42 protein-coding genes, 1 tRNA gene and 1 pseudogene (1 of these 44 running past the window's edge) are annotated in these 57,671 nt (G+C 65.5%); 26 read left to right on the top strand and 18 right to left on the bottom strand.

Annotated features, from left to right (window positions below):
* Together FUT87_RS28310 and miaB are read left to right on the top strand one after the other, a co-directional pair.
* A partial coding sequence (locus FUT87_RS28310; protein ID WP_186830324.1) for a hypothetical protein occupies positions 1 to 437 on the top strand: 437 nt, incomplete at its 5' end.
* Positions 438 to 492: 55 nt separating this feature from the next.
* The gene (miaB, locus tag FUT87_RS02750; RefSeq protein WP_147240005.1) at positions 493 to 1,833 is read left to right on the top strand and encodes a tRNA (N6-isopentenyl adenosine(37)-C2)-methylthiotransferase MiaB; all 1,341 of its coding nucleotides are present in this window, start codon (positions 493 to 495) and stop codon (positions 1,831 to 1,833) included.
* Between the two features lie 15 nt (positions 1,834 to 1,848).
* Here miaB and FUT87_RS02755 read toward each other — a convergent pair whose 3' ends face one another.
* On the bottom strand, positions 1,849 to 2,121 hold the full coding sequence (locus FUT87_RS02755) for a hypothetical protein (protein ID WP_091727104.1): 273 nt from the start codon (positions 2,119 to 2,121) through the stop codon (positions 1,849 to 1,851).
* 130 nt (positions 2,122 to 2,251) lie between these two features.
* Between FUT87_RS02755 and hemA the strand changes: the two genes are divergently transcribed.
* The 6 genes from hemA (at position 2,252) to FUT87_RS02785 (ending at position 7,568) form a co-directional block, all read left to right on the top strand.
* The gene (hemA, locus tag FUT87_RS02760; RefSeq protein ID WP_147240006.1) at positions 2,252 to 3,580 is read left to right on the top strand and encodes a glutamyl-tRNA reductase; all 1,329 of its coding nucleotides are present in this window, start codon (positions 2,252 to 2,254) and stop codon (positions 3,578 to 3,580) included.
* Positions 3,581 to 3,711: 131 nt separating this feature from the next.
* Positions 3,712 to 4,803, top strand: a complete 1,092-nt coding sequence (gene prfA / locus FUT87_RS02765) for a peptide chain release factor 1 (RefSeq protein ID WP_147240007.1) — start codon at positions 3,712 to 3,714, stop codon at positions 4,801 to 4,803.
* Positions 4,800 to 5,681 (top strand): peptide chain release factor N(5)-glutamine methyltransferase, encoded by an 882-nt coding sequence (gene prmC, locus FUT87_RS02770; RefSeq protein WP_147240008.1) that lies wholly within the window; start codon positions 4,800 to 4,802, stop codon positions 5,679 to 5,681. The genes prfA and prmC overlap by 4 nt, the downstream gene beginning before the upstream one ends.
* Positions 5,682 to 5,893: 212 nt before the next feature.
* Complete coding sequence (locus tag FUT87_RS02775; RefSeq protein WP_147240009.1) at positions 5,894 to 6,511, top strand: hypothetical protein; 618 nt, start codon at positions 5,894 to 5,896, stop codon at positions 6,509 to 6,511.
* Between the two features lie 149 nt (positions 6,512 to 6,660).
* Positions 6,661 to 6,975 carry a Grx4 family monothiol glutaredoxin gene (gene grxD, locus FUT87_RS02780; protein WP_091727119.1) on the top strand — a complete coding sequence of 105 codons (315 nt, stop codon included), beginning with the start codon at positions 6,661 to 6,663 and terminating at the stop codon, positions 6,973 to 6,975.
* Positions 6,975 to 7,568, top strand: a complete 594-nt coding sequence (locus tag FUT87_RS02785) for a UbiX family flavin prenyltransferase (protein ID WP_147240010.1) — start codon at positions 6,975 to 6,977, stop codon at positions 7,566 to 7,568. The genes grxD and FUT87_RS02785 overlap by 1 nt, the downstream gene beginning before the upstream one ends.
* Before the next feature lie 91 nt (positions 7,569 to 7,659).
* On the opposite strand, the gene FUT87_RS02790 is transcribed toward FUT87_RS02785, so the two are convergent.
* The 3 genes from FUT87_RS02790 to FUT87_RS02800 form a co-directional block, all read right to left on the bottom strand.
* Positions 7,660 to 8,301, bottom strand: coding sequence for a lytic transglycosylase domain-containing protein (locus tag FUT87_RS02790; RefSeq protein ID WP_254783449.1), 642 nt, complete (start codon positions 8,299 to 8,301; stop codon positions 7,660 to 7,662).
* Between the two features lie 78 nt (positions 8,302 to 8,379).
* Entirely contained in the window at positions 8,380 to 9,480 is a 1,101-nt protein-coding gene (locus tag FUT87_RS02795; protein WP_147240011.1) for a DUF418 domain-containing protein, read from the bottom strand.
* Positions 9,477 to 11,219, bottom strand: coding sequence for a proline--tRNA ligase (locus tag FUT87_RS02800; protein WP_147240012.1), 1,743 nt, complete (start codon positions 11,217 to 11,219; stop codon positions 9,477 to 9,479). The genes FUT87_RS02795 and FUT87_RS02800 overlap by 4 nt, the downstream gene beginning before the upstream one ends.
* Before the next feature lie 134 nt (positions 11,220 to 11,353).
* Between FUT87_RS02800 and FUT87_RS02805 the strand changes: the two genes are divergently transcribed.
* Complete coding sequence (locus FUT87_RS02805; RefSeq protein ID WP_255489666.1) at positions 11,354 to 12,064, top strand: RNA pyrophosphohydrolase; 711 nt, start codon at positions 11,354 to 11,356, stop codon at positions 12,062 to 12,064.
* 97 nt (positions 12,065 to 12,161) lie between these two features.
* Here the strand turns inward: FUT87_RS02805 and proB are convergent, their stop codons facing one another.
* The 4 genes from proB to rplU all read right to left on the bottom strand — a co-directional run bounded on the left by proB (position 12,162) and on the right by rplU (position 15,479).
* On the bottom strand, positions 12,162 to 13,307 hold the full coding sequence (proB, locus tag FUT87_RS02810) for a glutamate 5-kinase (protein WP_147240013.1): 1,146 nt from the start codon (positions 13,305 to 13,307) through the stop codon (positions 12,162 to 12,164).
* Positions 13,308 to 13,370: 63 nt separating this feature from the next.
* Positions 13,371 to 14,642 (bottom strand): Obg family GTPase CgtA, encoded by a 1,272-nt coding sequence (cgtA, locus tag FUT87_RS02815; RefSeq protein ID WP_255511629.1) that lies wholly within the window; start codon positions 14,640 to 14,642, stop codon positions 13,371 to 13,373.
* A 230-nt stretch (positions 14,643 to 14,872) separates the two neighbouring features.
* Positions 14,873 to 15,130: a 50S ribosomal protein L27 gene (gene rpmA / locus FUT87_RS02820; protein ID WP_091727137.1), complete on the bottom strand. Its 258-nt coding sequence runs from the start codon at positions 15,128 to 15,130 to the stop codon at positions 14,873 to 14,875.
* 37 nt (positions 15,131 to 15,167) lie between these two features.
* A complete protein-coding gene (gene rplU / locus FUT87_RS02825; RefSeq protein ID WP_067065598.1) occupies positions 15,168 to 15,479 on the bottom strand; it encodes a 50S ribosomal protein L21 in 312 nt (103 codons plus the stop codon).
* Positions 15,480 to 15,845: 366 nt separating this feature from the next.
* Between rplU and FUT87_RS02830 the strand changes: the two are divergent.
* From FUT87_RS02830 to FUT87_RS02845, 4 genes and pseudogenes are all read left to right on the top strand, one after another.
* A pseudogene (locus FUT87_RS02830) lies at positions 15,846 to 16,774 on the top strand (polyprenyl synthetase family protein).
* 26 nt (positions 16,775 to 16,800) lie between these two features.
* Positions 16,801 to 16,877: transfer RNA gene (locus tag FUT87_RS02835), tRNA-Pro, on the top strand.
* Between the two features lie 174 nt (positions 16,878 to 17,051).
* On the top strand, positions 17,052 to 18,791 hold the full coding sequence (locus FUT87_RS02840; RefSeq protein ID WP_147240014.1) for a site-specific integrase: 1,740 nt from the start codon (positions 17,052 to 17,054) through the stop codon (positions 18,789 to 18,791).
* 45 nt (positions 18,792 to 18,836) lie between these two features.
* Positions 18,837 to 19,202 (top strand): AlpA family transcriptional regulator, encoded by a 366-nt coding sequence (locus tag FUT87_RS02845; protein ID WP_147240015.1) that lies wholly within the window; start codon positions 18,837 to 18,839, stop codon positions 19,200 to 19,202.
* A 43-nt stretch (positions 19,203 to 19,245) separates the two neighbouring features.
* Here the strand turns inward: FUT87_RS02845 and FUT87_RS02850 are convergent, their stop codons facing one another.
* The 5 genes from FUT87_RS02850 to FUT87_RS02870 form a co-directional block, all read right to left on the bottom strand.
* Complete coding sequence (locus FUT87_RS02850) at positions 19,246 to 20,511, bottom strand: hypothetical protein (RefSeq protein ID WP_147240016.1); 1,266 nt, start codon at positions 20,509 to 20,511, stop codon at positions 19,246 to 19,248.
* A 217-nt stretch (positions 20,512 to 20,728) separates the two neighbouring features.
* Positions 20,729 to 21,361: a hypothetical protein gene (locus FUT87_RS02855; protein WP_147240017.1), complete on the bottom strand. Its 633-nt coding sequence runs from the start codon at positions 21,359 to 21,361 to the stop codon at positions 20,729 to 20,731.
* Between the two features lie 149 nt (positions 21,362 to 21,510).
* Positions 21,511 to 22,152, bottom strand: a complete 642-nt coding sequence (locus FUT87_RS02860; RefSeq protein WP_147240018.1) for a hypothetical protein — start codon at positions 22,150 to 22,152, stop codon at positions 21,511 to 21,513.
* A gap of 70 nt (positions 22,153 to 22,222) precedes the next feature.
* Entirely contained in the window at positions 22,223 to 25,153 is a 2,931-nt protein-coding gene (locus FUT87_RS02865; protein ID WP_186830325.1) for a DEAD/DEAH box helicase family protein, read from the bottom strand.
* 105 nt (positions 25,154 to 25,258) lie between these two features.
* Complete coding sequence (locus tag FUT87_RS02870) at positions 25,259 to 27,307, bottom strand: site-specific integrase (RefSeq protein WP_147240020.1); 2,049 nt, start codon at positions 27,305 to 27,307, stop codon at positions 25,259 to 25,261.
* Positions 27,308 to 27,650: 343 nt separating this feature from the next.
* Between FUT87_RS02870 and FUT87_RS02875 the strand changes: the two genes are divergently transcribed.
* From FUT87_RS02875 to FUT87_RS02910, 11 genes are read left to right on the top strand one after another with little or no spacing between them, the layout of a single operon-like run.
* Positions 27,651 to 27,848, top strand: a complete 198-nt coding sequence (locus FUT87_RS02875) for a DUF1778 domain-containing protein (RefSeq protein ID WP_147240021.1) — start codon at positions 27,651 to 27,653, stop codon at positions 27,846 to 27,848.
* A 2-nt stretch (positions 27,849 to 27,850) separates the two neighbouring features.
* Positions 27,851 to 33,184, top strand: a complete 5,334-nt coding sequence (locus FUT87_RS02880) for a DEAD/DEAH box helicase (protein WP_147240022.1) — start codon at positions 27,851 to 27,853, stop codon at positions 33,182 to 33,184.
* A gap of 6 nt (positions 33,185 to 33,190) precedes the next feature.
* Positions 33,191 to 34,543 carry a DEAD/DEAH box helicase gene (locus FUT87_RS30245; protein ID WP_255511630.1) on the top strand — a complete coding sequence of 451 codons (1,353 nt, stop codon included), beginning with the start codon at positions 33,191 to 33,193 and terminating at the stop codon, positions 34,541 to 34,543.
* Positions 34,543 to 36,039: a helicase-related protein gene (locus FUT87_RS30250; RefSeq protein ID WP_255511631.1), complete on the top strand. Its 1,497-nt coding sequence runs from the start codon at positions 34,543 to 34,545 to the stop codon at positions 36,037 to 36,039. Before FUT87_RS30245 ends, FUT87_RS30250 begins: the two co-directional genes overlap by 1 nt.
* 4 nt (positions 36,040 to 36,043) lie before the next feature.
* On the top strand, positions 36,044 to 40,954 hold the full coding sequence (locus FUT87_RS02890; protein WP_186830326.1) for an Eco57I restriction-modification methylase domain-containing protein: 4,911 nt from the start codon (positions 36,044 to 36,046) through the stop codon (positions 40,952 to 40,954).
* Positions 40,955 to 40,963: 9 nt separating this feature from the next.
* Positions 40,964 to 42,952 (top strand): hypothetical protein, encoded by a 1,989-nt coding sequence (locus FUT87_RS02895; RefSeq protein ID WP_147240023.1) that lies wholly within the window; start codon positions 40,964 to 40,966, stop codon positions 42,950 to 42,952.
* Positions 42,953 to 42,995: 43 nt separating this feature from the next.
* Positions 42,996 to 46,826, top strand: coding sequence for an RNA-directed DNA polymerase (locus tag FUT87_RS02900; protein WP_147240024.1), 3,831 nt, complete (start codon positions 42,996 to 42,998; stop codon positions 46,824 to 46,826).
* Between the two features lie 15 nt (positions 46,827 to 46,841).
* On the top strand, positions 46,842 to 47,117 hold the full coding sequence (locus tag FUT87_RS29790) for a DUF262 domain-containing protein (protein ID WP_222617028.1): 276 nt from the start codon (positions 46,842 to 46,844) through the stop codon (positions 47,115 to 47,117).
* Positions 47,039 to 48,109 carry a DUF262 domain-containing protein gene (locus tag FUT87_RS29795; RefSeq protein WP_222617029.1) on the top strand — a complete coding sequence of 357 codons (1,071 nt, stop codon included), beginning with the start codon at positions 47,039 to 47,041 and terminating at the stop codon, positions 48,107 to 48,109. Before FUT87_RS29790 ends, FUT87_RS29795 begins: the two co-directional genes overlap by 79 nt.
* Positions 48,091 to 48,603: a hypothetical protein gene (locus FUT87_RS29800; protein ID WP_222617030.1), complete on the top strand. Its 513-nt coding sequence runs from the start codon at positions 48,091 to 48,093 to the stop codon at positions 48,601 to 48,603. Before FUT87_RS29795 ends, FUT87_RS29800 begins: the two co-directional genes overlap by 19 nt.
* Positions 48,600 to 49,319 carry an HNH endonuclease gene (locus FUT87_RS02910; RefSeq protein ID WP_147240025.1) on the top strand — a complete coding sequence of 240 codons (720 nt, stop codon included), beginning with the start codon at positions 48,600 to 48,602 and terminating at the stop codon, positions 49,317 to 49,319. The genes FUT87_RS29800 and FUT87_RS02910 overlap by 4 nt, the downstream gene beginning before the upstream one ends.
* Here the strand turns inward: FUT87_RS02910 and FUT87_RS02915 are convergent.
* From FUT87_RS02915 to FUT87_RS02930, 5 genes are all read right to left on the bottom strand, one after another.
* The gene (locus tag FUT87_RS02915; RefSeq protein WP_147240026.1) at positions 49,316 to 50,410 is read right to left on the bottom strand and encodes a hypothetical protein; all 1,095 of its coding nucleotides are present in this window, start codon (positions 50,408 to 50,410) and stop codon (positions 49,316 to 49,318) included. The two genes, FUT87_RS02910 and FUT87_RS02915, sit on opposite strands and share 4 nt — an antisense overlap.
* A 660-nt stretch (positions 50,411 to 51,070) precedes the next feature.
* Positions 51,071 to 51,589 (bottom strand): nucleotidyltransferase domain-containing protein, encoded by a 519-nt coding sequence (locus tag FUT87_RS02920; protein WP_186830327.1) that lies wholly within the window; start codon positions 51,587 to 51,589, stop codon positions 51,071 to 51,073.
* Positions 51,590 to 51,609: 20 nt separating this feature from the next.
* Positions 51,610 to 52,029, bottom strand: a complete 420-nt coding sequence (locus FUT87_RS02925) for a hypothetical protein (protein WP_147240028.1) — start codon at positions 52,027 to 52,029, stop codon at positions 51,610 to 51,612.
* Between the two features lie 1,462 nt (positions 52,030 to 53,491).
* A complete protein-coding gene (locus FUT87_RS28315; RefSeq protein ID WP_186830328.1) occupies positions 53,492 to 53,638 on the bottom strand; it encodes a hypothetical protein in 147 nt (48 codons plus the stop codon).
* Between the two features lie 213 nt (positions 53,639 to 53,851).
* Positions 53,852 to 54,055, bottom strand: a complete 204-nt coding sequence (locus tag FUT87_RS02930; RefSeq protein ID WP_147240029.1) for a hypothetical protein — start codon at positions 54,053 to 54,055, stop codon at positions 53,852 to 53,854.
* A 344-nt stretch (positions 54,056 to 54,399) separates the two neighbouring features.
* On the opposite strand from FUT87_RS02930, the gene FUT87_RS02935 reads away from it, so the two are divergent.
* Positions 54,400 to 55,938 carry an autotransporter outer membrane beta-barrel domain-containing protein gene (locus tag FUT87_RS02935; protein ID WP_186830330.1) on the top strand — a complete coding sequence of 513 codons (1,539 nt, stop codon included), beginning with the start codon at positions 54,400 to 54,402 and terminating at the stop codon, positions 55,936 to 55,938.
* Between the two features lie 173 nt (positions 55,939 to 56,111).
* Positions 56,112 to 57,671, top strand: the 5' portion of a protein-coding gene (gene pilB / locus FUT87_RS02940) for a type IV-A pilus assembly ATPase PilB (protein ID WP_091727150.1). It continues 174 nt past the right edge of the window; 1,560 of the gene's 1,734 nt are visible here — the first part of the coding sequence; its start codon is at positions 56,112 to 56,114; the stop codon falls past the right edge of the window.

The following is a 57,671-nucleotide window of genomic DNA, read 5'->3' on the forward strand; positions in this document are numbered from 1 at the left end:
CGTCGGCCGCCAGCACCGCTGCCGCCGCCGCAACTGCCGCCGTCTTCGCGGTCCTCTCGACCGTCGCCGGCATCGGCGCGTTCACCGCGCCATCGACCGCCCACGCGCAGATCGTCCCCGGCCACCGCTATTTCCCGCAGCGCGCGCTGCGCGGCGAACTGGTCATCGGCGTCACGCCGGACGTGAAGCTCAACGGCAAGGCCGCCCGGCTCGCGCCCGGCGCCCGCATCCGCAACGCGGTCGACCAGGTCGCCACGCCGGGCTCGCTGTACGACCAGAAGCTGACCGTCCTCTACACCACCGACATCAATGGCCTGCTCATGGACGTCTGGGTGCTGAACGAGGTGGAGCTGGCCAACAAGTCCTGGCCGACCTCCCCGCAGCAAGCCTCCCAGCTGGTCTTCGACCAGGCCAGCCAGGTCTGGCGCAAGCCCTGATCCCCTGAACGCCGGCCCGCCCCGCGGGTCGCGCCGATGTCTCCCGGAGCTCCCCATGAGCAAGAAAGTCTTCATCAAGACCTTCGGCTGCCAGATGAACGAGTACGACTCGGACAAGATGGCCGACGTGCTGCGCGCCGCCGAGGGCTACGAGCCCACCACCGACGTCGAGCAGGCTGACCTGGTGCTGTTCAACACCTGCTCGGTCCGCGAGAAGGCGCAGGAGAAGGTGTTCTCCGACCTGGGCCGCATCAAGCACCTGAAGGCCAAGGGCGTGATGATCGGCGTCGGCGGCTGCGTCGCCAGCCAGGAGGGCGCGGCAATCATCGAGCGCGCGCCCTATGTCGACGTCGTCTTCGGCCCGCAGACCCTGCACCGCCTGCCGCAGATGCTGGCTCAGCGCCAGGAGCAGCTCCGCCCGCAGGTGGACATCTCCTTCCCCGAGATCGAGAAGTTCGACCACCTGCCCCCGGCCCGCGTGGAGGGCGCCTCCGCCTTCGTGTCCATCATGGAAGGCTGCTCCAAGTACTGCTCCTACTGCGTGGTGCCCTACACCCGCGGCGAGGAGGTCAGCCGGCCCTTCGAGGACGTGCTGGAGGAAGTCGCCGGCCTGGCGGACCAGGGCGTCAAGGAAGTGACGCTGCTGGGGCAGAACGTGAATGCCTACCGAGGCAAGATGGGCGACTCCGACGAGATCGCCGACTTCGCGCTGCTGCTGGAGTACGTGGCCGAGATTCCCGGCATCGAGCGCATCCGCTACACGACCAGCCATCCCAACGAGTTCAGCCAGCGTCTGATCGACGCCTACGGCAAGATCCCGCAGCTGGTGAACCACGTCCACCTGCCGGTGCAGCACGGCTCGGACCGCATCCTGATGGCGATGAAGCGCGGCTACACCACGCTGCAGTTCAAGAGCATCGTGCGCAAGCTGCGCGCGGTGCGGCCGGACATCCGCGTCGCCTCGGACTTCATCGTCGGCTTCCCCGGCGAGACCGACGAGGACCACGCCAAGACCATGCAGCTGGTGCGCGACATCGGTTTCGACGCCTCGTTCAGCTTCATCTTCAGCCCGCGCCCCGGCACGCCGGCCGCCAACCTGGCGGATGACACGCCCCACGAGGTGAAGGTGCGCCGCCTGCAGGAACTGCAGGCCGAGATCGAGGCCACCGCGATCCGCTACAACGACAGCCTGGTGGGCAAGACGGTGCCGGTGCTGGTGTCCGGCCATGCGCGCAAGGACGCCACCGAGCTGATGGGCCGCACCGAGTGCAACCGCATCGTCAACTTCAAGGGCCATGAGCGGCTGATGCACCAGATCATCCCGATGCGCATCACCGAGGCCTTCGCGCACTCGCTGCGCGGCGAGGTGCCGATCACCGCCGACCTGGCCGGCTGAGCGGCCCGCTCAGCCTCAGCGCTTGTAGCTGACGCCCCACTGGGCGGCGGTGACGCCCAGCAGCATCAGGCCGTAGCCGGCCATGGTGCCGTCGCGCCCGGTCAGCATCAGGGCGGCGGCGATGCCCATCGTCCCGCCCAGTCCGCCCCAGACGGCCAGCGTGCGCCAGCGCATGCCGGCGACGGTCTCCCGCCAGATCAGCTTGAGCGCCAGCGCCATCAGCGCGGCCACGCCCCAGGCGGGCAGGAACAGGTTGCCGAAATGCCAGACGGCGTCGAGTGGGTCCACGGGTCGGTTCGCTCCGGGCGAGGGGAAAAAGTGTGACGAAAGCGCCGTTCTTGACGCATCCCGGGGCGATGAGCGCGCCGCCAAGGCCGGTGCGGTGCACGGGTCGGGGCGGAATTTTATAATCGCGGCCATGTCCGTCTTCGCCCTCGGCCTGAACCACACGTCCGCGCCCCTCGACCTGCGCGGACGTTTCGCGTTCACGCTCGAGCAACTGGCGCCGACGCTGCTGCGCTTCCAGGACCAGGTCGGCGCGCCGCAGCGCCGCCGGGCCACCGCGGCGGAAGCCGCCATCCTCTCCACCTGCAACCGCACCGAGCTCTACGTCGCCGGCGACGCCGACATGGTCCGCCCCGCGGTGGACTGGCTGGCGCAGGTGGGCGGCGTTGGCAGCGCGACGCTGATGGACCACGCCTATGTCGTCGAGGACGGCGCCGCGGCCCGGCACGCCTTCCGGGTCGCCAGCGGGCTGGACTCGATGGTGCTGGGCGAGCCGCAGATCCTGGGCCAGCTCAAGCAGGCCGTGCGCGAGGCCGACCAGGCCGGCACCCTCGGCACGACGCTGCACCAGCTCTTCCAGCGCAGCTTCTCGGTCGCCAAGGAAGTGCGCAGCTCCACCGAGATCGGCAGCCACTCGATCAGCATGGCCGCCGCGTCGGTCCGGCTGGCCGCCCAGCTGTTCGAGCACCTCGCCGACATCCGCGTGCTGCTGGTCGGCGCGGGCGAGATGATCGAGCTGGTCGGCACCCATTTCGCGGCCAAGGGCCCGAAGTCGATCTCGGTCGCGAACCGGACGCTGGAGCGCGGCGAGAAGCTCGCCAGCCACCTGGGCGCCGAGGCCTTCCGCCTCGCCGACCTGCCCGACCGCCTGCACGAATTCGACGCGGTGATCTCCTGCACCGCCTCCAGCCTGCCGCTGATCGGGCTGGGCGCCGTCGAGCGCGCGCTGAAAAAGCGCCGCCACAAGCCGATGTTCATGGTCGACCTGGCCGTGCCGCGCGACATCGAGCAGGAAGTCGCTCAACTGGACGACGTCTATCTCTACACCGTCGACGACCTGTCCAAGCTGGTCCAGACCGCCGGCGAGAAGCGCCAGGCCGCCGTCCAGCAGGCCGAGGCCATCATCGAGACCGGCGTGCAGAGCTTCGTCCACTGGCTGGGCCAGCGCCACACGGTGCCGCTGATCCAGGCCCTGCATCAGCAGGCCGACAGCTGGCGCCAGGCCGAACTCCAGCGCGCCCGCAAGCTGCTGGCCAGAGGCGAGGACATCGACAGCGTGCTGGATGCGCTCGCGCGCGGCCTGACGCAGAAGATGCTGCACGGCGCGATGGCCGAGCTCAACGGCAGCGACGGTGAGCAGCGCCTGCAGATGGCGCAGACCGTGTCGCGGCTGTTCCTGCGCGGCAGCGCGAAGACGCCCGGCCTGCACGCCGACGCGCTCGGCGACGAAGCGGACTCGTAGCGGCGATCGCCGCCGGCACCGGCGATGCGCCCGGTGCCCGTTCCGCCCGCGGCCACCGCCGCGCAGTGTTCCCCCCGCCGCCCGCTCCGTCCGCTCCCCCTTCGAGGGGCCGCACTCCCTCCGGATTCCCCATGAAAGACGCCCTGCGCCAGCAGTTCGACCGCCTCGGCTACCGGCTGGCGGAACTCGACACCACCCTCGCCGACGGCAGCGTCGCCGCGGACATGAAGCGCTACCGGGCGCTGACGCGCGAGCAGGCGGAGGTGTCCTCGCTCGTCGAGCGCTACCGCCGCTACGTCCAGCGCGAGCAGGACCTGGCCGCGGCGCGCGAGTTGCTCGACAGCGGCGACGCGGACATGGCCGAGATGGCGCGCGAGGAGATCGACGCGGCGCAGGCGGACCTCGAGCAGCTCGACCAGGAGCTGCAGCTGGCACTGATCCCCAAGGACCCCGACGACGATCGGCCGGCCTTCCTGGAGATCCGCGCCGGGACCGGCGGCGACGAATCGGCGCTCTTCGCCGGCGACCTGACCCGCATGTACACGCGCTTCGCCGAAGCCCAGGGCTGGCGCTGCGAGGTGCTGTCGGCCAATGAATCGGATCTGGGCGGCTACAAGGAAATCGTGCTGCGGCTCGATGGCGACGGCGTCTACGGGCAGCTGAAGTTCGAATCCGGCGGCCATCGCGTGCAGCGCGTGCCGGCGACCGAGTCGCAGGGCCGCATCCACACCAGCGCCTGCACGGTCGCCGTCATGGCCGAGCCCGACGAGGCGGAGGAAATCCAGCTCAATCCCGCCGACCTGCGCATCGACACCTTCCGCGCCAGCGGCGCGGGCGGGCAGCACGTCAACAAGACCGACAGCGCGATCCGCATCACCCATCTGCCCACCGGCCTGGTCGCCGAATGCCAGGACGACCGCAGCCAGCACCGCAACAAGGCCAAGGCGATGGCGGTGCTCGCCGCGCGGCTGCGCGAGAAGGACCGCAGCGAGCGCGCCGCCAAGGAGGCGGCCCAGCGCAAGAGCCTGATCGGCAGCGGCGACCGCAGCGATCGCATCCGCACCTACAACTTCCCGCAGGGACGCCTGACCGACCACCGGATCAACCTGACGCTGTACAAGCTGGGCGCGATCATGGATGGCGACCTTCGCGACGTCCTCCAGGGCCTGCAGCAGGCGCAGGCGGCCGAGCAGCTTGCCGCGCTGGAAGGCGGGGCGACATGAGCATCCGTGACGGCCACGCCGACGGCGGCCCGGGCGCTCGATCGGGTGGCGGCCCCGCCCTGACCGTCGTCAACGCCGAGCGGACCGCGATCGCCGCCGGCCTGCCGCGCGCCGAGGCGCAGTACCTGCTGCAGGCGCTGCTCGGGGTCTCGCGCGCCTGGCTGATCGGCCATGACACGGACCTGCTCGACGCCGTGACGGCGGAGCGCTTCCACCACTGGCTGGCGCGCCGCCTGGATGGCGTGCCGCTGGCGTATCTCACCGGCGAGAAGGAGTTCTTCGGCCTGACGCTGCGCGTCACGCCGGACACCCTGATCCCCCGGCCCGACACCGAGCTGCTGGTGCAGTGGGCGCTGGAGCGCCTGGAGGGGCCGCGTCCCCTGCGCGTCGTGGACCTGGGCACCGGTACCGGCGCGATCGCGCTGTCGATCAAGTCGCAGCGGCCGGACGCGGATGTCCGCATGGTCGACTTCAGCCCGGGCGCGCTGGCGGTGGCGCTGGACAACGCGCAGCGACTGGGCTTGCAGGTCGACGGTCACCTGGGAAGCTGGTTCGAGCCCCTGGCGGGTCAGCCCCCCTTCGACCTGATCGTCAGCAACCCGCCCTACGTGGCGGGGGACGACCACCACCTGGACGCCCTGAAGCACGAACCCCGCACCGCGCTCACCCCCGAAGGGGATGGCCTGGCCGACCTTCGCCACCTGATCGAGGGGGCCCCCGCGTGGCTGCGGCCCGACGGTTGGCTGCTGCTGGAGCATGGCTTCGACCAGGCCGACGCCGTCGCCGCGATGCTGCGCGCGCGCGGCTTCATCGAGGTCGAGACCCGCCGCGACCTCGGCGGCCAGCCCCGCGCCACCGGCGGTCGCTGGCCCGGCTGAGCGCGCGCCGCGTTCGGATCTCAACCATTTGCACCCAACTTCACACGCTGTTTCCACACTGCGGGAACCCGCGCCGGGAATCCGCAACAGTGCCTGGAAACCCCCGCAACTCGATCTGGCGCGGTAACTCGGTGGGGCGTAGCATGGTCTGACTTGGTGCCCGTTTTGAACCATTTCGAAACGGGTGTTGTCGTCAGTCTGGGAGACCTGTCATGCGCGCCGCCCCCTTGCTCTTGCGCCTTGCCGTGGTCCTGGCCGGCAGTGTCTGCATGGCCGGTGCCGCCTGGGCCCAACAAGGCCTGCAGTTGAAGCCCGACCGCCAGGCCTTCACCCATTGGCAGGCCCGCCTGCAGGTGAGCCAGAGCCAGGACGACGACGCCCTCTCCTTCGACGCCCGCCGCGGCAGCCGCCTGCTGAGCGCCAACCTGCTGGCGGACTATTACCTGACCGGTTCCGGCCTGGGCGCCGGCACGCGTGGCGGCCTGCGGGCCACCGGGGGGCTGATGCTGGGCCCGATGTCGCTGCTGCAGAGCAGCTCCGGCCTGGCGCTCGGCCGCGGCGCGGCCTTGACGCCGTCGCTGTCGGCGGGCAGCCGCAGCCTCAGCCTGCTCACCGGCCCGGATCGCGAGCCCAATCTCTCGCTGTCCTATGTCGGCGTCGGCTACACCAGCTACTCGCTGCGGGGCGGTTGGGGCTTCAGCGCCGACCTGGGCGTGGTCGGTGGCGGTGCCTCGGCGCTGCGCCTGGGCAACAGCGCGCCGCAAGCCGACCTGTCGCAGGACCTGCGCTACCGGCCGGTCGTCCAGTTCGGCGTCAGCTACAGCTTCTGAGCGTCACCGCCGGCGGATCGACAGCCCTTGGGCTCCGCCGAGCGCGGGCATGTCCGCTGCCCGATAATCGCTGGATCGCGCGGCCCGCCGTGCCGTCCCGGCGCGCGCCCGCACACGTCTTCCCGCATCAGCTTTCAGAGGATTCCGCCATGAGCGACGTTCAGCAACGCATCGACGACCTGGTCAAAGGCAACCGGGTCATGCTCTTCATGAAGGGCACCGCCCAGTTCCCGATGTGCGGCTTCTCCGGCCGCGCGATCCAGATCCTGAAGGCCAGCGGCGCCAGCGAGCTGAAGACCTTCAACGTCCTCGAGGACGAGGGCGTGCGCCAGGGCATCAAGGAATACGCGAACTGGCCCACCATCCCGCAGCTCTACATCGACGGCGAGTTCGTCGGCGGCTCCGACATCATGATGGAGATGTACGAGAGCGGCGAGCTGCAGCAGCTGCTGGCCAAGGCCTGATGACGGCCGCCGCGGCTCCGCGTCCGCGCCTGATCGTCGGCATCACCGGCGCGACGGGCGCGGCCTACGGGCTGCAGCTGCTGCGCCGCGCCCGCGCGATCGGGGCGGAAACCCACCTGATCCTGAGCCCCGCCGGCGTGCTGAACGCCCACCATGAACTGGGGCTCGCGCGCGATGCGCTCGAGCGCGAGGCGGACGTCGCCTACGCGCCCGGCGACATCGGCGCCTGCGTCGCCAGCGGCAGCTTCCCGACCGCCGCGATGGTGATCGCGCCCTGCTCGATGCGCACGCTCGCCGCGGTCGCGCACGGGCTCTCGGACAACCTCATGAGCCGCGCCGCCGACGTCACGCTCAAGGAGCGCCGCCGGCTGATCCTGATGGTACGCGAGACGCCGCTGAACCTTGCCCACCTGCGCAACATGACGGCCGTGACCGAGATGGGCGGCATCATCTTCCCGCCGCTGCCCGCGCTTTACCTGAAGCCGACCTCGATCGAGGAGATGGTCGCGGAAACGGTCGAACGCGTGCTTGAACTGGCGCAGTTGCCGGGCGCCGCGCCGCAGGCCTGGCAGGGATTGCGTTCCCACGCCTGACTCCGAGGCCGCCGGGCAACGACGGCACCCGGCGGTGGTCCGGTGTGAGCGCCCGTGTGATCACCCGTGAGCGCGCACCTGCGCCGGGGCCTCAGCTCTGCCCCGGCATCAGCCAGGCCTTGCGCGCGCCCATCACCAGGTTGGGATACTCGGCCCGACCGCGGCTGCCGTTGTAGCGCCCCAGCGCGAGGAACAGGTTGCCCTTCTCGATGTCGAGGTAGTGGCGCAGGATCACGCAGCCGAAGCGCAGGTTGGTCTGCATGTGGAACAGCCTGGACACCTGCCCGTCACCGATCGAGCGCGTCCAGAACGGCATCACCTGCATGTAGCCGCGCGCGCCCGCCACGCTGATCGCGTACTTGCGGAAGCCGCTCTCCACCTGCACCAGGCCCAGCACCAGCGCCGGCTCCAGGCCCGCGCGCGCGCTCTCGTACCAGAGCGTCTCCAGGAACTCGATCCGCGTCTGCGTTTCGCTCTTCTTGCGCTTCATGCGCTCGCTCATCTCCCCCAGCCAGCGCAGGTAGGCCAGGCGCGGCTCGATGGCGTCGAAACGGGGCTTGGGCGGAGCGTCCGAGGCGATCGCCGCCGACAGCGCCGAGCGCACGGCGTCGGCCAGCGGCTCTTCCTGCTGGGCGCCGGCGAACGCCGGTCGCGGCAGGCAGGCGGCCGCGCCCGCAAGCAGCAGCGCGCGGCGGGAACTCGGGGAGATCGTCGGGGAGCGGAAAGCGGTCACGTCAACGGAAAGAGGATCGGCGGCGATCGACATCGGAAAGGGAGAGGCGCGGCATCGTAACGGCGCTGGCCGGCGCCGTCAGCGCGACAGCCAGCGTTCCAGCGGCAAAGGTCGCGGTCCGCGCGCCCGCGCGAGCAGCAGCCCGCCCACCCAGTACGCCAGCGCCAGGCCCGTGGTGACCAAGGTGCCTGGTTGCCATGACAGCCCCGCGCCGCTGAACAGCGCAAAGCTCAGCACCGAGCTGAACAGATAGAGCGTCAGCGTGTGCCGGCCCAGCGGCGCCAGCGCTTCCAGCAGGCGAGGATCGCGCCGCATCCGCAAGACCAGGGCCGGTACCGCGGCGCTGAGCAGCAGCATCGTCGGATAGAGGTAGAAGATCGCGTAACGCCCTGTGACGAAGCTGTCGCCATCGCGCAGGCCCGGCCAGAGCAGCGAGGTGAACGCGATGTTCACCGCCACCGCCGGCCACAGCCAGCGACGCGACCAGCGCCGCAGCGCGGGATCCCAGCGTGGATGGGAGAACAGGCGCAGCCGCGCCGCCATCAAGCCGCCCGTCATCAGGAGCAGCGGCACCGGGATGCCCAGCGTCATGAAGGCGATCGTCGTCGCGGTGAAGTGGCCGGCATTGCGCAGCGTCCACTCCGCCCAAGGCGCCGGCGCCATCAATGGCACCGAGGGTTCGCCGGCCAGCGGCAGATTCGCCAGCACCACCGTGAAACCGATCACCGCCAAGTTCAGGGCGATGAGCACCCGGATCCGCAGCTTCAGCTTGGCCATCGAGTGGCCGGCCCAGATCGCGAGCAGCGACCCGGCTACGGCATACAGGGTCAGGATGTCGCCCATGTAGAGCAGGCTGCCGTGCAGCAGGCCCAGCGTCAGCATCTTGGCCAGCCGGCGGCGGCGCTTGACCAGGGCGTCCAGCCCGCGCGTCTGCGACAGCCCCTGGCTGTAGCCGAAGAGGAACGCCAGCAGCGCAATGCCCTTGCCCGCCACCAGCGCATGCAGCAGCCAGGACAGCGCCTGGGCCACCAGGCCTTCGTCGCTGGCGGGCGGGCTCAGCGGGCCGGCGTCGGGCAGCGCCGGATAACCGACCCAGTTGACCGCGACCACCGGCAGCAGCGCCAGCGCGCGGAGCGCGTCCACCGCCGCGACGCGCTGCGGCGGACGAGCCGGACTCACGCCAGGCGTTGCTTCAGGTGGGCGACCACCTCGGCCAGCGCCAGCTTGGTGGCGGCGGCATCGCGACGGCCCTGCACCTCGACCTGGCCTTCCTTCAGGCCGCGATCGGAAATCACGACCCGGTGCGGCACGCCGACGAGTTCCCAGTCGGCGAACATCGCGCCGGGGCGCTCGCCGCGATCGTCCAGCAGCACATCGATGCCCAGGTCCAGCAACTCGTCGTAGAGCTTCGTCGCGGCGGCCTTCACATCCTCGTTGCGGTCCATGCCGATCGGGCAGATCACCACGGTGAAGGGGGCGATCGACGCCGGCCAGACGATGCCGCGCTCGTCGTGGTTCTGTTCAATCGCCGCGCCCAGGATGCGGGTCACGCCGATGCCGTAGCAGCCCATCTCCATCAGCTGCGGCTTGCCGTTCTCGTCCAGGTAGGTCGCGTTCATCGCGGCCGAGTACTTCGTGCCCAGATAGAAGACGTGGCCGACCTCGATGCCGCGCTGGATCGCCAGCACGCCCTTGCCGTCCGGCGACGGGTCGCCTTCGACGACGTTGCGGATGTCGGCGACCAGGTCGGGCTCGGGCAGGTCGCGGCCCCAGTTGGCGCCGGTGAAGTGGAAGTCGGCCTCGTTGGCGCCGCAGACGAAATCGGACATGTTCGCGACCGTGCGGTCGGCGATGACCTTGACCGGCTGCTTCAGGCCGATCGGGCCCAGGTAGCCGGGCTTGCAGCCGAAGTGGGCGTCGATCTCGGCGGCGGTGGCGAAGCGGAAGCCGCCCTTCAGGCCTTCGAGCTTGCCGGCCTTCACTTCGTTCAGGTCGTGGTCCCCGCGCACCAGCAGCAGCCAGACCTGCGACTTGATGATCGTGCCGTGCTCATCGAGTTCGTCGGTCGCCAGCACCAGCGACTTCACCGTCTGCGACAGCGGCAGCTTCAGCAGCTCGGCCACATCGGCGCAGGTGGCCTTGCCAGGCGTCGGCGTCTTCGTCAGCGCCTGCGTCGCGGCACCCCGCGCCGCGATCAGCGACAGCGCCTCGGCCAGCTCGATGTTGGCGGCGTAGTCGCTGGTCGGGCAGTAGATGATCGCGTCCTCGCCGGTCTCGGCGATGACCTGGAATTCATGCGAGCGGTCGCCGCCGATCGCGCCGGTGTCGGCCGCGACGGCGCGGTACTGCAGGCCCAGCCGATCGAAGATCCGGCAGTAGGCCGCGTACATGTTGTCGTAGCTGCGGCCGGCCGCGTCCTTGTCGCGGTCGAACGAGTACGCGTCCTTCATCGTGAACTCGCGCCCGCGCATGATGCCGAAGCGGGGCCGGCGCTCGTCGCGGAACTTCGTCTGGATGTGATAGAAGTTCTTCGGCAGCTGCTTGTAGCTGCGCAGCTCCTGGCGGGCGATGTCGGTGATGACCTCCTCCGACGTCGGCTGGATGATGAAGTCACGGCCGTGGCGATCCTTCACCCGCAGCAGCTCGGGGCCCATCTTGTCGAAGCGGCCGGTCTCCTGCCAGAGCTCCGCCGGCTGCACGACCGGCATCAGCAGCTCGACCGCGCCGGCGCGATTCATCTCGGTGCGGATGATGTGCTCGACCTTGCGGATCACCCGCAGGCCCATCGGCATGTAGTTGTAGATGCCGGCGCCCAGGCGCTTGATCATGCCGGCCCGCATCATGAGCTTGTGGCTGACGATTTCCGCGTCGGCGGGGGCTTCCTTGAGCGTGGAGACGAAGAACTGGGAGGCTTTCATGGGCGCAGAAAATAAAAGTCCGCGGTCAGCCGTGCCGCCGCGGAAAAACCGTTCACCACCGAGGGTTAGCGATGATCGCGCCGGGGCTCGGGCCCGGTGCAATAATCAATCCAACGAATGATTTGAGGTTGATTATGCTCGACCGTGAAGGCTTCCGGCCCAACGTCGGCATCATCCTGCTCAACCACAAGAACGAGGTGTTCTGGGGCAAGCGCATACGCACCCATTCTTGGCAGTTCCCCCAAGGGGGCATCAAGCATGGCGAAACGCCCGAGCAGGCGATGTTCAGAGAGCTGCATGAGGAAGTGGGCCTCACCGCAGACCACGTGCGCATCATCGCGCGCACCCGCGACTGGCTGCGCTACGAGGTTCCCGATCACTTCATCCGGCGCGACGCGCGCGGCCACTATCGCGGGCAGAAACAGATCTGGTTCCTGCTCCAGATGACCGGTCGCGACAGCGACATGAATCTGCGCGCGACCGACCATCCCGAGTTCGATGCCTGGCGCTGGAACGAGTATTGGGTGCCGCTGGAAGCGGTGATCGAGTTCAAGCGCGGCGTCTATCAGATGGCGTTGACCGAACTCGCGCGCTTCCTGCCGCGGCTCAACCATCACAATCGCTATCTGCGGGCGGGCATGCGGCCGCCACCGCGCGGTGATCGGCATGGCGGGCCCAACGAGCAGGATCATCACCGGCACGACCGCGTCGACCCTCGGCCTCACGAGCAGGAAGTCGCCGCGCACGCCGCGGATGGTCATTCCCAGGAAGCCCGCGAGCGTCGCGATGCCGCCTCGCCGGTTGCCGCCCCCCAAACCGGTTCGGTGGAGCCGGCGAAGGACTGATCGGACCGGCGCGCCCTGGAGGCGGCGGACCGGGCAAGACAAAGGCGCCCTCGGGCGCCTTTCTTCTGGGTCGTGGTTGGGTGATCGCGCCGATCAATCAGCGCAGCACGAGGTTGTCGCGGTGGATCAGCTCGGGCTCGGCGGCGTAACCCAGCACCCGCTCGATGTCGAAGGACGGCTTGCGCGCGATCAGCCGCGCCTCGGCGCTGCCGTAGTTGGTCAGGCCGCGCGCCAATTCCTTGCCCGTCAGGTCGATGACCGCGATGACGTCGCCGCGATGGAACTCGCCGGACACCTCCTGCACGCCGATCGGCAGCAGGCTCTTGCCTTCGTCGCGCAGCTTGATTGCCGCGCCGGCATCGACGACCACCTTCCCTCGCAACTGCAGATGGTCGACCATCCACTGCTTGCGAGCCGCCAGCTTGGCGGTCGACGCCATCAGGGCCGTGCCGATCGACTCGCCGTGCGCCAGCCGCAGCAGCACGTCGGGCTCCCGCCCCCAGGCGATCACCGTGTTGGCGCCGCTGCTCGCCGCGCGCTTGGCCGCCAGGATCTTGGTGATCATCCCGCCCCGCCCGATGCTCGATCCCGCGCCGCCGGCCATCTCTTCCAGCTCGGGTCTGCCAGCGGTCGCGCGATCGATGAAGCGCGCGTTCGGATCCTTGCGCGGATCGGCGGAATACAGGCCCTTCTGGTCCGTCAGGATCACCAGGGCGTCCGCCTCGACCAGGTTGGCCACCAGCGCGCCCAGCGTGTCGTTGTCACCGAACTTGATCTCGTCGTTGACGACCGTATCGTTCTCGTTGATGACCGGCAGCACACGATGCTGCAGCAGCGCCAGCAAGGTCGAGCGCGCGTTCAGGTAGCGCTCGCGATCGGCCAGGTCGGCATGCGTCAGCAGCACCTGCGCGCTGGTGAGGCCCTGTTCGCGCAGCTTGGTCTCGTACATCTGCGCCAGGCCCATCTGGCCGACAGCGGCGGCGGCCTGCAACTCGTGCAGCTCCTTCGGCCGGCTGGCCCAGCCCAGGCGCTTCATGCCTTCGGCGATCGCGCCGCTGGAGACCATCACCACCTCGCGCCCCTCGCGGGCCAGTTCCGCCAATTGGCGGCACCAGTTGCCGATGGCCTCGGCGTCCACGCCCCGCCCCTCGTTGGTCACCAGGCTGGAGCCCACCTTCACGACGATCCGTCGCGCGTCCCGCAGGACACCAGTCAATTCGCCGTTCAGGTTGCCGTTGCTCATGCGATGGGAGGATGAGGGAGTCGTGGACCGAAGCCGGAAGTCAGGGCGATGCCGGAGACGCGTTCAGGGCAGCGGGTCGAAGCGCGGATCCCGTTCGGGCGGCTTCTCCGCCTTCTCCGCCTTCTCCGCCTTCTCCGCCTTCTCCGCCTTGCCGGCCTTCTTGCCGCGCGGCGTCTTCGCGGGCGTCGCCCCGGCGGACTCCGCCTTCGCCGCCTTGATCACCTTGGCCTTGGCGGCGCGCGTCTTGCGCGTTTCCTGGAAGGCCTTGGGCGGATCGATCGTCGGCTCGTCGAAGCGCGCATCCGGATCCTCGACCGGCGGCGCCTGGATCGCGGCGACGTGATCGTAGATGGCGCGGATCAACGGCTCGCAGCCCTCGCGCGTCAGCGCGGAGATCTCGAACACCGGTCCCTTCCACTTGTAGCGCTTGACGAAATCCTTCACGCGGGCGGCGCGCTCCTCGGCCGGCACCATGTCCAGCTTGTTGAGCACCAGCCACCGCGGCTTCTCGTACAACGCCTCGTCGTACTTCTTCAGTTCCTTGACGATGGCCTTGGCCTCCGCGACCGGATCCACGTCGGGATTGAACGGCGCCAGGTCGACCACGTGCAGCAGCACGCGCGTGCGCTGCAGGTGGCGCAGGAACTGGTGACCCAGGCCGGCGCCTTCGGCGGCGCCCTCGATCAGGCCCGGGATGTCGGCGATGACGAAGCTCTTCTCCGGCCCGACGCGCACCACGCCCAGGTTGGGATACAGCGTGGTGAAGGGGTAATCGGCAATCTTGGGGCGGGCATTCGAGACGGCCGCGATCAGCGTCGACTTGCCGGCGTTGGGCTGGCCGAGCAGGCCGACGTCGGCCAGCACGCGCAGTTCCATCTTGATCTTCTTGACCTCGCCCGGCCAGCCGGGCGTCTTCTGACGCGGCGCGCGGTTGGTCGAGGTCTTGAAATGCAGGTTGCCGAAGCCGCCATCGCCGCCCTTGGCCAGCAGCACCGGCACATCGGGCTCGAGCAGCTCCGCGATGATCTCGTCGGTCTCGAGGTCCCGCACGATGGTGCCGACCGGCACCTTCAGCATGATGTCCTCGGCGGCGGCGCCGAACTGGTCCGAACCCCGGCCCGCTTCGCCGTTGCGCGCCTCGTGGCGCCGCGCATAGCGGTAGTCGATCAACGTATTGAGGTTGCGATCGGCCACCGCATAGACGCTGCCGCCGCGGCCGCCGTCGCCCCCGTCCGGACCGCCGAAGGGAATGAACTTCTCGCGGCGGAAACTGGCGCAGCCCGCACCGCCGTTGCCGGCGGCGATATCGATGGTGGCTTCGTCAACGAACTTCATGGATGGCCTTCAGTCCCGGAGCGGGGCTATCGTAATTCAGGCCCCCGCGCTCCCGCGCGAGGACATGCTTTGAATCGGAGCGAGTCAGGTTTCGCCGGAACTCGCGGTCGGCGCGGGAACCCTAAGTCACGGGCCCCGAAAAAACAAAGCCCCGGACGAAGCCGGGGCTCTGGGTCCGCCGGAAGCGGAAGACCAGGTCTTCCGCCCGCGGCGTCAGGACATCAACGCGCTCAGGCCGCCGTGACGACGACGGTGGAGCGGCTGTTTTCGCCCTTGACGGTGAAGGACACCGTGCCGTCGATCAGCGCGAACAGCGTGTGGTCCTTGCCCATGCCCACGTTGGTGCCGGCGTGGAACTTCGTGCCGCGCTGGCGGACGATGATCGAGCCTGCCGAGACGGTCTGGCCGCCGTACACCTTGACGCCAAGCATCTTCGGCTTCGAGTCGCGGCCGTTTCGTGTCGAGCCGCCGCCCTTTTTCTGTGCCATGGATTACTCCTTGATCAGATTGCGAGTGAGTCGAGGGTCAGCCGTTGACCGCGCTGATTTCCAGCTCGGTGAACGTCTGGCGATGGCCTTGGCTCTTCTTGTAGTGCTTGCGACGACGCAGCTTGAAGATGCGCACCTTGTCGTGCTTGCCATGAGCCACCACGGTGGCCTTGACGCTGGCGCCAGCAACCAAGGGAGTCCCGATCTTCAGGTCAGCGCCGTTTCCGACAGCCAGCACCTGGTCAATCACGATCTCTTGGCCAACTTCCGCAGCAATCTGTTCTACCTTGATCTTTTCGCCAGCAGCAACCTTGTATTGCTTGCCACCGGTTTTTATGACCGCGTACATATCAGCCCTTTCACATGCGAGCAATCAACGAAGCGCCACGAGGCATCCTATCGACCGCCCAAGAAAAAACACCGCATGGAGATGCGGAGCCCGAGAATGTAGCACAGGCACCCCTGTTGATGCAAACCCTGAGACGCGCCCAAGCCCGCAGCCATCGGGCTTCGCGGCCGGCGGAGCGTCCGGATGCGCACTCCGCCACGGGTCGTCACGGCGCTGCCCAGCCGCGCGGGTGCGCAAGAGCGCGTGGCTCGGCCAGCGCCTCGCGCGGGCCTTCCTATAATCCGCGCTTCCCCTCACCGTGAGTCCAGAGTGCAACCCATTGCCTCTACCCCTGTTGCCGAGGTCCTCGAGGCGCTGAATGCGCAGATGAACGAAGTCGATGCCGTGATCGCGCAGCGGCTTCGATCGGACGTCGCGCTGATCAACCAGATTTCCGCGTACATCATTCACGCTGGCGGCAAGCGGATGCGGCCCAAGCTGGTGCTGATGTTCGCCAACGCGCTGGGCGCCGACTCCCCCGCCAGCCGCGAGCTCGCGGCGGTCGTCGAATTCATCCACACAGCGACCCTGCTTCACGACGATGTCGTCGACGAGTCCGCGCTGCGCCGCGGCAAGCAGACGGCCAACGCGCTGTTCGGCAACGCGGCCAGCGTGCTGGTGGGCGACTTCCTGTATTCGCGCGCCTTCCAGATGATGGTGTCGGTGAATCGCATGCGCGTGCTCGAGGTGCTGGCCGATGCGACCAACGTCATCGCCGAAGGCGAAGTCCTGCAGCTCATGAACATGCATGACCCGGACGTTGCGGTCGACAGCTATCTGCGCGTCATCCGCTACAAGACGGCCAAGCTGTTCGAGGCCAGCGCGCGCCTGGGCGCGGTGCTCGCCGATGCGCCCCCCACCCTGGAGGAAGCCTGCGCCGGATACGGCCGCTCGCTGGGCACCGCCTTCCAGCTGATCGACGATGCGCTGGACTATGAGGGCACCAGCGATTCACTGGGCAAGAACGTCGGGGACGACCTGCGCGAAGGCAAGCCCACGCTGCCACTGCTGATCGCCATGGAACGCGGGACCGACGACGACCGCGCCCTGATCCGCCACGCGATCGAGCATGGCGAGGTGGAACGGCTGCAGGACATCGTCGCGATCGTGCGCCGCACCGGCGCACTGGAGGCGACCCGCGAGGCCGCCGCGCGGAAGTCGCACAGGCGCGACAACATTTGTCGGCGCTCCCCCTTTCCAAGTGGAAAGAAAGCCTGCTAGAATTTGCGGCTCAGTCGGTAGAGAGAAGTTCTTGAACAAACTCTCGATCGAATGACCAAAACGGGGTGTAGCTTAGCCTGGTAGAGCGCTACGTTCGGGACGTAGAGGCCGGAGGTTCGAATCCTCTCACCCCGACCAGAATTTTCCTTGTACATCAAGGACTTGCAGAAGCCGCGGACACCGCGGCTTTCGCGTTTCTGGGGAGCGCTGTTCCAAATCTGTTCCACAAGAACAGGATTGGTCGGCACAGACGCTCCAAAAAATAAACCTGAGTCGCTTCAGGAATCTCCCTCACCAACTGGAGATTCCCGCATGGCGGACCTCACCAATCGCTCCCGCTTCCGGGTCAGCGTCAAGAACCGTGACGACCTCACGGCGTACTTCCCGTTCAACAAGTTGCCGGCGGTCGAAGCCTGCATGGAAGCGCTGAAAGCCCAGGGCTTCAAGCCTCGTGTCGAACAGCTCGACGAGAGCTGGCTCATTCGGATTCGCGAAAAAGGTCACAAGGAAGTAAGCGCCACGTTCAAGACGCGTGCAGCCGCCGAGTCCTTCCTGGACCGCGTCGGCGCAGAGCGCCGAAGTGGCCTGTTCGTCGACTACACGGCATCGCTCAAGGTCACCCTCGCGGACCTCATCGTGCGCTACCTCTTGGAGGAGGCGCCGAAGCACAAGAGCCATCGAGTGATTGCCTACTCACTTGAAGGTTGGCTTGCAGACAGCGGACCCGCAGGCATCGACTTGCTGGCCAAGTACCGCGAACAGCTGCACGCCCGCGGCCTGCCAGTGCGAGCGGCCAAGTTCCGGATGAGGAAGGTCAGCGACGAGCTGGCTTGGATTCACAAGCCGTTCGCCGAAATCAAGACGGTCGACATTGAGGCCTTCATCAACGACCGCCTTGAGCAAGACATCGCGCCCGGCACTGTCGACCGCGAGATTGACCGTCTGAAGGCCGTCTACAAGGTCGCCACGGTGGTGTGGGACTACCCGCTGGCCAAGAACCCGATGGACGCGGTCCGTCGTCCGAAGTACTTCAACGAGCGAGACCGCAGAATTTCGGAGTCCGAGGAGCGGCGGCTTCTGGAGGCGCTGGCGGCACTCGACTACGAGCGCGCCGTTGAAAAGCGCCTCGGCGAGCTGGCGGAAGATTCCCTGCAAGGACGGCAGTTCTCGAGCTCCAGCGCGCGCAAGAAGGTCTTGGCAGCAACGCGAGCCGAACTCCGGCCCTTGGCCGAGGAGACCGCCGAGGTTGTGCCCTACCTCCAGGTTTTTTATCTTTTCCAAGTCATGACCGCGGCGCGGCGTGCCGAGACGATGGGGCTGCCCTGGGCGCACATCGACTTTGAGGCGGGAACTGCCTATCTGCCAGAGACGAAGAACGGTCGCCCGCGCAAGCTTGCTCTCCGCGAGGACCTGCTCGAGCAACTGAAATTGTTCCCGCGCGATACGGACCGCGTGTTTGCCGTTGGCTTGGACTACGTCATCGGCGCCTGGTCCAAAGCCTGCCGCATGGCAGGCATCGAAGACCTGCATATCCATGACGGGCGACACGAGGCTTTGTCTCGCTTGGCAGAAAGCGGCAAGTTCACGTTGCCGGAGCTGCAGGTCTTCAGTGGCCATCGTGACCTGCGCATGCTGATGCGCTATGCCCACCTCTGTTCGTCTCGCTTGGCGCGCAAGCTCAACGAATGCTTCAAGGACGACAAGAAAGTCCGCATCCACCGGGGGCGGAGGTTCCTGAGCAAGGCGGCTGAACTGCCCATCGGGAGCCTGACCGCCGACACGGAGGAGGCGCCTAGCGACGAGGTTGTGCCCGCAGTCTCTCCCACTTCGGAAGCACGCCCGATTCCGGCGCCGAGGGGAGCCGCCCAGCAAGCCCAGGCCGCACATATCGACACGGGAGCGCGCGCCACCAACAAGCTGGATGAGCCCAAGGCGGCGAGCGCAGCGGTCATCGCGTTTCCGGCATCTCGCATCGTTGGCACCTTTGGCCAAGAAGACACGACCGACAAGCAGCGCCACACAGCCGCCACGCAAGCGCCCAGCGCAGGCTAAACACCGGGGCCTAGACGAGGCACAGCAACTTTGCCGCGCCTCGTCATGTCTAACCTGTCGGATTTCAAACTGGTCACCAAGGCGGATGCCGCCGCAATGCTTGACTGCTGCATCAAGACTGTCGACAACCACGTCCGGGAAGGCCGACTTCCCGCGCCTGTGGCCTTCGGCAGCCGAGAGTACTGGCATCCCGAGGACTTCAAAGCATTCCTGGACGGCACGTTTCGCCGCAAGGCCCCACCCGAGGTGGAGCGCGTCCACGGAAACCAGGCGCCCGCGGCATCCACCGCCGAGGTGGTCACCCGCCCCAATACCGGAACCGTCACCAAAACTGTTCGCGACAGCAATCCAGCCGTCCGCCAGATGGCCCGCCAGCAAGCGAAGCTGAAGGCATTGAACTCTCCGGCCTGAGACCCCGCCCCTGCGGTAGGCCCACCAGCCGGCGCAGCGTCACCTACCTTTCCAAAGGCGCCTTCCAAGCCCTCAGCGGCCCCAATGCATCCAACTGCCCCACTAGGCTCCTGGCCTCGGCCAGCCGACCACGCAAGTGCTCTCGGTCCGCGTCGGGCAGCTGCTCCGCTTCTCGCTCCACCGCCTGAAAGTAAGCATCAATGCTGCGCGCCTGCTCCCACGAAGCGATTGCAGCCAGCAGGTCCCGCCGCGATTCCTGGCGAGCCTTTTCCCGGCGGGCGCGCTCGGCTTCTTCCTCCGCGCGCCGCCGAGATTCTTCCCACTTGCGGAGTTCTTCTTCGGCCTGCCTTTCAGCCTCCTCGTACTTTCGCGCGAGTTCGGGCGCCGCGAGCTCGAGCGCCTTGACGACCTTTGACGTCAATGAGGCGAACTGCCCTGCTTTGGCTTCCTGCCAACGCTCGCACCACTTGACCCGCCAGGCCGTCGAATACGCCTGCACGGCGAGACGCCCTGAGGCAAATTCCTTCGTTGTCCGCCAATGCCGCGGTTCTTTATAGCGGCGCAGCTGTTCAACCGTGAGGTCGCGGACAGGGACGTACTTGCTGCTGCCCACGTACACCATCTCTACCGACTCGGTCATCTCGAAAATCGTCAGCCCGATGGGCACGTTGCCTACGTATACGACGGTCGAACGGTCAGGCGCCCAGAGCGTGCGGTGATGACGGTCCTTCTTCGGACTTTCTCGCTCGTCGACCTCTTCGCGGCGCATCTGGGTACCAGGCGGAGCAAGCATTACCCGGTGGCCGCGTGCTGTCAGCGCCCTGAACAGCGCGTCTGCTGCGTCGAGCGCCACGTCCAAATGTTTCTGTGATGACAGGACGTCGACGAGGAGTCGCTTGTAGGGTCGCAGTAGGCCAATGTCACTGTCACGAGTCTTGAGGAACAGTGGTTTGACCCCAACAAGCAACTCGTGGCGCTGGTCAATAGGCGCGACGCCCGCAACCGCAGCACGGGTACGTACCCTTCGCTCGCGCGCTACTGTTCGCTGCCGTGTCCCGACGGTGGCGCCGGGACTCCACTCCGTCACGTCTCCAGGTTGCGCTGGGGGCAATGCTGGCCGCGGGTCGGCCTTGCCAAATTCAAGCTTGGACCAGTACCCGCGCTCTGGCCTTGGCACCCGAAGCTCCGTGCAGACCCGTGCCAAGTAGCTGGACGAGACACCGTACCTCTCCCCTACTTTAAGCATCGGTTCGCGCCACACCAGGTCGTAGAGCTGCTCTCGCGAAAGGGGTTCGAATTCCGTCGTCATGCGTATCGCCCATCCGGCGCTGAAGGGAGAAAAACGGGCAACCTCCGCTGAGGTCGCGACGCAAGATGATGACCGAAGCGCGTGGCGAACTGCATCGCCGACCAGAGGCGGCCTTGCGGCGTTCGACGGCACTGTGACGCTGCCGTGCCGGCGGCTCCTCAAACAAATGAAGGCGCGACCACAGCCGCGCCTTTTGAATATTGACCCGCGCGCTGCCTCAGTGCGCGGCGCCCTGTGTGCCTTCGGTTGGACGAACCTGAAGGTCAAGTTGACCCACAAGCTCTGCCTCAGCAACCAGGACGGCAACGGCATCCGTAACTGGCAATCCGGGAACGAGCGTACGCACGCCACGCAAGTCGGCCAGTTCGTGACACAGCGCCAAGATGCCACCGGCGTCCCGGGTTCGAGCCATCGCCTCTCGCAGCAGCCGCTCAACCAGCGATTCGTCTGTGAAGTTGCCCGGTACACCAAGCAACACCGTCGCACGCGAGTCCTCGTCACCGAGCAGCAGGCGCAGCATCTGCCTACGTACACATTCCCGCAGGTAGCGCTGAATGCTCGGTGCGCCAAGCGGCATGAGCACCCTCAGCTGAGCGCCGCCGGCTTGAACAGTGAAGAGCGCGAGACTGCTGCCATCGCCCTGATGGGCTAAGACGTCAAATCGGTGCTTGATAGCTCCATCGCAGCCACCAAGCGACAGCAGCAAAGAGCTGGGTACTGAAGCCCCGATGATGCAGCCCTCAAATTCACACGCGACAGGCGGCTGCCCTGACATGCGGTCGACGCCCTGAGTGTCGAGTACGAGCCCTTGTCGAATTCTGCGGAAGTCGTTTGGTTCTAGGAAGTCCATGGGGTCCTTTCTGATTTGTTGCCCTGGGACTTCGTGTAGCGAGCTCGTTGGACCACCCTGCACTTCTGGATGCAGCCGGCTGCGGTCCGCGACGGGTAGAAGCAGAGGCGCGGTGAAACGCCGCGCCTCTGTTGAATAACTCATCGACCTCAGTGCAGCGAATGGCGGTTGGGTTTACGGTGCTCAACGCCAGCGCCGCCAACCCTTTCAGCGTTCTCTGACGGCTGTACATGCACCGTGACGACGTCCGTCACCGTTTGCCCTTCAACGATGCTCGGCACGTACGCGTGTTGGCAGTGCATTGCAGCCATTTGCCTCGCCGGAGCCGAGCCATAACTCGAAGGCCGGGCACGGCCCACCTCCTTCAACAACTCGACTCCTGCCCTCTCGTCTAGTGGGACACGGAGCAACACGCATTCGTGCGTGCTTTCAATGAGCAGCGCGAGTGTCAGCGTGCCCGCATCGACGGCATCGGCGAGATACGCCTTGACCGCCGCAGCGCTCAGCTGCATCACGCATCGAAGTTGGACACCTGCCCCCTGGAACACCAGGGCCAGGATGGTGTCGCGTCGGTCAATGGTTGGAGTGGTGGCGCCTCGCAGCCTCAGGTGAACTACGGCCTCCATCTTCTCTGCCAGCCAGTGCGGCACGGCTGCCTGGATGGCATATCGGCCTACTGCGCCGTTCAAGGGAACATCGGACAGCAGGTCCGCCAGCTCTGCTGGCTGCAGAATCCGGCCTGCCCGTAGATTGCGAAGCAGCTGGGCCGCCTCCAGTAGCGTTGATTTCATGAAGTCCTCGTGGAAATGTCCTGGGACTTCGTATAGCTAGCGCTTGGCCCGGCCTGGAAAAACGGCGCTTCTATGCGCTAGTCATCCAGCGAAGTTCAACGCCCTGCGATGTCAGGCTGTCATTCGCACTTGCCATCACCGTCCTGACGTTCTCGACAAGACCTCCTGCCGACAACCCCGGCTGCACCGCATACACCGTTAGGCGTATGGCGATGGGGTCACATGCCCGCAAAAGTTGCAGCGCAGCGTCCCGGCTGCCGACCAGAAATGGGGAATGACCGCGACCCGGCCGAACGAGCGTGCGTCGTTCGATGTGACGGACCAAGTAGTCCTTGCGCTGGAACCTGCCCGACTTCGCACATTGGCCTGCAAGTTCATAGACATCGTCAACTCGCCCGCCGGAGACCGGTCCCCCGGCGCCTTTGCAGTGGTAGAGCGATACCGCCAGCCGATTGGCTGGCATGGCCTGTGCAACGATGAAGTCCGCCGCCTCGCCCGACCTGTGGTCATAGATGACAAAGGCGTTGTCCGGGAGGCCCAGCAGGTAGTCCTGCAGAAATCGCTGGACCGTCATGCGGCCAGGATTGGCCAGGTCAAACTCGACCTGCATCTCACAGCCATCCCAGTTGTGCACCATCAAGCTATCCGGACGAATGCCAGCGCTCGCCCGACGCCGCTGGAGCGTGCTTCGCGTGAAGGAATCTAGTTCCTTCGTGAAGAAGACAAGCCCGTTGTCCTCAAGCCATTCCTCGATGGACTCCCAACGCCCTTCCGCAGCAGCTACGCGCATAGATGGCTCGTCGGCCATCAACGCATACTGAGGGCTCTGATTCAGGCGGAAACGCACTTGCTGATAGTGACCGCCATCCCCAAGGCGGAATGTTAGCGAAGACCCATCCGCGCTCACCGCGATATCGCTCACCTCCAGGTCCAGCACACAGGTCCTGAAAGTGTCGGCACCATCTTCTATGAGCACGACTGGGTTGTCCCTGTAAGCGTTCTTCGACCAGTCCGTCATGAAGGTAGATGCCGGAATTCGTTGCAGCGTCTCACCATAAGAAAGCAAGTCGAGGCCTGACCGCCCAATGTTGACTTGGGCCGCCGTCATACGTCCATGCAGGGCCTCCATCCAGTCCAGGATGTCGGGAATCGAGAGTTTCCCGTTTGACCAGACCCGGCCACCGGCGCTCGCACCGATGACTTCGGTTGCACCGTTGACCTGGCCGCGCCCCATGAAATGACCCTGGGAGAAGTTGGCGGCGTCCGTATCGCGTACACCTCTGTCCGCGTTGCTGCCCGCGACGATGCGGTAGGACTCGGCAGTGGCCGTAGGTGACGTGCTCCGAATCCCGACGCTATAAAACTCCTGGTCCGTCATGCCGTTCAGCACCTTCCGAATCTGCTCGAAGGCCAGCGGTGCCGCTCGGCCTTCGAAGAAGACGTCCAGCAGCTCGGCGTAGTAGCGCTCGGAGCGCTCTGTTGCCGTGATGAACAGAACTTGCGTGGCCGGGAAATACTTCAGTAGGAAGCACTCGTGCGCTGCATCGACCAATTGGTCATCGCGATACCAGATGGGCGACCGAACGGACTTGGCGAGAAGCAGGTACGTGGTCCCATCGTCGCTGCGCCAGGCATTCGTGACCTGGAGAGACTTGAGCGTCTCAGGCGCCGCATCAAAGTTGGGCGCTTGGCCCGTCCTGTACGCCGCAACATGCTGTGCCAAACGGAAGGCCCCAGGATTCACCGCCTCGTAGTCCGCCGAAGGGTGTCCGGCCTGCGCAAACGACTGAAGGGTCTCACGCTCACGAATCGCCAGCCCCTGGCGTGCTTCAGCGACATCCGCTAGCAGGACGTCCCAGTCAACTCCCTCCCTGTAGAGCTCCGTGCTCTCAGCATCAATTTCGCGTGGTACCGCCAAGAAGGTCGCGGCGCCAGTGTGTTGGTCGTTTGTGCGCGCGAATCGGCCGATGAACTGCAGCGTTGGCACCAAGGATTTGTGAGCGCTGTGCAGGACTGCAATCTTGAATTTCGGGAAGTCGTAGCCTTCGCCGAACATGTCCACGCAGACGACTCCATCCAACTCGCCAGCGACGAGCCGGGCCTCTACCTCTTCAATCTGCTGTCGAGACCTACGGCTTGAGACCGCCTCAACCCGTAGGCCGGCGGCCACGTACAAGGATGCAAGCCTCTCTGCATCCGCAATCCGCTCGGTGCGCGCGAAAAGCCTGTGTTGCAGGCCGGCTTCCGCATCCCGCCTGAACACTTCAACTGCCGCCGCGACCAGCGCCGCGTCGCGCCTCTCCGGAAGCTCAGCGTCATCGACCAGTACCGGGCTGAAGACGACCTTGCCAAAGGCGTTCTCCTCGACCGCACGGCGGAGCGAGTAATAAAAGACGAGCCGCCCCGGCAGTTGCCTGCGGTCACGGCGAAACGGTGTGGCACTTAAGAGGACATGACGGGCGCGCGGAGTTGCTCGTATAAAGGCCGCCCATGTCCTTGCAGGCGAATGGTGCCCTTCATCGACAAGGACTAAGTCGAACAGCCCGTCAGGCGGCGGAGGCACACCATCCATCTCGGGACTGGCCGAGTGAGGAGTACAGACGACAACGTCGAACTGCTCCAGCGCCTGCCACGCCTCAGGGGAGTCAATCCGCTCCTCAACAACGGCAACTTGTGGGCCCTGCAGGTCCGGCTCGCCAGGCAGTGCAGTGAGTCGGCGAAGCGTTTCAAGGCTTCGAAAGGCCTTGGCCGCTTGACTACGCAACGGACCCGTCGGTGTGACCAGCAGCACGCGCTGCGCTTGCAGGAGGAAGCAGGCGGCAGTGAGCACCGCTGTCTTTCCGTAGCCCGTGGGCAGTGACACGATGGCGGGCTCGTGCCGCTCGATGAAGTGCGCCGCGAGCGCAAGAAGCGCTCCGACCTGACCACGCCTGAGTCCTGAGTTGGGCGCCAAGCCCTCACGGACGACCAGACGCGATGCGTTCTCCTGAAAGTACGCCACTGCTCGCCTCCCTCGATGTCTGCCGTTAGCAGATTCAAGTTTTTGGCAAGTGTAAGCCTGTAGTCGCAGGCCGCCGTCCGCCGATAGGCGCCACGACGCCTACCCTCACGTCCTGCGTTGTGCTGACAGTTGAGCGGTTGCCTCCCGAATCCCCGAAGCCAGCACGCGCAAGCCGTCTGCCGGGCCCAAATGGGCATAGTTCTTCAGCACTGTTTCGAGCTTGTCATGGAGAAGAGTGGCCACCGTCAAGTAGTCGCCGGGATGCCGACGGAGATGGTCTGTAGCGATGATGTGGCGGAATCCATGAGGCCCAAATCCGGCGCAGGCGTCTATGTACGTCGACGTCAACGTCTTCATGCGGCTGAGGATTCCCTGAGCACTCCACCCTTTTGGCTGCTCGAGTCCCTGCTCATCCAAAAATTCCTTGTGCTTTCGGGGACCGACGACAGCCGCCAGGAAGAAGCGGTCCGTGGCCTCAGCGTCAGCCAAATACGGCCGACTCTCGGCGAGGTATCGGTCAATCCAAGGCGCAACCGAAGCATCGACTTCGACCTCGTATGGCTTGTCGGCGGCTCCCTTTTCGTTTTTAAAGTCGCTGGGGTCGAAGCGCAAGCGATACCTTCCCGGGCCAACTCGCAACAAATTGCCTGAACCGCCCGGTTTAAACGTCAACGCAGCGAACTGACCTGCACGGAGGGGATTCGACGCCATCAACCTGCACAGCGTCACATCTCGAATCCACGCACAGTAATCCCGATGGTGTGCCGGCGGAGGAGCAGACCGCTCCAGGGTCTCGATGAACTCGACCAGCTTCTTGAGAGGAAACTCATCATGCAGGACAGCAGCCAGCCGTTCTGTCGGGTCCCGCGACAGCCGAAGGCCCATCGTGTCCGCTGTTTTCTCACGGAACTCGCGCAACTGCCGACGTGCAATCTCACAGTGCTTCTGCCATGCCGCCTTCTCCGAGTGTTCCGAACCGTGGGCCTCGTCGGCAACCAGAGACATAGAGGGCACCGTTGCTCTGAGCTCCGGGCGAAGCCAGAGAAAACCGCTGCCCGGGCGCAAGTAGCTTTCCACCAGTTGCAGCATCACGTTCACGCCGTTGTGAAACTTTTTGCCGCTGAAGTCGATGCGCCACATCGCATACGAGATGACCTGCTCTGGGTCAGCGAGCCAAGCCAGGGTATGAGTGTCCGCAGAAGAAATTCCGGGGCCTTCGGGACGCGCCAGGCTGAGCCAGCCAAGGTATGAAGCGAAGAAGTGCCAATGGACACCCGCGGTAGGGCAGACCTGACCGTCGACAACCATCCACGGCTGAATGAGCGAGCCGACGCGGTCGACCGGCTTTACACGCCAGGTATTTCTCCCGCGCGCCCCCTTCCGCAAGGGGTTGGTTTTCAGACGAAGAAGGTCTGTCCATTGCGCCGACAACGCCGCAGAAAACTTCACTGCATACGGCTCTCCTACCCTGGCTCGCTGGACCTTGCGGACCTTGGTAAAGCTCGTGGTCTTTTGCTTTTTCACTACGCCGCGCTCGTATCGAGTGCGGCGCGCTGGGGGCAATCGACTCGCGAGCGTTCCGGCCGGCAGCTCAAGCGTTGCCTCCAGTCCTGCCAACTCGTTGACAGCTGCGCCTCTCGGCTGGCCGCGTCCAGCTGCCCAATACCGAAGGCTGTGGACACCGATGCCGCTGTCTCTGGCAATCTGCGCCAAGGTCAACGGCGAGGCGTTCAGGCAGTGTTGAAGGGCGTCGGAAAAGGCAGCCGGGAGGAGGTCGTGCTCGCGAAGTTCCTGCGCGATTCGACGCCAGCGTAGCAACTGCTCTTGGCGGTCCCGTTGAGTTCGCGGCGCCAAGCGTTCGGCGATGACGTCGCTGAAGCGCAGGAAGAACTTGTCGAAGTCGACGGAGAACTCCTCCCCCACCCGCTTCTCGAACGAGTACCCATGAACCTGCACCCAAAGCCGGAGGGCTGATGCGAAGTTTTTTGCTTGTTGTTTGGCGGCAGGGCCGAAGAGTGTGATGCCGTGGTCCAGAAATTGACCATAGGTCATCGTCGTCGCGGCAGGTGGAGACGAGCTGCCCTGCGCTGCGTTCGATTGCGTGGCTGCGGAATCGGCGCTGCTTTCAGCCTGATTTTGTGGGATGTTGAACATATACAGTCTGTGAAGGTCACCGATAACGGCTGCGTTATTTGCAGAGGCACGGGAAGTCGCCCGGACCCCGCATCGGTATTGGGGTAGCCCGCGACATCTCCATGCGAATCTGGTTAATGAAGATGAGAGCTGCTGCCGTTACGGTGGTGGTCACCGTCGTCGCGGTGAGCTCGGTTTCTTCGCCCTCCCCTGTTGGTGCGGCGATTGAGCTTTTCGTATAGCCACGCCGTTTATGCCGAACCGCGCGTGCTGCGCACCAGCGTGGCCGCCCCTCGCGTGACCCGCCTCTTCCGCCCACACATCCGCGTTACATTGCTGGCGCAGGTTGCAGCAGGAGAGCCCGATGGAGCGAAAGACGGAAACCTTGAACTTGCGGGTTTCCCCTGAAACCAAGGAGCTTGTTCGCATTGCGGCGGCTCACGAGCATCGAAGCATCAGTAATCTGCTAGAAGTGCTGGTTCGTGAGCACTGCCGGAAACAAGGCATCACGGCCGAAGAACAAGGGCAGCCGGCCACTAAGCCGGCCGCCAAGGGGAGGTAGCCATGGATGTTTTTCGCTTCCGCGAACACGTCGTCGCGGAGTACGAACAGTTCACGCGCAGCTTTACGCGCATCCGGTCCGACGACCTCAGAACTTTCGTCGACAGCGAGTACGACAGCCAGCGCTACTGGCCTGAGCCGCTCATCCAAATCAACCCGAACTACAGGTCGGGGGGCACGGTCGATGAGCTGGTCCAGGCAGGCCAGTTGAGTGCCGAGTGCTCGGACATCTTCCGTCTGGGTAAGTCGGCCAGTTCGGCCGGGGTGACACTGCCGCTGCACAAGCACCAGGCCGAGGCCATCAGCTTGGCTTTGGCCGGTGAGAGCTACGTCCTCACCACCGGCACGGGCTCCGGCAAATCGCTCAGCTATTTCATCCCGGTCGTCGACGCCTGCCTCAAGGCCAAGAAGGCCGACCCCACGCCGCGCACGCGCGCCATCGTCATCTACCCGATGAACGCGCTGGCCAACTCCCAGCTGGAGGAGCTGAAGAAGTTCCTGGGCTCTGACCCCGCGACCCGCGCTGTGAGCTTCGGCCGTTACACCGGGCAGGAATCGGACGAAGAGCGGCAAGCCATGGCGGCCAAGCCGCCGGACATCCTGCTGACCAACTTCATGATGCTCGAGCTGCTGATGACCCGGCAGAACGACATCGACAAGGCGGTGATGCGCAACGCCAAGGGCTTGCGCTTCCTGGTGCTGGACGAACTTCATACCTACCGTGGTCGCCAGGGCGCCGACGTCGCGCTGCTGGTGCGCCGCGTGCGCGAAGCGCTGGCCGACGAGCTCATCTGCATCGGCACCTCGGCCACCATGGCGTCCGAGGGCAGCCAGATGGAACGCAACGCCGTCGTCGCACGCGTGGCTCGCCGGCTGTTCGGCACCGCCATCGCCGACCGCAACGTCATCACCGAGACCCTGCGGCGCACGACGCCCGAAAGCCAGACGCTCGAATCCATCCGCAGCAGCCTCGGCCCCGCCATCCGGTCCGGCGTTCCCGCCGACCTTGGCTTTGAGGCACTGGCTGCGCACCCGATGTCGGTCTGGGTCGAATTGACGCTGGGCCTGACCTACGAAGACGACAAGCCACGGCGCGCACGTCCGCGCACCCTGGCCGACGCGGCCAAGCTGCTGCACGATGCCTCCGGTGAGCCTATCGAGACTTGCCTGGCCTACCTGCAGCAGTTCATGTTGCGGGCCTACGCCGTCACCGATGCCGCCGGCAAGAGCCTGTTCGCGTTCAAGCTCCACCAGTTCATCGCTGGTGGTGGCAAGGTCTTCACAACCTTGGAAGCGCCAGGACATCGTGCCATCACGCTCGACGGTCAGCAGTTCGTCTCAGGCGATGACGAGCGGCAGCGCCGCTACTACCACGTGCACTTCTGCCGCGACTGCGGCCAGGAGTACATCCCGGTCTGGGACACCGACGGTCATGAAGGTCGGACCTTCAACGTCCGCAGCATCGAAGAACGGCAGCACGACGACGAGCAGGTCAAGTTCGGCTTCCTGATGCCGGATGGTCGAGGCCTTTGGGACCCTGAATCTCTGGAGCGCTACCCGGAGTCCTGGCTCGAAGAACGGGCTGATGGCGAATGGCGCATCAAGTCTGGGCAACGCAAGTTCCTTCCCCAGTCGTTGAAGGTGCGTCCCGATGGCGTCGTCAGCGCTGACAGCGGCCTGCCGAGCTGGTTCATTCCGGGCGCCTTCCGCTTCTGCCTGGCCTGCGGCGTGTCGCACACAACGTCCGGCAAGGACGCCCTGCGCCTGACTTCGCTTTCTGGCGAGGGTCGCAGCTCGGCGACGACGATGCTGACGCTTTCGGCCCTGCGCTACCTGTACGAGCAGGACCAGGAGTTGTCGGCCGATGCCAAGAAAGTGCTCGGCTTCTCCGACAACCGGCAGGACGCCGCGCTGCAAGCTGGGCACTTCAACGACTTCCTGCAGGTGCTGCTGACCCGTTCGGCACTGCTGTCGGCGGTGCGCAAGGCCGGCGGCAAGGCACTGTCCGAGCGTGAGGTTGCCAACGCTGTCTTCGAAGCCCTGGGCTTCCACCGCGACGACCCCGCCGTGCGTGCCGAGTACATGCAGCAGCCGGAGGTCAAGGGCAACACCCGACGGCAGGTCCAGGAGGCCATGCGCGGCATCCTGGGCTACCGTAGCTACTTTGACTTGCGCCGTGGCTGGCGATTCAACAACCCCAACCTCGAACAGCTCGGGCTGATTCGCATCGGCTACCAAGACATCGACGACCTCGCCGCCGACGCCGCCGAATGGGCCCAGGCCCCGCAGGTGCTCCAGGCGGCCAGCCCGGCCGAGCGCGCGAAGGTGTTGCGCGAGCTGTTCGACTTCATGCGCCAGGGCCTGTGCATCGCCACACGCTACCTCGACCGCACCGAACTCGAGCAGCTTCGCACCCAGAGCTACGCCAACCTTTGCGAGCCCTGGGGCTTCACCGAAGACGAACGCCCAGTGCCGTCCCGTTGGTTCGCCACTTCGCGACCGCGCGAAGAGTCTGACCGTCGCGGTCGTCGGGTGGTGGTCGAAGACTTCCTCGTCATTGGCTCCAGCCGCTCCCGCCTGGGCAAGCTGCTTCGCCAGGGCAGCACCTGGGGCGGTGGCAACCCCTACTACAAGCACATCAACGACCAGACCTATCCGGATGTCATCCAGGCGCTGCTGAAGGCCGCCGAGTCCTACGGCATGGTCAAGCGCGAGGAGACGGATTTCGGTGTGCTGGGGTGGCAGCTGAACGGCACCGCGTTGCAGTGGGAGCTCGGCTCTGGCGAGAGCAAGCGTCAGGCCGAGGACAACGCCTTCTTCCGCAGCCTGTATCTGAACATCGCCGGCCTGCTCGACAGCCCCGTGCACCAACTCTTTGAGTTCGAGGCCCGCGAGCACACGGCCCAGGTCGAGCAGGAAGACCGGATGGAGCGCGAAGCTCGCTTCCGTTTCACCGACAAGGACCGTGCCGAGTGGCGCGGCAAGAACGGCGTCGAACTCGAGTGGCTGCCGGTGCTGTTCTGCTCCCCGACGATGGAGCTCGGCGTCGACATCTCGTCCCTGAACACCGTCTACATGCGCAACGTGCCGCCCACGCCGGCCAACTACGCCCAGCGCAGTGGCCGTGCGGGGCGCGCTGGCCAGCCGGCGTTGGTCATTACCTACTGCGCCTCGCAGAGCCCGCACGACCAGTACTACTTCCGCGACCCTGTCCGCATGGTGCACGGACAGGTGAACGCCCCGACGCTGGACCTGGCCAACCTGGAGTTGGTCAAGAGCCACATGCACGCCATCTGGCTTGCCGAGACCGGCAAGCGTTTGGGCAATAGCGTGCGCGACCTGCTGGACATGAACCAGCCTGAAGCGCTGCCGGTGACCGAAGAGATGGCGTCGGACCTGGACAAGCCGGAAGCGAAGAAGCGCGCGCATCAGCGTGGCCTGAAGGTGCTGGGCATGTTGACGAACGAGCTGACGCCCACGAACGCGCCTTGGTACACAGACAAGTGGGCCGAAGCGGTGTTCCAACGGGCGTACCAAGAGTTCGACGGTGCCCTGCAGCGCTGGCGCGACCTGTACCGCGCCACGGCACAGGCCATCGAGCTGAACTTCAAAATCGAGAACAACCCCGCCGCCAGCGAACGCGAGCGTCGTGAGGCCCAGCAGCGTCACAACGAAGCCCGCAAGCAGCGTGACCTGCTACTGGCAGGCGATAGCGCCTTCAACAGCGACTTCTACACCTACCGTTACCTCGCGAGCCAAGGCTTCCTGCCGGGGTACAACTTCCCGCGCCTGCCGTTGCTGGCCTACCTGCCGGCTCGGCGTGGCTCCATTGGCCGTGAGAGCTTCCTGTCACGGCCGCGCTTCCTGGCACTCGGTGAGTTTGGCCCCTACAGCCTCATCTATCACGAGGGCAGCCAGTACCGCGTGACCAAGGCTTTGCTGACCATCACCGGGTCAGACCAGGTCAGCGAAGGCGCTCGCCTGCCCACTGAAATCGCCCGCCTGTGCCCGGCGTGCGGCTACGGCCACTTCCGCTCACAGCGCGACTCGGACCGCTGTATTTCCTGCGGGGCGTCACTGTCCGGTGCCCAGGAAATCAAGAACCTGTACCGCATCGAGAACGTCTCCACCAAGCGCGCCGAGCGCATCACCGCCAACGAGGAAGAGCGGGTACGCCAGGGCTACGAGATGCAGACCACCCTGCAGTTCGCAGAGGCTGACGGCAAGCTGCAGATGGTCACGACGGTCGTCGAGGATGACGAAGGCCCGCTGCTCGAGATGCAGTACGGCCCGGCCGCAACGGTCTGGCGCATGAACTTCGGCTGGCGCCGCCGAAAAGAGAAGGCCATCCAGGGCTTCATGATGAACCCGGTCACCGGCCACTGGGTGGGTGGCGTCGACGACGGCAACGGCGAGAAAGAGGCTGAGAGTGAGGCCCCGCCGGACAAAACACCGCCGCAGCGAATCGTTCCTTACGTCGAAGACCGCCGGAACATCCTTATCGTGCGCCCACACTACCGCCTGGGCGAACTTGCGGCTGAAACGCTGACCACGCTGCAATACGCGCTAAAACGCGGCATCGAGGCGGTGTACCAGCTCGAAGAGAGCGAGCTGATGGCCGAGCCCCTGCCCACGCGCGACAACCGCCAGTCCATTTTGCTATTCGAGGCGGCAGAGGGTGGCGCTGGCGTGCTGACGCGCCTGGCCACCGAGCCCGACGCCTTGGCTGCCGTGGCTGCGAAGGCCTTGGAGGTGCTGCACTTCCTGCCGCCTCCGACTGGCCAGCCGTGGGCCCGCAAGAGCTTGACCGAAGAGGTCGACCACGACGGCAAGCCCTTGTGCGAGGCCGGCTGCTACCGCTGCCTGCTGTCGTACTACAACCAGCCGGACCACACACTCATTGACCGCAAGGACAAGGGCGCCGGTGGCCTGCTGCTGGACGTCCTCTGTCGCCTGACGGCTGCGCGGGCTCACCAGGGCACGCAAGGTCGAGGGCCGCAAGCGCACGACGCCGAGCTCGCCCGCACGGCAGGCAGCACGCTGGAGCAGGCCTGGCTGGACCACGTCAATGAGCACGGCTACCGCAAGCCTGACCGCGGGCAGCACACGGTCAGCGGCGCCAACGCCTGTGCCGACTTCTTCTACGACGACCTGAATCTCGCTGTCTTCATCGACGGACCTCATCACGAGACCGACACCCAGCGGGCTGCGGACGCCGCCATAGACCGAGCCCTCGACGAACTGGGCTATCTGGTGGTGCGCTTCCCCAAGGAGCAGGCTCGCTGGCCCGACATTTTTAAGAACAACGCCGACCTATTTGGTCCAGGCAAGGCCTGATACGACATGAATGCTCCGACGCCGGAATTCCTCCCGGGCAGCCTGGTTGCGGCCCGTGGCCGCGAGTGGATAGTCCTGCCCGAGTCCGACACGCAGACCCTGCGCCTGCGCCCCCTGGGCGGCGGTGAGCGGGACGAGACGCTCATCTACTTGCCCCTGGAACGCCAGCCGGTCCAGCCGGCTACGTTCCCCTTGCCCTCGGTGGCCCAGGCGCGTAACCACTCGGCGAGCCAGTTGCTCCTGGATGCACTGCAGCTCAAGCTGCGCAGCGGCGCTGGCCCATTCCGCAGCTTTGGCAACATTGCCGTCGAGCCACGTGCCTACCAGCTCGTGCCGCTGTTGATGGCTTTGAAGCAGCTGACGGTGCGCCTGCTGATTGCGGACGACGTCGGTATCGGCAAGACCATCGAAGGTGCGCTAATCGCACGCGAGCTACTCGACCGTGGCGAGGTCCAGCGCATGACCGTGCTGTGCCCGCCGCACCTATGCGAGCAGTGGCAACGCGAGTTGGCCGAGCGCTTTCACATCCCCGCCGTGGTGGTGCGCTCCAACACCGCCGACCGGCTGGAGCGCGACCTTCCGCCCGGCACTTCGGTGTTCCACGCCCACCCTTACACGGTCGTCAGCCTGGACTACATCAAGTCCGAGCGCCGCCGTGAAGCCTTCCAGCGCTTCTGCCCCGAGTTCGTCATCGTCGACGAGGCCCATACATGCACCCAAGCCGGCCAGGGCCGTCAGCAGCGCTATCAACTGCTCAAAGGCCTGGCGGCCGACACAATGCGGCACCTGGTGCTGCTGACGGCCACGCCGCACAGCGGCGACGAGGAGGCGTTCTTCAACCTGCTGGGCTTGCTGCGCACCGACTTCACGCAGCTGAAGGACCTGCCTGCCGGGCAGCGCAGTGACCTGCGCGAAGACCTATCGCGGCACTTCGTCCAGCGCCGTCGCCCGGACATTGCGGAGTGGCAGGACACCTCGATGTTCCCTGACCGCAAGTCCGCCGAAATCACCTACAAGCTGACCGGGGCCTGGGGCCAGCTCTTCAATGACGTGCTGGCCTACGCCCGCGAACTGGTCGAGCGCTCTGAAGGCCAAGGCCTGCGCGAACAGCGCATGAACTGGTGGGCCGCGCTGGCCTTGTTGCGCTGCATCTCGTCGTCACCCGCTGCAGCCGTCAACGCACTGCGAACCCGGCTGCAGGGCGCGATAGGCGAGGCCGAGGGCGCTGAAGCCACGTCCTTGGAGGAGTTCGAGGCTCAGGCCAGCGACCGCGTGCTCGACGCACCGACGATGCACTGTCCACCGATGACATCGAGCCCGGCGCCCAGACCGAAGACAGCCAGCGCCTGCAAGCGCTGATGACCAGCGCTGCGGCGCTGGCCGGCCAACAGAACGACCCCAAGCTCGCCAAGCTGCAGGAGCACGTTGCCTTGTTGCTGAAGGAAGGCTTCCAGCCGGTCGTCTTCTGCCGCTACATCGCAACGGCGCACTACTTGGCAGGGGCACTGCACGAGAAGTTCAAGACCATAACCATCAAGGCGGTGACCGGGGAGCTGACGCCCGACGAGCGCGAAGCCGCCGTCGAACAGTTGGGCGATGGCGAAGCCCGCGTGCTGGTTGCTACCGACTGCCTGTCCGAGGGTATCAACCTGCAGGGTCTGTTCACCGCAGTCGTCCACTACGACCTCAGCTGGAACCCTACCCGTCACGAGCAGCGCGAAGGACGTGTGGACCGCTTCGGGCAGAAGGCACGAGAGGTACGCAGCACCATGCTATACGGCGAGGACAACCCCGTTGATGGCGCCGTCCTGCAGGTCATCCTGCGCAAGGCCGAGAGCATCCGCAAGGAGCTGGGAGTGCTGGTTCCCATGCCCGACAACGAAGGCAAGCTCACGCAGGCGCTGATGAACGCTGTGCTGCTGCGCAAGGGCCACCTCAACGCCCAATCGCAGCTGGACCTGTTCGGCGAGCCGGCGAAGGAAATCGACCTGGCTTGGCAGAGCGCCAAGGAGAAGGCCAAGCAGAACCGCTCCATCTTCGCCCAACGCCGTCTGAAGCCCGAGGACGTGCTGCCCGAGTGGCGCAAGTCCGCTGCTGTGCTGGGCGGCGAGGCAGAGGTCGAGCGCTTCGTCAGCCGTGCCGCAGCGCAGCTCGGCGCACCGCTGCAACCTGTGAAGCAGCACTTCAAGCTGCTGACGGAGCACCTGCCGCCTGCCGTGCGCGAGCGCCTCGCTGCCGAGGGCCTCGCCAACACCCTGCGCATCGACTTTCACCAACCTGCAGCCCAGGGCGCCAACTTCGTCCACCGTACGCACCCGCTGGTATCCGTGCTGGCCGACACGCTGCTGGAACAGGCATTGGACGATGCCAGCAACACCGCCGATGACGCAGCAGTCGCTCGTGCCGGCGCCGCCTTCGTGCACGGCGTATCGCTCAAGACCACAGTGCTGCTGCTGCGCATCCGCCATCAGCTCACAGTCACCCATGGCAGCCAGACGCGCCTGCTGATGTGCGAGGAGGCCGTCGCCGTGGCCGCCAGTGGCTCCGAGCCCTTTGCCGAACTCGCCCCCGACATCACCCGCCAACTGCTGGGCGCCGAAGCCACCCGCAACATGCCCGCGCCGCTGCGTGACCGCCAACTGCAGACGGCCCTCGATGCCTTGCCCGGCTGGCAACCCCAGCTGGAGGCCATGGCCAAGGCCCGCGCCCAGGCGCTGCTGGCTGACCACCGCCGCGTGCGCGAGGCGGCTGAAGGCCGCGGCAGCTACCAGGTCACCGCCAACCTGCCCGTTGACGTGATGGGCCTGTACGTGCTGCTGCCCGATGCAGCCGCCACCAACGCCATGGGAGCCTGACGCCATGGCTAAGAAGCCTCTCCACCAGCTCGCCTACCGCGCCATCCGCATCGAAGGCGGCCTGCTCCCCGCTGAGGAACTGACCCGCCTGACGCTGCTGGCCGACCCCAAGGCCAGCGAGCAGACCGAGCCGCAGTACCGCATCGCCAAGGGCCTGAAGCTGCGCGACGAAATCGCCCGCGATTTCAAGATTGCGCTCACCCTGTGGCAGGACTTCCAGGCACTGCGCCGCCGGCAGGATGTGCAGGCGTATGAGGTCACCGTGCGCGAATGGCTGCTGCCGCTACTGCGCGATGTGCTGCACTTCAGCGATGCCGCACGCTGCCCGGCCATCCAGCATGCCGGTCACCAGTACGCCATCGGCCACGCGGGCAACGGTGGCCGCGTGCCGCTAGTCTTCGCCGGCTTCGACCAAGCGCTGGACAGCGCCGCCGAGCGCTTTGGTGAGACCAACCCCGACACCGGCAAGACGCGCCGCCGCAGCCCCTTCATGCTGGCGCAGGAGGCGCTGAACGCCAGCGATGCGTCGCTGTGGGCCATCGTCAGCAACGGCCTGACGCTGCGCATCCTGCGCGACAACGCAAGCCTTACCCGTCCGGCCTACATCGAGGTCGACCTCGAAGCCCTGTTCACCGAGGAGCTGCTGGCCGACTTCAGCGCCTTCTGGCTGCTGGCCCATGCCTCTCGTTTCGGCACGGCCGAGACGCCGCCCACCGATTGCCCCTGGGAACGCTGGCGCGCTGCCGGCCAGCAAGCCGGCGTCACTGTGCGCGGCAAGCTGCGCTACCAGGTGGCCGAGGCATTGCGCGCGCTCGGCACGGGCTTTCTCTCGCACCCCGCCAACAGCGCACTGCGCGCCGCGCTGCAGAGCACCCAAGACGGCTACGACCGCCAGGCGTTCTTCGAAGAGCTGCTGCGGCTGGTCTACCGCCTCATCTTCCTGGCCACGGTGGAAGACCGCCGGGACCGCGCCACCGGCGAACGCTTGGTCTTCGCCCCTGACGCCAGCGACGAGGCCAAGGCCCGCTACCTGTCGGGCTACTCACTAACCTGGCTGCGCGAGCGCGCCGTGCGCCGCAGCCAGCACGACCGCCATGCTGACCTGTGGCAGGCGTTGAGCATCACGTTTGGCGCTCTGGCCAGCGGCCAACCGGCCCTGGGCCTGCCCGCGCTGGGCGGCCTGTTCGATGCCGACAAGTGCCCGCGGCTGGACGCCGCCCAGCTCGACAACCGCCACCTGCTGGCCGCCGTGTTCCAGCTCGGCTGGTTCCGCGCAGATGGCGGCCTCTCCCGTGTCAACTACCGCGACATGGGCCCCGAGGAGCTGGGCAGCGTCTACGAAAGCCTGCTGGAGCTGGTGCCCGACCCGCAGGGCTTGACATCGCCCGCAACGGCGCGCCTGGCCTTCGTCGGTGACGACGAGACCGATGCCAGCACCAAGGGCAACACCCGCAAGCTGACCGGCAGCTACTACACCCCCGACAGCCTGGTTCAGGAGCTCATCAAGAGCGCGCTGGAGCCGGTCATCGCTCAGACGGTGAAGGCCAACCCGGAGCAGCCGGTGAAGGCGCTGCTCGCGCTGACCGTGTGCGACCCCGCCTGCGGCAGCGGCCACTTCCTGCTGTCGGCTGCGCGGCGCTTGGCCGACGAGGTCGCGCTGCACCGTGCGGCGGCTGAGCGAGAAGGTGGAGCCCCGACGCCATCGGACTACCGCCATGCCCTGCGCGATGTGGTGGGCCGCTGCATCTTCGGCGTGGACAAGAACCCCATGGCCATCCAGCTGGCCAAGACGGCGCTGTGGCTGGAGGCCTACTCGCCGGACCGGCCGCTGACCTTCGTCGACCACCACCTTCGCGTGGGCGATGCACTGCTGGGTGTGCTGGACCCCAAGGTGCTGGAAGGCGGCATCCCCGACGAGGCCTACACCGCGCTTTCGGGCGACGACAAGGCCGTGGCCAGCGCCCTGAAGAAGCAGAACAAGGCCGACCTTAAGAGTTGGCGCCAGATTGCCGGCGGCGACCTGCTCACGGAAGCGGGCTTGGCTGCGCAAGCTCTCAGCGTCGAGACCCTGGACGACGACACGCCCGACCACCTGGCCGCCAAACGCCAGGCCTGGGCCACGGCACAGGCCCAGGCACAACGCAGCAGCTTCGCTCGCCTGGCCGACACCTATGTGGCCGCTTTCCTGGCACCCAAGATGGTTGGCACTGGCGAGACGGTGCCGTTGTCGGGCTACCTGTGGAGTGTGCTAAGCGGTCAGACACCCAAGGCCGAGGTGGAGGATGCCGCTCATGCGCTGTGCCGCCAGTATGGCGTCTTCCACTGGTGGCTGGCTTTCCCGCAGGTGGCTGCGGCCGGCGGCTTCAGCGTGATGCTGGGCAATCCGCCCTGGGAGCAACTGCAGCTCAGCGAGGAGGAGTTCTTTGCAACACGCGCTCCGTCCGTAGCAACGCTTGTTGGCGACAAGCGGAAGAAGGCCATCGCGGAACTCGAACGAAGCGCACCTTGGCTTTGGGAGCAGTTCAACGCCGCGAAGAGAGCCTGCGACGTCCCGAATGGATTCTTCAGGTCTTCGCGTCGCTTTCCCTTGGCGGCCGTGGGCAAGCTCAATACTTATGCGCTCTTTTCGGAGACGTTTCTTCAGGCAATTGCGCCGAATGGGCGGGCTGGCTTCATCGTCCCAACCGGCATCGCTACCGATGACTCCACGAAGGCCTACTTTGAGAGGTTGGCGGTGGGCGGACATCTCCGTAGCCTGCTGTGTCTGGAGAACGAAGAGTTTGTCTTTCCGTCCGTCCACCACGCATTTCGCTTCGCCCTGCTCACCTTGAGCGGCAATCCGTCGGCCGACGCTGCATCGCTAGTCTTCTTTGCGCGTCAGCCGACTCAGATTCACGACCCACGTCGCCGTTTTCGTCTGTCCGCCGAGGATTTCACTCTTCTGAACCCAAACACAAGAACATGCCCAGTCTTCCGAAGCGAGCGTGACGCCGAGCTCACCAAGAAAATCTATGGGGCCGCCCCGGTCCTTTTGGCCGAGGCAGTACTAGATGACGATGGTCAATTGGTGCGGCCTGAGCTGAACCCCTGGGGTGTGTCCTTCTCGCAGGGTCTCTTCAACATGACCAGCGACAGTGGCTTGTTCTTTGGGGGACGCTCAGGTCCCGCAGGGACCAAGTGGCTGCCCCTGTTTGAAGCGAAGATGATTCACCAGTTTGACCACCGCTGGGCGACCTATTTGGACGCTGCGGGTGGTGCGCCAGGTGAGGTGGAAACGTCCGACGTCAGCGACCTGCAAAAGGCCGCTGCCAACTTCACCGTGCGACCGCGTTACTGGGTGGACGAACGTGAAGTGCTGGCTCGCATTGCCCGCGTGCCCGACCGAGTAGCACGCACATGGCTGGCACTGCATGCCGCTCGCGAGGCGAGGGATGTGACAGCCGTTGACGCCGCTCTCGCCGATATGCTGCTGGCCCTTGCGCAATGGGTCACCGGCGAACTATTCCGTCGCACGACGGGTACAGCCCTGAGCGCCGAGGGCTGGACCGCGACCCAAGCCCAACTTCACATCGCACCCACCGAGGTGCAACTCCGGTCCCGCTTTGCGCGCCTGAGCAACGCACTGCGCGGCGAAGGCTTGACGACCAGGAAGGCTTTGGTCGACTTTCCCAAGTGGGCAATGCAGAACCAGGACACGCGGCTTGCTGACAACGAATTGGATGCGTTGGCCGAGACGTTACACGCTGCCGTACTGGACGAGGTGCTTTGCGCGCTGCTCGACGGATGGATGGACCTCCGCAGCCCGCGGTGGTTGATGGGCTGGCGCGACGTCTGCCGGAGCACTGACTACAGAACACTCATCTCCTCGGTGATTCCAAGGGCAGGGGTTGGCGACAAGTTCCTCCTCATGACACCGAGTGCACCCGCACCGTATTGCGCGGCGCTTCTCGGAAACCTCAACGCGCTGGCGTGTGACTTCGTAGCTCGGCAAAAGGTCGGAGGTACCTCGTTCAAGTACTTCACGATGAAGCAGGTTGCAGTCCTGCCCCCCGACCGCTACACCGACGCTGACCTCGCCTTCATCGTCCCCCGCGTCCTTGAACTCACGTACACGGCACACGACCTGCAGGCCTGGGGCCAGGACCTGGCCGCTTACGACCCACGCAACGCCGCCGAGCGGGGCCAGCCCTTCACCTGGAACCCTGAGCGCCGCGCCCGACTGCGTGCGGAGCTCGACGCCTACTACGCCCGCCTCTACGGCCTTACCCGCGACGAGCTGCGCTACATCCTCGACCCCAAGGACGTGATGGGCGCCGACTACCCCAGCGAGACCTTCCGGGTGCTGAAGGAGGGGGAGATTCGGACTTACGGGGAATACCGGACCCGAAGGCTGGTGCTAGAGGCGTGGGACCAGCAGGCCAGCGTGTCGTTCACGCCGCAGCCGGTGCCCGTGTCGTACTCCGAGCTCGGAATGATTCGCAATGCCGAGGAAGGCCGGCTGGCTGGCCTGGTGACGGCACTGGTCGCCGAGCGGACGGAGGGCAGTTCGCTGGCGGACATCCAGTCAGCGGTGGCTGCGTTCGCAGCGGCTGGGCACTACTTGGTCCCCGAAGAAGGCGCGCGCTTAGAGTCCTTGCGGCCGGCGCTCGGGATGAATGACGTGATGCCTCTCCTGAGCCGCGTCCAGCCCATCGTGCAGCGCCTTGCTGGTGTTGACGTGCTCGTGCGTTCAACCCGGGATGGCGAGGCCTTCTACACGCGAGGCGCCGGTGCGTCGCCGGGAGATGTCATCCAGCTTCCAGAGCATCCCGAAGCTGCTCGACTTCTGTGGCGGGCCGAGAGTCGGCGCGTGGCTGCAGAGGTCGAGAACAGCGCGGCGCTACCGGCCAGCCCCAAGGCCACCGGCACACAGTAAGAGGACGCCATGTCGACCTGGCTCGAGGCAAGTCAACCGGTCCGCACGCAGCCCAGGCTCTGGGTTGAAACGATGTGGTTGGTCGAATCCCGAGAGCCGATGGTGCTCACGCGCACCATCGACCTGCACGCCGGGCTGAACATCGTCTGGGCCAAGGAGTCCACCGGGAACGATGCCTCGGGGTTGGCCAGCGCAGGTCATGGCGTCGGCAAAACTTCGCTGTGCCTGTTGCTGAGGTACGTACTGGGTGACGACGCCCCGGCCATCGCCACGCTGCGCAGCAAGGCCGCTGGCAGTTTCCCCAAAGGCGGAGTGGCGGCAAAGGTCCATGTGGATGGTGCCGCTTGGCTGGTCTTCCGGCCGTACGGCTTGTACAGCCACTCCCTGGCCGCCCAAGGCAACGCCCTGAACCGGTTGTTCGATGGCACCGTGCCGAACGACTTCGACGGATATGGCCGCGCACTGGAGCAGTTCTCGATAGGCAGGCTCGCGGCCCGCTCTTTGCCCGGTACGAATCAGCCGCTCGAATGGCGCCATCTGCTCGCCTGGTGCATCCGCGAGCAGCGCACCCGCTTCGACGGCTTCTACCACTGGCGCGAAGGCGAGGGTCTGGGCTTCAAGCGCTCGCGGCGCGACCCGCCGCTGCTGGTCGGTTCGGTGCTCGGCCTGGTGGACCAGGCGTTGGACCAGTTGCTGCGCGACATCGAGGCCAAGCAGAAGCAGGTTGACCAGTGCAAGGAGCGCATCCCCGAGCTCGAACGGGCACCGGCCTTCGCGCTGGCCCATTCCGACCGCCAATTGCGCTTGAAAGTACGGGCGGAAGAAGACGAGCCCGTCTTCGCGACCACCATTGGCGAATCGGTCGAGTCTCGTGTTCAAGCGGCGCTGCAGAAAGCCGAGTCGGACGAGCGCGGATGGGAGCGTGAGGCGGAGCAGGCCGACGAGGCTCTGGCCCAGGAGCAGGTGCGCTTGCATGAGCTAACCGAGGCCCGCGACCTGGCCAAGGTTGAGAACGAAATGGCCAAGTCCCTGGTCGATGCGAAGCTAGAGGACTACGAGCGGCTGAGCAAAGTCCGTGACCGGCTGGCAGGCCTGGAGGGGCGATGCGAACCGGGGCACATCGAGTTCAGCGGGTGCGAGCACGTCCAGCGGAACAAGACCACCGTCAACATGACCTGGTTCCAAGACGGCAAGCAGGCCAAGACGGACGCTTCCTTGTTCGCTGCGCGCCATCAGGCCAGCACGGTCGCGCTCGACAAGGCCGAGAAGGCGGTCTCTGACCAAGAGAAGCTCATCGCCAAGAAGAGGCCTGAACTTCACCGACTGCGCGTTCGCATCGCCACGAGCGAAACCTCGCGGACGTTTTTGAAGCAGTCCTGGGACGACCTCCAGTTGAAGCACACCCAACGGAACCAGGGCGGTGACACGGCCGAACTGGCCGAGGCGCGGAAGCAACTTCTGGAGTTCGAATCAGCGCTGGAATCCCTTCGGGCGACCGAGGTCAGCCAACGGTCTCGTCAGTCGTCGAGGGTCGACGCCATCAAGGCATTGACGGGCACCGTGTCAACCAGGCTCCTCGGCGCCGCAGGGCACGCCAGGTTCGTCCCGGGACACGAGGTACGCCCCTTCGAAGTGGCGCGTGGCGGCGAGGCTTACCAGGTGCTAGAGGTGCTGCTCGGCGACATCGTCTGCCTGCTCGATTCCGCCGTGTCCGAGGCCAGCAACCACCCGGGTTTTCTGGTCCATGACTGCCCGAGAGAGGCGGACATGAGCGAGCTCCTGTACCGCGAGTTCTTCCTCGCGGCCGCCGAGGCGGCGGAGCAGCTGGGCGAGGGTGGCATGGCGCCGTTTCAGTTCATCGTTACTACGACCTCGCCGCCGCCGGCAGAGCTTGGAGGAGCGCAGCACGTCGTCCTGGAGTTGGCGCCGGGGGCGGATGAGGCGCTGCTGTTCAGGCGGCAACTGGCGCCTGAGCTGACGGGGTTTGAGTTGACGTGACGTCCATTGCGCAAGGGAACTCGACAGCGAGCACAACAAGAACATGAGCTTGATTCAAGAGAAGTACCGATTCCTGGCACCCCGGTTGGAATACCTCAGCGACCCGGTCGTGCTGTCGCTCGCATGGAAGAAGGCATCCGCCTATGTCCGCAGGCACAACTGGTATGCCGACACCCTGGAGTTGGACAGCTCCGGACTCAACCTGGAAGGGCTCACGCAGACGTGGTCGGTCGAGCTCGCCTCCGGCGCGTTCGAGCCTGGGCTGGCGAGGCTGGTACTCGCGCCGAAGAATGGCCGCTGGGGATTCCACCCCGACTTTCCAGGTGGATGGGGCCCAGTTCCCACAGGGGAAAGTAAGCCCGGCACGGAACAGGTGCCGCTGCGGCCCTTGGCACACCTCGGGGTTAGGGAGCAGACGGCAGCGGCCGGCGTCATGCTCTGTTTGGCTGACTGCATCGAGTCCGCCCAGGGAAACCCTGCCGTTGCTTCCGTGGAAGCCCAGGCCAAGGGCGTCTTCAGCTATGGCAACCGGCTGTACTGTCAGTGGTCGCCCGACGACAAAATTGCCCGCTTCGCCTGGGGAAGTGCAGACACTTACAGCCGCTACTACCAAGACTACCAGCGCTTCGTCGCGCGCCCTCGCGAAGTAGCCTCCGCACTGGAAGCCGAAGCCAGTTCCCGTGGCCAGCGCATTTTTGTCATCAAGCTCGACCTGAGCTCCTTCTTCGATGGCATCGACATCGAGAGGCTCGTCGACAAGATGCGAGCCGAGTACATCAGGTTCAAGAAGGCCTTGCCCAGCCAACTCTCGGACGACAAGGGATTTTGGGAGGCAGTCGCACGAGTTCTCCGGCTGCAATGGGCGCCGGCCGATGAGGAACTTGCTCCCTTGTTGAAGGGGGAAAGCCTTCCGAGGGGCCTGCCTCAGGGCCTGATGGCGAGCGGCTTTCTTGCCAATGCCTATCTGCTTGAGTTCGACCGGGCTATGGGCACGGCGTGCACCGAACGCCATCAGGTCGACCTCGGAGGGGTTCAAGTCGTCGTCCATGACTACTGCCGCTATGTCGATGACCTGCGGCTTGTGGTCGCCGCAGATGCCGACCTCGCACCGTCCCAGTTCGAAACGGCGGTGGTTTCGTGGGTTCAGGCCGAGTTGGACAGGTCCATCGGGGCAGGAGATGGCCAGGGAGGCTTGCGCATCAACGACAAGAAGACCGAGAGCGAGCTGCTGACGCATGTGGCCGGGGCGACGAGCGTCGCATCCCGGATGCGCCAAGTTCAGCAACAACTCAGCGGTCCCTTCGACTTGTCTTCTCTTGAGGAGTTGGAAACGGCATTGAACGGCCTGTTGTCGATGGCCGAGGCAGAGTCTGCGGACGCCAGAAAGCGGCCGGCTGGCGACCTTCCCCCGCTCGCTGTGGTTTCGCGTCCACCCATGGACGTTCGCGACGACACGCTGACCCGCTTCGCAGCTTTCCGGCTTTGCAAGTCACTGAGGCACCGGAGATTACTGGCGGACCTTAACGAAAAGCACGATGGCAGGACGGCCGGCGAGCTGCTGCTGCAGGACTTTGAGCTCACGGCTCGGCGTTTGGTTGGCTCCTGGGCCGAAAACCCATCGTTGGTACAGGTGCTGCGTTATGCGTTCGACCTCTTCCCAAGTCCCGAGCTGTTGCACGACGTGCTCGATGCGCTCAACCGGAAGCTGCAGGATGCGGAGCAGTTCCCTGACCAGGCCTCAGTCGCCTGGTATGTTCTGGCCGAGCTGTTTCGCTCAGCGGCCACTGAGACCGGGAAGCGGTGGGCGAACGATGAAGGGTTCGCGGCGGGAGACCTCGAGGCCTACAGGGGAAACCTGGCTGCGTATGCGGAAGGGCTGCTGCAGGTCGGGGGTAGCCCTTGGTATGTCCGACAGCAGGCCGCATTGCTCTTGGCAACACTAAATTCACCGACTCTCTTGGTCGGTGATGAGGTCGAGCTCGGTCGGTACCGTGCGTTGCACGACTACCTTGCGGGCCGGGTAACTGTCGAAGCGCTCAGTGAGCAAGATGTGCTGGGAAGCGCCGTCATTGGCTATCAAGTCACGGGCGATGACAAGCACTTCAAGGCCTGGCTGGCGAAGTTCTCGGCGCGATTTGGCAGGAGCGGTGCCGCTCGCGCATTGGAGCTCATCTACAAAGGCAGCGCCGCGCTCTTCGACACCATCACAGTGCCTGGCGCTGGCACTGGCGCAAGAACCAAGGGGCTACTTGGCCGTGAGTTGGCAATGCACGTCGATTCGCGCTGGAGCCGACCAGCTGGCCCACTGCCACCTGCGTGGATTCCGCTGAGCCGGGCCATCACGCATCCAACGCACCCATTTCGACATGAAAACGCTCTGCTGAGGCTCGCAGTCGCCGTTGCGGGGCATTCAGCCTGGGGCGAGCAGGGCGAACACATGTACACGGTGTTCGACCTCGACGTGAAATGCTCCAACTGGCAGGAGCTTGATGACCCAGACGGCTCTCCACTGCAGGTACGTCTGGCGCCGAGCTTTGCTGCTCGACAAGGCCCACGGCAGAAGTCACCCGCTTGGTGCCGGCATGAGCGGGCCTGGCAATACGCATTGGGTGCCATCCTTCGTGCCGCAGCTGTCGGAAGCAACGACTACACCTTAGGCTGGCGCGTTGGCGTCGGAGAACTTGGCTGGTACCGTGGCTTGCCCAGCACGAGCGCTCGACGCCGTCTGGGCATGCTGCATACCTCGCAAGCGCTGGGCGGCAGCGTATCGTCCGTCACGCCATGGTTCACCGACTTGTTGAGTGCGCTGCTTCGGTGGCCAGGAATCGAAGGCTGGGTGGATGCCCACGAGGCCGACAGGACGGACACCCCTCCGGAATTGCAGGTCGTCCTAGAAGGTCGGCTTGCCTTTCAGCGCGTGCTGTACGGGCGAAGCTCCGGTTCGCCGGTATACCGGTACCCCGTCTCCTGGCAGGCTCGGGACGCACGCACGTTGCGAATCGCTGTGGTGCAAGGTCTTTTGCCAGCGGTAGCCGATTTCACTGATGGTCTGAGTGCGCTAGACAAGTCTTCTTATCGGACGCGGCATCGCAATCACACGGCTTCGCTCCTTCGTCTTGCGGCCAAGAAGCTGGGGGCCTACGAGAGCCTGCACGGCAAGCCCCGCAAGCCGGTCGTCGATTTGGTTGTGCTGCCTGAGTACGCGGTACACGTTGACGACCAAGACCTGCTGCGTGCGTTCTCTGATGAGACCGGAGCCATGCTCCACTACGGCTTGCTTGGTGCGCGACACCCAGACAAGGGCGACCACACGAACGCAGCTCGATGGCTCATTCCGGCCCGTACGCCTCGGCGCCGCGCTTGGATTGAGGTTGACCAGGGGAAGCTTCATCTCACGGAAGAAGAAGTTCAGCTCGGCGTTACGCAGTGGTGTCCATATCGGGTGGTTGTAGAGCTTCAGCTTGATGGCAATACCGCGTATCGGATGGTGGGGGCCATCTGCTATGACGCCACGGACCTTGCACTGGCCGCAGACCTCAAGAACGAATCACATCTATTCCTGGTGCCGGCGCTAAACAAGGACATCAAGACTTTCGACGGCATGGCAGCCGCATTGCGGTACCACATGTACCAGCACGTCGTCATCTGCAATACCGGCGAGTTCGGCGGCTCGACCGCGCAAGCCCCGTATGACGAGGAGCACCGGCGAACCATTTCTCATGCGCACGGCGCGGGGCAGATTGCGGTGGCCGTCTTCGAAGTGCAGCTCGATGACTTTGGGCCTGAGTTGAAGGCAGTCAAGCAGGAAACGACCAAGTCGGTGAAGAAGCGGCTGGGGAAGACGCCACCGGCCGGACTGAATAGACGAATCTAGGGGAGGTATTCCTACGTGACCGACACACTCTTCAAAGAAGTCCACTACTCGCTGGGCGGCCTCATCGGCGACATTGGTCTCGGCCGCATCGGCCTGCCCGACATCCAGCGCCCCTTCGTGTGGGCCAACGCCAAGGTCCGTGACCTGTTCGACTCGATGTACCGCGGCTACCCGGTCGGCTACTTTCTGTTCTGGCAGACCGCGCCGAGGGTGTGGAGACCAAGGTCATCGGCGATGCGAACAAGCAAAAGGCGCCGTCGCTGCTCATCGTGGACGGGCAGCAGCGCCTGACCTCGCTGTATGCCGTCATCCGACGCGAGGCCGTGCTGCGCGAGAACTTTGAGCGCGAGCACATCCGTATTGCCTTCCGGCCGCAGAGCGGCACCTTCGCTGTGCCGGACGCGACGACCGAGCGTGACCCGGAGTACATCCTCGACATCTCCGAGGTGTTCAACCGGCCAACGCACAAGACCATCGGCGAGTACCTGAAGCGCCTGACGGCCTCGCGCGAAGTCTCCGACGCTGAGGAAGAGAAGGTGGCCGACGCCATCGGCCGGCTGGCCGGGTTGACGAACTTCCCCTTCATTGCTCTGGAGCTGTCCCAACAGTGCACCGAAGAGCAGGTGGCCGACGTCTTCGTACGCATAAACAGCGAGGGCAAGAAACTCAACCAGTCGGACTTCATCCTGACGCTGATGTCAGTGTTCTGGGACGACGGCCGCACTGAGCTGGAGAACTTCTGCCGCGCGGCGCGCCAGCCAGCGCCAGCTGGTCAGGCCAGCCCGTTTAACCAAATTTTCCAGCCTGACCCCGACCATCTGCTGCGCGTCGACGTCGGTGTAGCCTTCCGACGGGCCAGGTTGGAGCACGTCTATTCGCTTTTGCGTGGAAAGGACTTGGCCAGCGGCGAGGTCAGCCTGGAGCAGCGCAACAGCCAGTTCGACAAGCTGCGCAATGCCCAGGGGCGCGTGCTGAACCTGACCTACTGGGCAGACTTTCTCAACGTCGTTCGGTCCACTGGCTACCGCAGTGCCAAGACCATCAGCTCGGTCAACGCCCTGGTGTTCGCCTACGAGCTATACCTGCTGGGCCGGACCGAGTACGGCGTCGAAGGGTTCAAACTTCGCAACGCCATCGCGCGTTGGCTCTTCATGTCTCTGCTGACTGGTCGGTTCACTTCGTCGCCGGAGTCGCGTATGGAGCAAGACTTAGCCGAGCTGCGCGACCTGAAGACTGCGACCAATTCCTCACCCGGCTGGCAACAGTGGAGGCCGCGACGCTGACGGACGACTATTGGACCAAAACGCTGCCCTTGGACCTGGCGACCTCAGCGGGCCGTAGCCCCGCTTTGTTCGGCTTCTATGCGGCACAAACGCTTTTGGGTGCCCAGGCTTTGTTCTCGCAGCGCCCAGTGGGGGACCTACTGGACCCGCCTGCGCACGGCCAGAAGAAGGCGCTGGAGCGGCATCACCTCTTCCCGAAGCAGTACCTCAAGAAGCTCGGTATCGAGAGCGTGCGAGACATCAATCAGATTGCCAACTACGCGTTGGTGGAGTGGGACGACAACATCGCCATCTCCGATGCGCCGCCTACACAGTACTGGGCAAAGTACGCCGAGCGCTTCGACGCGGAGACACTGGCTGCAATGATGCGGTGGCACGCCTTGCCTACAGAGTGGTGGACGATGAGCTACGAGCAGTTCCTTGCCGCGCGGCGTCCGCTAATTGCGAGCGTCATTCGCCACGGCCACCAGAAGTTGGCTGGAGCTACCGCGTGACACCAGTTGACAGGCTGCGCATTGAAAAAGCCGCGGCTGACTGCGGCTTCGAGATGAGCCCCGTAAACCGTGAAAGCGGTGTGGAACTGCGTTCGGCGCGCTTCCCAGAGTCGGTGGTCGTTTACCTACAGGGCGAGGACGTCTTTCGGGTCGCTGCAGCGAACGCGAGGCTACTGCACGGCACTCATGGCGAAGGAGATGTATCCGTACAAGGTTGGGCTGCCCTGTATGACGTGCTGCGAATTGCTGCGGCACACGCGCGTACGCTGCCTAACCGGGTCGCGGATGCATTCCGCGCGCAAACCGCGAGGCTTCCGAAGTCCACCGAAGCAGAGAGGGTCGTTGTACAGCGTGTCGGGCAGAACCTTTTCCGAGCGGCGCTGCTTGACTACTGGCTGGGTAGATGCTGCGTGACCGGCCTCGAAATTCCGGAACTGCTCCGCGCGTCACACATTAAGCCATGGGCAACCTGCGAAAACGACGACGAGCGGCTGGACGTGTTCAACGGCCTACTGCTCACGCCCAGTCTTGACGCCCTATTCGACGCAGGCTGGGTGACCTTCTCGCCAGAAGGCAACATTCGGCTTTCGCCGGCCCTCTCGCAGCAGGCTCAAGTGACACTCGGCGTGACGCCTACGATGACGGTCCGGCAGCTGCGCTCCGAACACCAGCCCTACTTGGACCACCACCGCCGGCGCGTGTTTCGCCACGGCTAGACGAGCAGCGGCGCCCAGTCGGCCCACAAGGGGCAACGATGATGCTCCCAACGCACGCGTTCAAACCGAATCGCTCGTTCAAGGTCAACCCACAAGGCGGCACGCGCTGTTGCAGGTCGCTCGGTAGGACCATAGCTATCGAGCCGCCGCCTAAGGTCTGCCTCCCGCTGCAGCACTTCGTTCGCCTGGAGTGCACGCGCCATCCGGAACGCCTTCAAAGAGGGCGGCCGCATAGCGTTTGCGCCGTCGGGCCACGTGTATGAGACTACGCGCTGAACGATTCGCAGCAAAGTCTCAGGCCTGCCGTCGGAGAAGAGCAGCGCGGCACCCTGGCGTTCTTCGACGAAGTCCGAAAACCCGCACCGGAACAGCTCGTCGTGAACAAGATGACGCTTCACGGCCCCAAGCTGCTGGTAGCGCATGAAGTAGCCCCAGCAACTCACCCACTCAAAGTCCCACGGGCTGACACGTGACAGACTGGACAGCCGAACGCCCGTGAAGAGCAAGAGCAGCACGGCCCAGTAGGCAGTGCGATGTTCAAACGTCGAAGAGGTCCTGAGTTCGACGAAAGCTGGGCTGTTGAGCAGTCTCCAGACGCCCTCCACCTCGCTACGGCCTTGCTCCCGCCGAACAGCTTCGACACGTGCCAATAGATTCTCGCGCTCCGCGTCAAAGGCTGTCTCACCACTTGCTTGGTCGGCAACCTTGAGCACCAGCCGAGACACTGCGGCAAGGGCAGTAAAGCGCGCGACCACGGTTTCTGTCGCCAGTCCCCGTGACAGCTCGCCATCCAAGTACGCAGCCACTGTTCCGGGCGGGATGTTCGCCATATCGCGCACCCGAGTGGTAGCCACAAAGTGCTGACATGCGCGCAGCAAGCGCGCTTGCGAGTTGGCAGTGTGCCGGAGGCCGAGTGCCGAGATTTCCTCCGATGTGAGGGGTAGCAGCGCGGACGGCCAAACGGTCGGGGCGAGGCCAGCAACAGAGGCCCCCTCGTTGACAAGGTTTGGGGTCGGGAGTGTTACGAGGCTGGGAAATGCGATGGAGTTTTGCGCATCGAGGCCGCCATCCAGGGGGCGAAAGTCGTTCAACATGGAGTTCCTTGGTCAGTTAAGTTCAGTTCGGGTGATGCGCATCACCAGACGAACTTTGCCGACGCACAGAAAACGGCTCAACGGCTAAATGAGCCGGTTTGTGAATGCATTCACAACGCCAACCCAGAATCGAACGCAAAGTGTGAGCACGCTCACACCCGCGAGGCGCAGCCCTGGTCAGCCGGCGCCCTGGCGCCAACGAGCCGGGGCTCGGTCGCAACGGCCCCCCCTCCTCCGCGCCGCCGCGCGCCGGGGCACTTGAGACCGAAACCGGCAGCGGCGCGGAACGCGCAGCGGACGCGCTCCTGGAATACAGGATGGGAAGAACTCCTTGGGAAATTCAGGAGTCTTCTTCTCGGACAGTAAAGAAGCTCTGGGCAATGGCTCCCCCTAGCCCGCGAGACCGCTGACTTCGAGCCTGCCCCACTGTGAGCTTCCGGTTGAAGGTCCGGAATTGCGTGGGAACGTCCCGCGCGCCGTGGGCAAGACGGTCGCCGCAGTACGCCGTCTCTGGACCAGACTTCCTGCGGCACTGCGCCACAGCTGTCGCCCTCTAGTCCTGCTCCCGGGCTTGCATCTTGACTCCGCTTGATGCTGGAACCGGGTCGCGGCGTGTTGAGCCTCCTCCTCCCGGTAAGACCGTCTAGAGGAGGCTGTTTATGCGTCGTCAGCTTCCTTGGGCGATGAAGCGCCAGAAGTCGGCAATACGCCCTTCAGTACAAGGGTGGGCCGCCCCACGATGCCCTGAGCGAGGCTCCCCTCACTCTGCAGCGCTGCAAGCCATGCCGCGGGCGTATAGACGATGACATTGACCGGCCGCTTCAGCTCTCGGCCAGCCGGCTTGAAGTGCGCCTGCGCCTCGAGCTGCGACAGGTTTCGCGCAATGAGGAGGACATCCACGTCACTGCCCGGCAGCAGTTCGCCTTGGGCAGCGGAACCAAAGACCACCGCCACATCAGCTGACGGCTGAAGAGTGCCCAAGTGGCGAGACAAGGCCTGCACCAGGCCCTCCAGAGTCTCGCCACTGACCGACTCGAACGCCCGCAGCAGGCTTTCAAGGCGCTCCACCAGGTCTTTCCGGGCCAGGCTTCCTTCGGCCGTGATGCCGGCCAAGCGGTCCAGGACTTCGGTCAACCTGGTGGTTGTCTGCGCGATGACCTTGTCGTCGGTAGCCACCTGGGTGCCCTCCATGTGGTTTAGGACACGAGCCACACGCTGGCGACCAGCGCGGACCACCGTCGCAGCAACGCAGCGGCGTCCAAGACGGGTTGGCAGTCTTCACCAGCCTCCACCTCGTCAAGCGTCAGCTGGGGGTAGTGCCAGAGGTCGGGGTCCAAATTGCAGCGGTCAAACAGAAGGCGCCACCGCCCCACCAAGGCGCCCGGGCAGTTCGAAGCGATGTGAGCGAACAGCTCTACCGTCATGAGCTCACCCAGCCGGCGCTCCGCAAGCTCTCCCTCGCCGGCCACGGTTGCCTGGACGACCAGGCCTTCAATCCACTCGCCGACACCCTGCTGATGGCGCTGTGCCTCCACCAGTGCCGCGCTGGTCACTGCTGGGCTGAGGTGGACGACGGTACGCACCGGCTGTTGGCGACGTTCGATGAGGTTTTGCATGTTGCGGTCCCGCTGAGTTGTGGTGCTGCACATCCTTCCTTCAACGGCGCCCCAAGGCCAGCGATTCCGGTTACGTAATCGTCGGCCGGAGCATCGCTTTTCACCCAGTCCTTCGCCCTCGCTACACGCAGTAGGTGCCGCACGGTGCGGCCCCAAACATCGAGGACAGGAAATCAATATGGGACGACCCGGAATCACCGCCGTCGACGTTGTACGAGCCTACGTGAGCCTGCTGAAGCAACGACGCGTACCCGGACCGGCCAACTTGCGTCTGGAGTTGGCGAAAGGTAGCTACACAACGATTGCTCAGCACGTGAACCGGCTGGCGCTTCGACACGTCGCCATCAAGCCGCCGAAGCAGCGCCGCAAGACCTCACGCCGTGACGCGGGAGGCTGGAGACGAGGCTGAACTGACAGGGCAACCGAGCACCGCTTCGGTCGCCCTGACCCTGGCCCCATTTTCTATTTTTCATCGACCCTGGCGCCCTCGCCGGGGTCGTCTTCAAGGGCCCATACGCCCTGGCTCCAGGCCCCTCCAGGGAGGCATGCCGAGCGCCGTCCTGGGGCGCTGCCGTTGGTCCTTGCCGGGATAACTCGCGGGTCGCTACACTGAGGGCGACTCAGCGGAAGCTGTTCCAATTCTGTGCCAACGGCGGCGATTAGAAGGCGTTGGAAAGCGACGGAAAAGGAAGGAAGCCACTCGCTAAGTTGTTGATTTTTCTAGGACCACCTCAACCGGGGTGAGGTTCCTGGCGATGCAGGTCTTGTTTCGGGACGTAGAGGCCGGAGGTTCGAATCCTCTCACCCCGACCAGGATTCAAAAAGCCCAAGTGGATCGACCACTTGGGCTTTTTCCTTTTCGGCGCTCCGCGTCGACGCATTCAGCACCTTGCGCCGCCTCGCACCGGGTTCCGCGGCAGATCCCAGGCCCCTGCTACCGAAGACAGCACCAACATCGCACCGTTGGGAATCGGACAGGACACGCCCCCCGTCCGCTCCCTACATTCGCCCTGCGGCAACGGCCTGCGACGGGCGCATATCCAGGGTCAGCCGGCAGCGCCGTCCGCACTGCCAAGGATCTGATCATGCAAGGCTCTCGCCCTTCCTTCTCGTTGCCCAGCCCCGATGCCAGCGCCCCTTCCCGCATGCTTGTCGCAGCGCTGATCGCTGCGGCATTCACCCCCCACGAGGCCTTCGCGGCATGCACCGGCACGGCCGGCGCCTGGCTGCAAGCGAGCGACGGCACGACTTGCACCGCCAGCGGTAGCTACTCGAGCACCGGCGCCGCTTCCGGCATGGGCGCCCTGTCCTCGGTTGGCGGCGGAGTGATCAATGCCGCGACCGCCACCACCGTGACCCTGTCGAGCAACGGCCGTTCCGGCGCCTACGCGACCGGCGCCGGCTCGCAGGTCAACTTGCGGGGAGGCGCCACCATCAGCCGCGGGCCCACCGGCAGCGGCAATCAGGGTCTCGTCGCTGATGGCGGCGCGACCATCACGGCCGACGGGCCGTTGACGATCACGCTGCCCAACGGTTCGGGCAACCACGGCGTCCTGGTCCAGGACGCCGGCAGCACGATCACGCTCAATGGCGCGACCCAGATCACCATGGGTCGCGGCAGCGCCTACTCGCCGGGCCTGCGCGCCATTGGCGGGACATTGATCGTCAACGGCGATGTGACCGTCAGCACCGCGGGCGATTCGAGGTCCGACGCCGTTGTCGCCGACACCGGCGGAACCGTCACGCTGAACGGCGCAGCGAACCTCAGCACCAGCGGCCCCCAGGCCTCGGGCCTGAAAGTGAAGACGGCGGGAACCATCACCTACAACGGCCCGACCACGATCACCGTCAGCAGCCTCAATGGATCCGGCATCCGGACGGTGACCGCGGGCATCGTGAATGCCGGCGCTTCCTCGACCACCACGATCGATGTCAGCGGCGTCAATGGGCAAGGCATCTCGGCAAGAGACATCGGGTCGCAGGTGAACCTGGCCGGCGCGGTGACGATCCATGTCACCGGCGTCACGCGGGCGGATGTTCCGGCCGGCAACCCGGAGTCCTACGCGGCCGGCCTGCTGGCCGACCTGGGCGCGCCATCAACGCGACGGGAGCGCTGCATGTCGCCACGAACGACGCCACCAGCTTCGGCGCGCTGCTCGTCGCCGACAACGCCGCGATCGCAGCCACCGGCGGTGGCACGATCAGCGCGGCGGGCACCGCCATCGGTTTCGCGCCGGGCGCTTCCCAGCAGGCCCGCTTCGACCGCTTCGTCATCACCAACGCGTCGGGCGACCTCGTTCGCGCCGAGGGCGCGCCGGCGGCGCGCTGACCCTGAACGACAGCACGGCCACCGCCATCGCGGGAAGCAACGTGATCAGCGCCGTCAACGGCAGCACGTTCACCGCAACGGCAAGTCGCAGCACCTTGAACGGCAACCTCGCCGCCGATGCCTCCAGTGTCCTGAACGCCCGCCTGCTCGAGTCGTCGCGTCTCGCCGGCAGCATCGCGGGAGCCCATCTCGCCGTCGACGGCACCAGCCAGTGGACGATGACCGCCAACTCCACGTTGAGCGGACTCGATCTCGCCGGCCACATCGCCACCCCCGACCCCGGGCAGGTCTTCACCGCCCGCACCCTGACCGTCGCGGGCAACTGGGCCGGCCAGGGCGGCACGGTGCAGCTGCACACCGCGCTGGGCAGCTCTGACTCGCAGACCGACCGCATCGTGGTCGATGGCGGCACGGTGAGCGGCAGCACCACGCTGCGGATCACCAACGTCGGCGGCCTGGGCGCCCCGACCACCGGAGACGGCATCCGGATCGTCGAGGCGATCAACGGGGCCACGACGACGGCCCAGACCAGCAAGGACGCCTTCACGCTGGACGGCGGTCATGTGGACGCCGGCGCGTACAGGTACAGGCTCCGGGCGGCCGATGCGACTGGCGCCGGCGAAGACTGGTATCTGCGCTCGACCTACCGGACCGATGCGGCGCTCTTCGCCGCATTGCCGGCGCAACTGCGCCAGGCGGACCTGGCCATGCTGGGCAACCTGCACCGGCGCATGGGCGACGACACCGGCGACGCCGGTCGTCGCGCCTGGGCTCGCGCCGTCTACAGCGACCTCGACATCCGCCAGGCCGGCGACATCGCCCCGCGGAGTCAGGGACACGTCTCCGGCCTGCAGGCCGGCACTGACCTGCTGGTAAACGGCGCCTGGCGCGCGGGCGTCTTCCTCGGCCTGATGGACGGTCGGACCGACGTGGACGGCCAACTCGGGGGCAGCCAGGAGCGGGCCGGCAGCACCGGCCTGCAGTCGCGCCATCTCGGTGGCTACGCGACCTGGAGCGGTCCGAATGGCTTCTATGCCGATGGCGTGCTCCAGTTCGGCCGCCATCGCTACAGCATGCGTCCGGAGGACGACACCAACTCGACCGCCCGCGCCCGTGGCGTCACGGTCTCCCTCGAAGCCGGCAAGTCGCAACCCGTCGCTGCCGGATGGAGCCTCGAGCCCCAAGCGCAGGTGATCTATCAGGCGAGCCGCTTCGACGACGCACAAATCAGCGGCGCCACCGTGCAGCAACAACCGCAGGGCCGATGGACGGGCCGGCTGGGCCTGCGTCTCAAGGGTGACGTCGCCACCGGTGCCGGCCGCCTGCAACCCTACGCGCGCGTCAATCTGTACCGCACGAGCGGCGGACACGACCTCACGCGGTTCGTCGGACCGGCATGGACGACCGACCTCGCCGCCGGCACCGGCGCCAGTGCCGCAGAGCTCGCCGCCGGCTTCACGCTGACCCTTTCGCCGACGGCCAGCGCCTACGGCGAAATGGGACACGTCGCGGCCATCGGCGGCGAGTCGCGTTTCAACTCGTCGCTGCAGGGCAGCGTGGGGCTGAAACTCCGCTGGTAGCCTTCCCGCTTCGCACATTTCCCGCTCAATTTCCAGTGCCCAACGCCGAAATTGCACGGAGCGTCTGACTTCAGTGAATGCCCGGGGCATCCCCGGCGTCACCCCTTCGTTCAAGGGGGTAAAGTGAGAGGTCGTTCCGGCGCCAGCGCCGGGCATCAGGCAAGACCCAACCGATGGCGATATCCGTGGACACCACATTGGCCGAACCCCCTCAGTCCGCCCTGTCCGGCGTTGCCCGCGTGCTGGTGCATGCCGGCAAGCTCAAGCCGCAGGCCGCCGAGGACCTGGTCAAGCTGGCGCGGGAGAAGAAGACCAGCTTCGTCAACGCGGTCATGGCATCGGGGACCGTGTCGCCCTCGGACCTGGCCCATACGCTCTCGCACGCGCTGGCGCTGCCGCTGCTGGACCTGAACGCGGTCGACGCGCACAAGCTCCCGCAGAACATCATCGACGCCAAGCTGGCCACCCAGTACCAGGTCGTCGTGCTGGCACGGCGGGGCAACCGGCTCTTCATCGGCGGCGCCGACCCGACGGAGCAGGAGGCGGTCGAACGCATCAAGTTCGCGACCCAGCTGACCCCCGAATGGATCATCGTCGAGCACGACAAGCTCGCGAAGCTGCTGGGCATCACGGCCGCGTCGACGGCCGAGGCGCTGGAGGCGATCTCCGGCGAGGACTTCGACTTCGACATCGCCGAGGAAGACGCCCCGCCGCCGGAAGAGTCGCAGGACATCACCGACGTGGAGGACGCGCCGGTCGTGCGCTTCCTGCAGAAGATGCTGGTCGACGCCATCAACATGCGGGCATCGGACCTCCACTTCGAGCCGTTCGAGTACCACTACCGCGTGCGCTTCCGCGTCGACGGCGAACTGCGCGAGATCACCCAGCCGCCGATCGCGATCAAGGACAAGCTGTCCTCGCGCATCAAGGTCATCTCGCGGCTGGACATCTCCGAACGCCGTGTCCCGCAGGACGGCCGGATGAAGCTGAAGTTCGGCTCCAAGGCCATCGACTTCCGGGTCTCGACGCTGCCGACGCTGTTCGGTGAAAAGATCGTGATCCGGATCCTGGACCCGTCGTCGGCGAAGCTGGGCATCGAGGCGCTGGGCTACGAGAAGATCGAGAAGGAGCGGTTGCTGCAGTGCATCCACCGCCCCTACGGGATGATCCTGGTCACCGGGCCGACCGGCTCCGGCAAGACGGTGTCGCTGTACACCTGCCTGAACATCCTGAACCAGCCCGGCACCAACATCTCGACCGTCGAGGACCCGGCGGAAATCAACCTGCCCGGCATCAACCAGGTCAACGTCAACGACAAGGCGGGACTGACCTTCTCCGCGGCGCTCAAGGCCTTCCTGCGCCAGGATCCCGACATCATCATGGTCGGTGAGATCCGCGACCTGGAAACGGCCGACATCGCCATCAAGGCGGCGCAGACCGGCCACATGGTGATGTCGACGCTGCACACGAACGACGCGCCCACCACCCTCACGCGTCTGCTGAACATGGGCGTGGCCCCGTTCAACATCGCCTCTAGCGTCCTGCTGATCACCGCCCAGCGCCTGGCCCGGCGGCTGTGCGAAAACTGCAAGGCGCCGGCCGAGTACCCCCGCGAGGCGCTGGTCCGCGCCGGGTTCGCCGAAGAGGAACTCGACGGCAGCTGGAAGCCCTATCGCGCCGTTGGCTGCTCGAATTGCAACAATGGTTATCGAGGCCGTGTCGGTCTTTACCAA

Source organism: Mitsuaria sp. TWR114 (assembly GCF_007997345.1).

Coding starts and splice junctions, on each gene's coding strand:
- FUT87_RS02880 (WP_147240022.1), top strand. CDS start 27,851: ATGGATGTTTTTCGCTTCCGCGAACACGTCGTCGCGGAGTACGAACAG.
- FUT87_RS02785 (WP_147240010.1), top strand. CDS start 6,975: ATGACGGCCGCCGCGGCTCCGCGTCCGCGCCTGATCGTCGGCATCACC.
- rpmA (WP_091727137.1), bottom strand. CDS start 15,130: ATGGCACAGAAAAAGGGCGGCGGCTCGACACGAAACGGCCGCGACTCG.
- FUT87_RS02775 (WP_147240009.1), top strand. CDS start 5,894: ATGCGCGCCGCCCCCTTGCTCTTGCGCCTTGCCGTGGTCCTGGCCGGC.
- FUT87_RS02895 (WP_147240023.1), top strand. CDS start 40,964: ATGTCGACCTGGCTCGAGGCAAGTCAACCGGTCCGCACGCAGCCCAGG.
- FUT87_RS02925 (WP_147240028.1), bottom strand. CDS start 52,029: ATGCAAAACCTCATCGAACGTCGCCAACAGCCGGTGCGTACCGTCGTC.
- proB (WP_147240013.1), bottom strand. CDS start 13,307: ATGAGCAACGGCAACCTGAACGGCGAATTGACTGGTGTCCTGCGGGAC.
- FUT87_RS02805 (WP_255489666.1), top strand. CDS start 11,354: ATGCTCGACCGTGAAGGCTTCCGGCCCAACGTCGGCATCATCCTGCTC.
- FUT87_RS02875 (WP_147240021.1), top strand. CDS start 27,651: ATGGAGCGAAAGACGGAAACCTTGAACTTGCGGGTTTCCCCTGAAACC.
- FUT87_RS02890 (WP_186830326.1), top strand. CDS start 36,044: ATGGCTAAGAAGCCTCTCCACCAGCTCGCCTACCGCGCCATCCGCATC.
- prfA (WP_147240007.1), top strand. CDS start 3,712: ATGAAAGACGCCCTGCGCCAGCAGTTCGACCGCCTCGGCTACCGGCTG.
- rplU (WP_067065598.1), bottom strand. CDS start 15,479: ATGTACGCGGTCATAAAAACCGGTGGCAAGCAATACAAGGTTGCTGCT.
- FUT87_RS02845 (WP_147240015.1), top strand. CDS start 18,837: ATGTCTAACCTGTCGGATTTCAAACTGGTCACCAAGGCGGATGCCGCC.
- FUT87_RS30245 (WP_255511630.1), top strand. CDS start 33,191: ATGAATGCTCCGACGCCGGAATTCCTCCCGGGCAGCCTGGTTGCGGCC.
- FUT87_RS28315 (WP_186830328.1), bottom strand. CDS start 53,638: ATGGTGATCTGGGTCGCGCCATTGAGCGTGATCGTGCTGCCGGCGTCC.
- cgtA (WP_255511629.1), bottom strand. CDS start 14,642: ATGAAGTTCGTTGACGAAGCCACCATCGATATCGCCGCCGGCAACGGC.
- FUT87_RS02800 (WP_147240012.1), bottom strand. CDS start 11,219: ATGAAAGCCTCCCAGTTCTTCGTCTCCACGCTCAAGGAAGCCCCCGCC.
- grxD (WP_091727119.1), top strand. CDS start 6,661: ATGAGCGACGTTCAGCAACGCATCGACGACCTGGTCAAAGGCAACCGG.
- FUT87_RS02840 (WP_147240014.1), top strand. CDS start 17,052: ATGGCGGACCTCACCAATCGCTCCCGCTTCCGGGTCAGCGTCAAGAAC.
- miaB (WP_147240005.1), top strand. CDS start 493: ATGAGCAAGAAAGTCTTCATCAAGACCTTCGGCTGCCAGATGAACGAG.
- FUT87_RS02850 (WP_147240016.1), bottom strand. CDS start 20,511: ATGACGACGGAATTCGAACCCCTTTCGCGAGAGCAGCTCTACGACCTG.
- FUT87_RS02900 (WP_147240024.1), top strand. CDS start 42,996: ATGAGCTTGATTCAAGAGAAGTACCGATTCCTGGCACCCCGGTTGGAA.
- FUT87_RS02870 (WP_147240020.1), bottom strand. CDS start 27,307: ATGTTCAACATCCCACAAAATCAGGCTGAAAGCAGCGCCGATTCCGCA.
- prmC (WP_147240008.1), top strand. CDS start 4,800: ATGAGCATCCGTGACGGCCACGCCGACGGCGGCCCGGGCGCTCGATCG.
- FUT87_RS02855 (WP_147240017.1), bottom strand. CDS start 21,361: ATGGACTTCCTAGAACCAAACGACTTCCGCAGAATTCGACAAGGGCTC.
- hemA (WP_147240006.1), top strand. CDS start 2,252: ATGTCCGTCTTCGCCCTCGGCCTGAACCACACGTCCGCGCCCCTCGAC.
- FUT87_RS02860 (WP_147240018.1), bottom strand. CDS start 22,152: ATGAAATCAACGCTACTGGAGGCGGCCCAGCTGCTTCGCAATCTACGG.
- FUT87_RS30250 (WP_255511631.1), top strand. CDS start 34,543: ATGACCAGCGCTGCGGCGCTGGCCGGCCAACAGAACGACCCCAAGCTC.